The organism is Enterococcus sp. ZJ1622, assembly GCF_011038845.1.
GTDB lineage: Bacteria > Bacillota > Bacilli > Lactobacillales > Enterococcaceae > Enterococcus_B.
This window is the reverse complement of sequence record NZ_JAAKDW010000010.1, coordinates 57,672-113,402: the sequence shown is the minus strand read 5'-3', so window position 1 is coordinate 113,402 and position 55,731 is coordinate 57,672. Positions and strand designations below refer to the sequence as shown.

Annotated in this window: 68 protein-coding genes, 1 tRNA gene and 1 pseudogene (2 of these 70 running past the window's edge); 50 read left to right on the top strand and 20 right to left on the bottom strand. The window is 38.8% G+C overall.

The genetic code is table 11. The features are described from left to right. A protein-coding gene (gene lepA / locus G7Y42_RS10935) for a translation elongation factor 4 (protein WP_165006042.1) crosses the window boundary here: on the top strand, positions 1–1,637 show its 3' portion. The gene continues 199 nt to the left of window position 1, outside the view; the window shows 1,637 of its 1,836 coding nt (coding positions 200–1,836); its start codon lies beyond the left edge, outside the window; it ends in the stop codon at positions 1,635–1,637. Positions 1,638–1,729: 92 nt separating this feature from the next. Here the strand turns inward: lepA and G7Y42_RS10930 are convergent. Continuing rightward, positions 1,730–1,997 (bottom strand): annotated as a pseudogene (locus G7Y42_RS10930) (tyrosine-type recombinase/integrase); the annotation flags it as partial. Between the two features lie 104 nt (positions 1,998–2,101). Here G7Y42_RS10930 and G7Y42_RS10925 point away from each other — a divergent pair. The 10 genes from G7Y42_RS10925 (at position 2,102) to G7Y42_RS15015 (ending at position 13,047) form a co-directional block, all read left to right on the top strand. Further along, a complete protein-coding gene (locus G7Y42_RS10925; RefSeq protein WP_165006041.1) occupies positions 2,102–2,680 on the top strand; it encodes a TetR/AcrR family transcriptional regulator in 579 nt (192 codons plus the stop codon). Positions 2,681–2,896: 216 nt separating this feature from the next. Further along, positions 2,897–3,265 (top strand): nuclear transport factor 2 family protein, encoded by a 369-nt coding sequence (locus tag G7Y42_RS10920; protein ID WP_165006040.1) that lies wholly within the window; start codon positions 2,897–2,899, stop codon positions 3,263–3,265. Positions 3,266–3,276: 11 nt separating this feature from the next. Then, complete coding sequence (locus G7Y42_RS10915; RefSeq protein WP_165006039.1) at positions 3,277–4,740, top strand: MFS transporter; 1,464 nt, start codon at positions 3,277–3,279, stop codon at positions 4,738–4,740. Between the two features lie 33 nt (positions 4,741–4,773). Further along, a complete protein-coding gene (locus G7Y42_RS10910) occupies positions 4,774–5,379 on the top strand; it encodes an NAD(P)H-binding protein (protein ID WP_165006038.1) in 606 nt (201 codons plus the stop codon). Positions 5,380–5,405: 26 nt separating this feature from the next. Then, the gene (locus G7Y42_RS10905) at positions 5,406–6,260 is read left to right on the top strand and encodes an aldo/keto reductase (protein ID WP_165006037.1); all 855 of its coding nucleotides are present in this window, start codon (positions 5,406–5,408) and stop codon (positions 6,258–6,260) included. Positions 6,261–7,216: 956 nt separating this feature from the next. After that, positions 7,217–8,593 carry an FtsX-like permease family protein gene (locus G7Y42_RS10895; protein ID WP_165006035.1) on the top strand — a complete coding sequence of 459 codons (1,377 nt, stop codon included), beginning with the start codon at positions 7,217–7,219 and terminating at the stop codon, positions 8,591–8,593. 102 nt (positions 8,594–8,695) lie between these two features. Continuing rightward, positions 8,696–9,361: a hypothetical protein gene (locus G7Y42_RS10890; protein ID WP_165006034.1), complete on the top strand. Its 666-nt coding sequence runs from the start codon at positions 8,696–8,698 to the stop codon at positions 9,359–9,361. A 56-nt stretch (positions 9,362–9,417) separates the two neighbouring features. Next, complete coding sequence (locus G7Y42_RS10885; RefSeq protein WP_165006033.1) at positions 9,418–10,602, top strand: prolyl oligopeptidase family serine peptidase; 1,185 nt, start codon at positions 9,418–9,420, stop codon at positions 10,600–10,602. Between the two features lie 39 nt (positions 10,603–10,641). Further along, on the top strand, positions 10,642–11,349 hold the full coding sequence (locus tag G7Y42_RS10880) for an ABC transporter ATP-binding protein (protein WP_165006032.1): 708 nt from the start codon (positions 10,642–10,644) through the stop codon (positions 11,347–11,349). A gap of 81 nt (positions 11,350–11,430) precedes the next feature. Then, positions 11,431–13,047, top strand: coding sequence for an ABC transporter ATP-binding protein (locus tag G7Y42_RS15015; protein WP_241161950.1), 1,617 nt, complete (start codon positions 11,431–11,433; stop codon positions 13,045–13,047). Positions 13,048–13,322: 275 nt separating this feature from the next. Here G7Y42_RS15015 and G7Y42_RS10865 read toward each other — a convergent pair whose 3' ends face one another. Next, complete coding sequence (locus tag G7Y42_RS10865) at positions 13,323–14,114, bottom strand: TraX family protein (RefSeq protein ID WP_165006030.1); 792 nt, start codon at positions 14,112–14,114, stop codon at positions 13,323–13,325. A gap of 275 nt (positions 14,115–14,389) precedes the next feature. Further along, complete coding sequence (locus G7Y42_RS10860; protein WP_165006029.1) at positions 14,390–15,367, bottom strand: VOC family protein; 978 nt, start codon at positions 15,365–15,367, stop codon at positions 14,390–14,392. 31 nt (positions 15,368–15,398) lie between these two features. On the opposite strand from G7Y42_RS10860, the gene G7Y42_RS10855 reads away from it, so the two are divergent. Beyond that, on the top strand, positions 15,399–15,992 hold the full coding sequence (locus G7Y42_RS10855) for a phospholipase (RefSeq protein ID WP_165006028.1): 594 nt from the start codon (positions 15,399–15,401) through the stop codon (positions 15,990–15,992). A 166-nt stretch (positions 15,993–16,158) separates the two neighbouring features. Here the strand turns inward: G7Y42_RS10855 and G7Y42_RS10850 are convergent, their stop codons facing one another. Next, positions 16,159–16,638: a hypothetical protein gene (locus tag G7Y42_RS10850; RefSeq protein ID WP_165006027.1), complete on the bottom strand. Its 480-nt coding sequence runs from the start codon at positions 16,636–16,638 to the stop codon at positions 16,159–16,161. A 118-nt stretch (positions 16,639–16,756) separates the two neighbouring features. Then, positions 16,757–17,173, bottom strand: a complete 417-nt coding sequence (locus tag G7Y42_RS10845) for an Hsp20/alpha crystallin family protein (RefSeq protein WP_165006026.1) — start codon at positions 17,171–17,173, stop codon at positions 16,757–16,759. Between the two features lie 617 nt (positions 17,174–17,790). Here G7Y42_RS10845 and G7Y42_RS10840 point away from each other — a divergent pair. Both G7Y42_RS10840 and G7Y42_RS10835 read left to right on the top strand, forming a co-directional pair. After that, positions 17,791–18,612, top strand: coding sequence for a helix-turn-helix domain-containing protein (locus G7Y42_RS10840; RefSeq protein WP_165006025.1), 822 nt, complete (start codon positions 17,791–17,793; stop codon positions 18,610–18,612). Positions 18,613–18,708: 96 nt separating this feature from the next. Next, positions 18,709–20,643 (top strand): MucBP domain-containing protein, encoded by a 1,935-nt coding sequence (locus tag G7Y42_RS10835; RefSeq protein WP_165006024.1) that lies wholly within the window; start codon positions 18,709–18,711, stop codon positions 20,641–20,643. 105 nt (positions 20,644–20,748) lie between these two features. Here G7Y42_RS10835 and G7Y42_RS10830 read toward each other — a convergent pair whose 3' ends face one another. The 4 genes from G7Y42_RS10830 to G7Y42_RS10815 form a co-directional block, all read right to left on the bottom strand. Further along, positions 20,749–20,898, bottom strand: coding sequence for an LPXTG cell wall anchor domain-containing protein (locus G7Y42_RS10830; protein ID WP_165006023.1), 150 nt, complete (start codon positions 20,896–20,898; stop codon positions 20,749–20,751). A 384-nt stretch (positions 20,899–21,282) separates the two neighbouring features. Next, positions 21,283–21,498 carry a DUF378 domain-containing protein gene (locus G7Y42_RS10825; protein WP_165006022.1) on the bottom strand — a complete coding sequence of 72 codons (216 nt, stop codon included), beginning with the start codon at positions 21,496–21,498 and terminating at the stop codon, positions 21,283–21,285. Between the two features lie 218 nt (positions 21,499–21,716). Then, complete coding sequence (locus G7Y42_RS10820) at positions 21,717–22,238, bottom strand: hypothetical protein (protein ID WP_165006021.1); 522 nt, start codon at positions 22,236–22,238, stop codon at positions 21,717–21,719. Positions 22,239–23,063: 825 nt separating this feature from the next. Then, the gene (locus G7Y42_RS10815; RefSeq protein ID WP_165006020.1) at positions 23,064–23,912 is read right to left on the bottom strand and encodes a MurR/RpiR family transcriptional regulator; all 849 of its coding nucleotides are present in this window, start codon (positions 23,910–23,912) and stop codon (positions 23,064–23,066) included. A gap of 166 nt (positions 23,913–24,078) precedes the next feature. On the opposite strand from G7Y42_RS10815, the gene gnd reads away from it, so the two are divergent. The 7 genes from gnd to uxuA all read left to right on the top strand — a co-directional run bounded on the left by gnd (position 24,079) and on the right by uxuA (position 29,919). Then, positions 24,079–24,975, top strand: a complete 897-nt coding sequence (gene gnd / locus G7Y42_RS10810) for a phosphogluconate dehydrogenase (NAD(+)-dependent, decarboxylating) (protein ID WP_165006019.1) — start codon at positions 24,079–24,081, stop codon at positions 24,973–24,975. A 223-nt stretch (positions 24,976–25,198) separates the two neighbouring features. Further along, positions 25,199–26,035, top strand: a complete 837-nt coding sequence (locus G7Y42_RS10805; RefSeq protein ID WP_165006018.1) for a PTS sugar transporter subunit IIC — start codon at positions 25,199–25,201, stop codon at positions 26,033–26,035. Positions 26,036–26,052: 17 nt separating this feature from the next. Next, the gene (locus G7Y42_RS10800) at positions 26,053–26,910 is read left to right on the top strand and encodes a PTS system mannose/fructose/sorbose family transporter subunit IID (protein WP_165006017.1); all 858 of its coding nucleotides are present in this window, start codon (positions 26,053–26,055) and stop codon (positions 26,908–26,910) included. Positions 26,911–26,932: 22 nt separating this feature from the next. After that, a complete protein-coding gene (locus G7Y42_RS10795; RefSeq protein ID WP_165006016.1) occupies positions 26,933–27,439 on the top strand; it encodes a PTS sugar transporter subunit IIB in 507 nt (168 codons plus the stop codon). A gap of 54 nt (positions 27,440–27,493) precedes the next feature. Then, the gene (locus tag G7Y42_RS10790; RefSeq protein ID WP_165006015.1) at positions 27,494–28,366 is read left to right on the top strand and encodes a hypothetical protein; all 873 of its coding nucleotides are present in this window, start codon (positions 27,494–27,496) and stop codon (positions 28,364–28,366) included. Between the two features lie 16 nt (positions 28,367–28,382). Continuing rightward, positions 28,383–28,826 (top strand): PTS sugar transporter subunit IIA, encoded by a 444-nt coding sequence (locus G7Y42_RS10785; RefSeq protein ID WP_165006014.1) that lies wholly within the window; start codon positions 28,383–28,385, stop codon positions 28,824–28,826. Between the two features lie 16 nt (positions 28,827–28,842). Further along, complete coding sequence (gene uxuA / locus G7Y42_RS10780; RefSeq protein ID WP_165006013.1) at positions 28,843–29,919, top strand: mannonate dehydratase; 1,077 nt, start codon at positions 28,843–28,845, stop codon at positions 29,917–29,919. Positions 29,920–29,980: 61 nt separating this feature from the next. On the opposite strand, the gene G7Y42_RS10775 is transcribed toward uxuA, so the two are convergent. The 5 genes from G7Y42_RS10775 to G7Y42_RS10755 form a co-directional block, all read right to left on the bottom strand. Further along, positions 29,981–30,418 (bottom strand): PH domain-containing protein, encoded by a 438-nt coding sequence (locus G7Y42_RS10775; RefSeq protein ID WP_165006012.1) that lies wholly within the window; start codon positions 30,416–30,418, stop codon positions 29,981–29,983. 129 nt (positions 30,419–30,547) lie between these two features. Next, positions 30,548–31,294: an Ltp family lipoprotein gene (locus G7Y42_RS10770; protein ID WP_165006011.1), complete on the bottom strand. Its 747-nt coding sequence runs from the start codon at positions 31,292–31,294 to the stop codon at positions 30,548–30,550. 476 nt (positions 31,295–31,770) lie between these two features. Further along, entirely contained in the window at positions 31,771–31,920 is a 150-nt protein-coding gene (locus tag G7Y42_RS10765) for a hypothetical protein (RefSeq protein WP_165006010.1), read from the bottom strand. Between the two features lie 194 nt (positions 31,921–32,114). Further along, a complete protein-coding gene (locus G7Y42_RS10760; protein ID WP_165006009.1) occupies positions 32,115–32,543 on the bottom strand; it encodes an ImmA/IrrE family metallo-endopeptidase in 429 nt (142 codons plus the stop codon). A gap of 5 nt (positions 32,544–32,548) precedes the next feature. Then, positions 32,549–32,920, bottom strand: a complete 372-nt coding sequence (locus tag G7Y42_RS10755) for a helix-turn-helix transcriptional regulator (RefSeq protein ID WP_165006008.1) — start codon at positions 32,918–32,920, stop codon at positions 32,549–32,551. A 149-nt stretch (positions 32,921–33,069) separates the two neighbouring features. On the opposite strand from G7Y42_RS10755, the gene G7Y42_RS10750 reads away from it, so the two are divergent. The 25 genes from G7Y42_RS10750 to G7Y42_RS10635 all read left to right on the top strand — a co-directional run bounded on the left by G7Y42_RS10750 (position 33,070) and on the right by G7Y42_RS10635 (position 49,707). Further along, a complete protein-coding gene (locus G7Y42_RS10750; protein ID WP_165006007.1) occupies positions 33,070–33,231 on the top strand; it encodes a hypothetical protein in 162 nt (53 codons plus the stop codon). Positions 33,232–33,272: 41 nt separating this feature from the next. After that, complete coding sequence (locus G7Y42_RS10745) at positions 33,273–33,590, top strand: hypothetical protein (protein WP_165006006.1); 318 nt, start codon at positions 33,273–33,275, stop codon at positions 33,588–33,590. Positions 33,591–33,819: 229 nt separating this feature from the next. Beyond that, positions 33,820–35,076 (top strand): hypothetical protein, encoded by a 1,257-nt coding sequence (locus G7Y42_RS10740; protein ID WP_165006005.1) that lies wholly within the window; start codon positions 33,820–33,822, stop codon positions 35,074–35,076. A gap of 12 nt (positions 35,077–35,088) precedes the next feature. Beyond that, the gene (locus G7Y42_RS10735) at positions 35,089–36,504 is read left to right on the top strand and encodes a phage portal protein (RefSeq protein ID WP_165006004.1); all 1,416 of its coding nucleotides are present in this window, start codon (positions 35,089–35,091) and stop codon (positions 36,502–36,504) included. Between the two features lie 92 nt (positions 36,505–36,596). Continuing rightward, complete coding sequence (locus G7Y42_RS10730) at positions 36,597–37,154, top strand: scaffolding protein (protein ID WP_165006003.1); 558 nt, start codon at positions 36,597–36,599, stop codon at positions 37,152–37,154. A 15-nt stretch (positions 37,155–37,169) separates the two neighbouring features. Beyond that, positions 37,170–38,018, top strand: a complete 849-nt coding sequence (locus G7Y42_RS10725) for a capsid protein (RefSeq protein WP_165006002.1) — start codon at positions 37,170–37,172, stop codon at positions 38,016–38,018. Positions 38,019–38,131: 113 nt separating this feature from the next. Then, positions 38,132–38,299 (top strand): hypothetical protein, encoded by a 168-nt coding sequence (locus tag G7Y42_RS15010; protein ID WP_241161949.1) that lies wholly within the window; start codon positions 38,132–38,134, stop codon positions 38,297–38,299. Between the two features lie 25 nt (positions 38,300–38,324). Continuing rightward, complete coding sequence (locus G7Y42_RS10715; protein ID WP_165038190.1) at positions 38,325–38,858, top strand: hypothetical protein; 534 nt, start codon at positions 38,325–38,327, stop codon at positions 38,856–38,858. Then, entirely contained in the window at positions 38,858–39,193 is a 336-nt protein-coding gene (locus tag G7Y42_RS10710; RefSeq protein ID WP_165006000.1) for a head-tail adaptor protein, read from the top strand. Before G7Y42_RS10715 ends, G7Y42_RS10710 begins: the two co-directional genes overlap by 1 nt. Beyond that, positions 39,183–39,593 carry an HK97-gp10 family putative phage morphogenesis protein gene (locus tag G7Y42_RS10705; RefSeq protein ID WP_165005999.1) on the top strand — a complete coding sequence of 137 codons (411 nt, stop codon included), beginning with the start codon at positions 39,183–39,185 and terminating at the stop codon, positions 39,591–39,593. Before G7Y42_RS10710 ends, G7Y42_RS10705 begins: the two co-directional genes overlap by 11 nt. Continuing rightward, the gene (locus tag G7Y42_RS10700; protein WP_165005998.1) at positions 39,594–39,977 is read left to right on the top strand and encodes a hypothetical protein; all 384 of its coding nucleotides are present in this window, start codon (positions 39,594–39,596) and stop codon (positions 39,975–39,977) included. It begins immediately after the preceding gene. Then, a complete protein-coding gene (locus G7Y42_RS10695) occupies positions 39,964–40,566 on the top strand; it encodes a hypothetical protein (RefSeq protein WP_165005997.1) in 603 nt (200 codons plus the stop codon). Before G7Y42_RS10700 ends, G7Y42_RS10695 begins: the two co-directional genes overlap by 14 nt. A 23-nt stretch (positions 40,567–40,589) precedes the next feature. Then, positions 40,590–40,982: a hypothetical protein gene (locus G7Y42_RS10690; protein WP_165005996.1), complete on the top strand. Its 393-nt coding sequence runs from the start codon at positions 40,590–40,592 to the stop codon at positions 40,980–40,982. A 17-nt stretch (positions 40,983–40,999) separates the two neighbouring features. Then, on the top strand, positions 41,000–41,323 hold the full coding sequence (locus tag G7Y42_RS15005; RefSeq protein ID WP_241161948.1) for a peptide methionine sulfoxide reductase: 324 nt from the start codon (positions 41,000–41,002) through the stop codon (positions 41,321–41,323). Next, positions 41,302–43,269: a hypothetical protein gene (locus tag G7Y42_RS10680; RefSeq protein WP_165005995.1), complete on the top strand. Its 1,968-nt coding sequence runs from the start codon at positions 41,302–41,304 to the stop codon at positions 43,267–43,269. Before G7Y42_RS15005 ends, G7Y42_RS10680 begins: the two co-directional genes overlap by 22 nt. Positions 43,270–43,280: 11 nt before the next feature. After that, complete coding sequence (locus tag G7Y42_RS15000) at positions 43,281–43,514, top strand: phage tail family protein (RefSeq protein ID WP_241161947.1); 234 nt, start codon at positions 43,281–43,283, stop codon at positions 43,512–43,514. A 6-nt stretch (positions 43,515–43,520) separates the two neighbouring features. After that, complete coding sequence (locus G7Y42_RS10675; RefSeq protein ID WP_241161946.1) at positions 43,521–44,156, top strand: phage tail domain-containing protein; 636 nt, start codon at positions 43,521–43,523, stop codon at positions 44,154–44,156. Then, positions 44,156–45,241: a siphovirus ReqiPepy6 Gp37-like family protein gene (locus G7Y42_RS10670; protein ID WP_165005994.1), complete on the top strand. Its 1,086-nt coding sequence runs from the start codon at positions 44,156–44,158 to the stop codon at positions 45,239–45,241. The genes G7Y42_RS10675 and G7Y42_RS10670 overlap by 1 nt, the downstream gene beginning before the upstream one ends. Positions 45,242–45,245: 4 nt before the next feature. After that, a complete protein-coding gene (locus tag G7Y42_RS10665) occupies positions 45,246–46,256 on the top strand; it encodes a structural protein (protein WP_165005993.1) in 1,011 nt (336 codons plus the stop codon). A gap of 1 nt (position 46,257) precedes the next feature. Next, entirely contained in the window at positions 46,258–46,785 is a 528-nt protein-coding gene (locus tag G7Y42_RS10660; RefSeq protein WP_165005928.1) for a hypothetical protein, read from the top strand. A gap of 48 nt (positions 46,786–46,833) precedes the next feature. Further along, positions 46,834–47,040 carry a BhlA/UviB family holin-like peptide gene (locus tag G7Y42_RS10655; RefSeq protein ID WP_002342148.1) on the top strand — a complete coding sequence of 69 codons (207 nt, stop codon included), beginning with the start codon at positions 46,834–46,836 and terminating at the stop codon, positions 47,038–47,040. An 11-nt stretch (positions 47,041–47,051) separates the two neighbouring features. After that, positions 47,052–47,264, top strand: a complete 213-nt coding sequence (locus G7Y42_RS10650; protein WP_165005992.1) for a phage holin — start codon at positions 47,052–47,054, stop codon at positions 47,262–47,264. Further along, entirely contained in the window at positions 47,264–48,235 is a 972-nt protein-coding gene (locus tag G7Y42_RS10645; RefSeq protein ID WP_165005991.1) for an N-acetylmuramoyl-L-alanine amidase, read from the top strand. The genes G7Y42_RS10650 and G7Y42_RS10645 overlap by 1 nt, the downstream gene beginning before the upstream one ends. A 194-nt stretch (positions 48,236–48,429) precedes the next feature. Next, a complete protein-coding gene (locus tag G7Y42_RS10640) occupies positions 48,430–48,630 on the top strand; it encodes a cold-shock protein (protein ID WP_165005990.1) in 201 nt (66 codons plus the stop codon). Positions 48,631–49,119: 489 nt separating this feature from the next. Then, positions 49,120–49,707: a hypothetical protein gene (locus G7Y42_RS10635; protein ID WP_165005989.1), complete on the top strand. Its 588-nt coding sequence runs from the start codon at positions 49,120–49,122 to the stop codon at positions 49,705–49,707. Positions 49,708–50,128: 421 nt separating this feature from the next. Here G7Y42_RS10635 and G7Y42_RS10630 read toward each other — a convergent pair whose 3' ends face one another. The 4 genes from G7Y42_RS10630 to G7Y42_RS10615 all read right to left on the bottom strand — a co-directional run bounded on the left by G7Y42_RS10630 (position 50,129) and on the right by G7Y42_RS10615 (position 51,667). Further along, positions 50,129–50,515: a TIGR02328 family protein gene (locus G7Y42_RS10630; RefSeq protein WP_165005988.1), complete on the bottom strand. Its 387-nt coding sequence runs from the start codon at positions 50,513–50,515 to the stop codon at positions 50,129–50,131. A gap of 163 nt (positions 50,516–50,678) precedes the next feature. Beyond that, positions 50,679–50,918 (bottom strand): helix-turn-helix transcriptional regulator, encoded by a 240-nt coding sequence (locus tag G7Y42_RS10625; RefSeq protein ID WP_165005987.1) that lies wholly within the window; start codon positions 50,916–50,918, stop codon positions 50,679–50,681. A gap of 56 nt (positions 50,919–50,974) precedes the next feature. After that, the gene (locus G7Y42_RS10620) at positions 50,975–51,229 is read right to left on the bottom strand and encodes a hypothetical protein (protein WP_165005986.1); all 255 of its coding nucleotides are present in this window, start codon (positions 51,227–51,229) and stop codon (positions 50,975–50,977) included. Between the two features lie 132 nt (positions 51,230–51,361). Further along, positions 51,362–51,667: a hypothetical protein gene (locus G7Y42_RS10615; RefSeq protein ID WP_165005985.1), complete on the bottom strand. Its 306-nt coding sequence runs from the start codon at positions 51,665–51,667 to the stop codon at positions 51,362–51,364. Positions 51,668–51,866: 199 nt separating this feature from the next. Between G7Y42_RS10615 and G7Y42_RS10610 the strand changes: the two genes are divergently transcribed. Beyond that, positions 51,867–51,940: transfer RNA gene (locus G7Y42_RS10610), tRNA-Ile, on the top strand. Positions 51,941–51,993: 53 nt separating this feature from the next. Here G7Y42_RS10610 and G7Y42_RS10605 read toward each other — a convergent pair. Together G7Y42_RS10605 and G7Y42_RS10600 are read right to left on the bottom strand one after the other, a co-directional pair. Then, positions 51,994–52,491 carry an isochorismatase family cysteine hydrolase gene (locus G7Y42_RS10605; RefSeq protein WP_165005984.1) on the bottom strand — a complete coding sequence of 166 codons (498 nt, stop codon included), beginning with the start codon at positions 52,489–52,491 and terminating at the stop codon, positions 51,994–51,996. A 29-nt stretch (positions 52,492–52,520) separates the two neighbouring features. After that, positions 52,521–53,330, bottom strand: a complete 810-nt coding sequence (locus G7Y42_RS10600; protein ID WP_165005983.1) for a Cof-type HAD-IIB family hydrolase — start codon at positions 53,328–53,330, stop codon at positions 52,521–52,523. Positions 53,331–53,661: 331 nt separating this feature from the next. On the opposite strand from G7Y42_RS10600, the gene G7Y42_RS10595 reads away from it, so the two are divergent. The 3 genes in view from G7Y42_RS10595 to G7Y42_RS10585 are tightly spaced (at most 31 nt apart) and all read left to right on the top strand, a layout consistent with a single transcriptional unit that may run on beyond the window. Beyond that, entirely contained in the window at positions 53,662–54,519 is an 858-nt protein-coding gene (locus tag G7Y42_RS10595; RefSeq protein ID WP_165005982.1) for a glycosyltransferase family 8 protein, read from the top strand. Continuing rightward, positions 54,512–55,411, top strand: a complete 900-nt coding sequence (locus G7Y42_RS10590; RefSeq protein ID WP_165005981.1) for a glycosyltransferase family 8 protein — start codon at positions 54,512–54,514, stop codon at positions 55,409–55,411. Before G7Y42_RS10595 ends, G7Y42_RS10590 begins: the two co-directional genes overlap by 8 nt. Positions 55,412–55,442: 31 nt before the next feature. Next, on the top strand, positions 55,443–55,731 hold the 5' portion of the coding sequence (locus G7Y42_RS10585; RefSeq protein ID WP_165005980.1) for an iron-sulfur cluster biosynthesis family protein. Its footprint extends 62 nt past the window's final position; 289 of the gene's 351 nt are visible here — the first part of the coding sequence; its start codon is at positions 55,443–55,445; the stop codon falls past the right edge of the window.

The following is a 55,731-nucleotide window of genomic DNA, read 5'->3' as shown; positions in this document are numbered from 1 at the left end:
CAGTTGAATTGAACTATACAGCGAAAAACGGGGAAACATATATTTTCCATTTGATCGACACGCCTGGGCATGTCGACTTCACATATGAAGTCTCTCGAAGCTTAGCTGCTTGTGAAGGGGCAGTCTTAGTTGTCGATGCAGCACAAGGGATCGAAGCTCAAACATTAGCAAATGTCTATCTAGCTTTAGATAACGACTTGGAGATCCTTCCTGTGATCAATAAGATCGACCTACCAGCTGCAGATCCAGAACGTGTGCGACAAGAAATCGAAGACGTGATCGGTATCGATGCCAGTGAAGCCGTCTTAGCCAGCGCCAAAGCAGGGATCGGGATCGAAGAAATCCTAGAACAAATCGTCGAGTATGTTCCTGCACCAGCAGGCGACATCGAAGCACCATTAAAAGCATTGATCTTTGACTCTGTTTATGATTCTTACCGTGGAGTCGTATTAAATGTGCGTATCATGGACGGAATGGTCAAACCAGGAGATAAGATCAAGATGATGAGTAACGGCAAGACATTCGATGTTACCGAAGTAGGTGTTTTTTCACCAAAAGCCATCCAACGTGACGCTTTGATGGTCGGTGACGTGGGCTACATCACTGCCGCAATCAAAACAGTCAAGGACACACAAGTAGGGGATACGGTCACATTGGCGAACAATCCTGCTTCTGAAGCACTGGAAGGCTATCGCCAAATGAATCCGATGGTCTATTGCGGACTTTATCCGATCGATACTTCCCGCTACAATGATTTACGTGAAGCATTGGAAAAACTGCAGTTGAACGATGCTGCATTACAATTTGAACCGGAAACATCTCAAGCTTTAGGCTTCGGCTTCCGTTGCGGCTTCTTAGGATTACTGCATATGGATGTCGTTCAGGAACGCTTGGAGCGGGAATTCAATCTCGAATTGATCACGACAGCACCATCTGTTATCTATCATGTCAACAAAACAGATGGGACAACTGTGACAGTCGATAACCCAGCGGATTTTCCTGAACCAGTGACGATCCAAGACGTAGAAGAACCTTTCGTCAAAGCACAGATCATGGTACCAAATGATTTCGTCGGTGCCGTGATGGAACTTTCCCAGCGAAAACGCGGAGAATTCATCACGATGGATTATTTGGACGACTACCGTGTAAATGTCGTCTACAATATCCCGTTATCAGAAATCGTCTTTGACTTTTTCGATAAACTGAAATCAAGTACAAAAGGCTATGCCTCTTTGGATTATGAAATGTCTGGCTATCAAAAGAGCAAGCTCGTGAAAATGGATATCTTGTTAAATGGTGAAAAAGTCGATGCATTGAGCTTCATCGTCCATCGCGACTTTGCCTATGAACGAGGGAAAGCTATCGTAGAAAAACTGAAGAAACTTATTCCACGCCAACAATTCGAAGTGCCAATCCAAGCAGCAATCGGACAAAAAATCGTTGCTCGTTCCGACATCAAAGCATTGCGTAAAAACGTACTGGCCAAGTGTTACGGCGGAGACGTCTCTCGTAAACGCAAACTTCTTGAGAAACAAAAAGAAGGGAAGAAGCGCATGAAACAAATCGGCTCAGTCGAAGTGCCACAAGAAGCCTTCATGGCCGTTCTGAAAATGGACGAGGATGAACCGAAGAAGTAGTAAGTTTTTTTTTGAAAATTTCCCAAAAATAAACCATGTTTACATGGATTTGCCACCGGATTGCCACCGGTGGCTTTTTTTGGTGGAAAAATTTAAGAATTTTTTCTTAGATTTTCCATGATATCCACTGTTTCATTTCTCATTTTATTTGTAACATGAGAATAAGTATCCATTGTAATAGAGATTCTGATGTGACCTAATCGTTCGATTAGAGCTTTTGGTTTTTGGGGTTCCATATATCCATTCTTGTTCTTTTTTGATCATTTGTTTTTCTACAGTAATTGTCCCACTTAAAAGGTCTATATTGTCCCATGTTAAACCACAAGCTTCTCCTACACGCATACCCGTATAGAATCCAATTCAAAATAAACGGGTTAAATATCTCCTAACTATTCATATTTTAGAAAATAACTTATACTTAGATTAATAATTATTTGATCAAATCGAGTTAGGTGGTTTTTGAGATGAAATTAGCGGGCTATGAAGATTTAAGAGTTCAAAAAACGATCAAGGGAATTTATCAAGCTTTTGAAAGTTTAATCGTAGAAAAAGATTATCAGCATATTACCGTAACAGAATTGGCGCGGCGAGCAGAGATTAACAAAAAGACATTTTATCGTTATTACCCCACTTTAGATGATCTTTTAGCGGAATTACAAGCCCGCTACAGTGAGGATTATTTGAAGCTTATTGGAGATTTTGAGTACCCTCGTGACTTGGAAAAAAGTCTCCGAGCATTTTTTGAATACTCAGATAAGATGGGGCCGGCCTATGACAAGATTTCCACGAATCAGGTTTATTCAGGAATTCGTCAGCAAATGATTGATAAAGTCATGCTGAGTACCTGGCATAATTCCCCTGAGTTTAAGAAACTAACTGATTTTGAACGAGAGGTTCTCTTAAAGTATATTGAGAACACAGGAATGCAGATTTATCAACAATGGGTTGCGAATGACAAAACTGAACCCATTGAACATGTCATTGAAATGACTTGCAAGTTAGTTCGTAGTGGAACAGATGCGATATTATATGGTGATAAATAAAAGCACTCAGTTTCTAGTTCTTTTAAAACGATTTTCTTTCATGAAAGGGAGAAAATCGTTTTTTATAGTTATTCCATAATTTTTTGCCACTCATTCCTTAAAAAGGTGGAATAAGTCACGGAAGCAGATTTTCTGACCATTGTTTGCAAGTACTTCCTGTCTCATAATAGGAAATGTCAAAAGGAACTGACTTCCTTAATAGATGGAGGGAACAAAATGAATCAAGAAGAACAAGTGCTTCAAGTTGCTCGTAATCAAATAGAAGCAATCATTCAAAAAGATTTTTCCAAATTAAATGAATTGATTGCCTCAAAAGCAATCTTCACTCATATTACTGGTGAGGAGCAAACTCGAGATGAATGGTTAAACCAAATGAAACAAGGAAGAATGAATTATTTAGCTAACGAAGAAAAAAAAGTCACTGTACAATTGACCAGTTCCACAAAGGCCACAGTAACAATGGAAAATCTATTGAAAGCAAGAATTTATGGCTTTCAAAATACTTGGCCGCTACGTTCTGTTACACAATTGGAGAAAATCGCCGGGAACTGGCAAATTACAGCATCACAGTCAAAATTATTTTAGGAGTGGCAAGAGTGAGTAAAAGAAATTTAATTGTAGCAACTATCGCGTTGTTATTAGCAAACTTTATGGGAGGATTGGATGCGACCATCGTCAATACAGCCTTGCCAGAGATCGTTAGTGATTTACAAGGAATTCGTTACGTAGGCTGGATTAGCTCGCTTTTCTTATTAGGAACGGCTGTTAGTACTGTTCTTTGGGGGAGAATCGCCGATATTTTTGAGAACAAGCAGATTTTCCAAGTAGCAACCGTGATCTTTATTCTTAGTTCATTAGTGGGTGGGTTAGCTACGAATATGTTGACCTTGATTATCGCTAGAGGATTTATGGGAATCGGTGCTGGAGGGATGGTCTCAATTCCTTTTATCATCTATGCAAAATTATATCCAGATATGGCAGGGCGTGCTCGTGCATTGGCACGAGTTACAGCTGCATATACTTTATCTACTGTCATTGGTCCAATAATTGGAGGTTTTATTGTCGATTATTCTTCTTGGCACTGGGTATTTTTAATTAACTTACCAATCGGAATTTTAGCGGTAATCATGTTGCAGTTTTCCTATCATGAAGACAATCAGGAACAAGTAGCAGCAAAATTTGATTACTTAGGAGCGGGCATTCTTTCAATTGCTTTAATTTTTCTGCTTTTTGCAGGTGATGCATTAGCCGTTAGCCATCTCCGAGCTATTACTTTGCTGATTTTTGGCTTGGTTAGTTTAGGGGTTTTTGTTGTAGTCGAGAGTCGTATGGAAGATGCCTTAATTCCTATCAAGCTATTAAGTGATTGGAAGATTCAATCACAAAATGTCATCATGTTTTTGATGAACGGTTTCTTTATTGGCTATAGTATTTATTCGCCAATGTGGGCACAAGGAGTATTAGGAACCAATGCGACTAGAGCAGGAATGACTCAAATTGCGTCTTCCATTTTGTTACTACTTGGAACCAGGCTGACAGCTAATCTGATGCGAAATATTCCAGCCAAGAAAATCGTGATATTGGGACTGATCAGTGTGTTTTTATCTGCAGTTTCCCTAGTAATGGCCACACAAGATAGTCCTTATTGGTGGCTGATGATGAGTGGTGCCTTTGAAGGTTTTGGAGTAGGACTAGCTTTTACACCAATGCAAGTTTCGATTCAAGATGGTGTAAAAGCAGAATTAGTCAATGTTTCCACAACTTTTGGTTTGCTATCTCGTACACTAGGTCAGACCTTCATGGCGTCGATTTACGGAGGTGTATTGAGCTTACGTATTGCAAACTTAGTTGGACAAACAAATGGTCAAATTACTGTTTCTCAAATGAATCAACTAACCGATCATGAAACTGCCAGCCATTTACCACAAAACTTAATTCCAGAGATGCAAAGAATTTTATTTGAGAGTCTTCATAGTATCATGTTAATCGGTTTCTTTTTGATTGTTGCGGCAATCATTATCAATGTCATTCGTAAAGAACCATTGAAGCAGTTTCGTTAACAAAGTGTGACTTTAGACTTAGGAGGAAAAAGCATGAAGAATATTTTAATTATTGGGGCTACCGGCTCAATCGGACGTCAAGTGAGAGAAACGTTGTATCAAGAAACGGATTTTAAACTGACATTGTTTTCTCGACATATCCGAGAAAATAATATTGATCCACAACGAGAAGTAGTTGTGAAAGGCAATGCGTTGAACAAAGAGGACGTCTTCAATGTGGCAAAAGGGCAGGACGTTGTCTTTGTGGCTTTGAGTGGAGATATTGCAGGTTTTGGACGGACAATCGTTGCAGCACTAGAAGACTTGCAACCAAACGCACCAAAACTGATTTTCTTAACGACGATGGGAATCTATCAAGAGATTCCTAGTTGGTTAGGTGAATCACCTGATCCGTATCATAATCCTATCTTAAAAGGATTTCGACAAGCAGCCGATATCATTGAAGCTTCTACACTAAATTATACAATTATCAGACCAGGATGGTTTACAAATGGTCCTGTTAATTATGAATTGACTAAAAAAGATGAACCTTTCGGAGGACATGATGTTTCCCGTAAAAGCATTGCTGACTTAGTAAAACGGGCGAGTGAAGATACCAATTATCAGAACCATCAAAGTTTAGGAATCAATGAAAAATAAAAAATAACAAAACGGGAGAGATTATCATGACACAATCAAAATTAACTATGAATAACGGTTTAGAAATTCCTCAATTAGGTTTCGGTGTTTATATGATCAAAGGAGATGAAGCGACTAAAAAAGCCGTTTTGCAAGCTTTTCAAGCTGGCTATCGACATATCGACACCGCTCATGCTTACCAAAATGAACGAGGCGTTGGTCAAGCAGTAAAAGAAAGCGGACTAAATCGGGAGGATGTTTGGATTACTAGCAAACTATGGCCTAGCGAATATGGTGAAGGAATCACCAGTGAAGCGATTGATAAGATGCTAGTTCGTTTAGATACAGATTATATCGATTTATTATTACTTCATCAACAAATCGGCGATTATGTTGGTGCTTGGAAAGATATGGAAAAAGCAGTAGCAGATGGACGGGTCAAATCAATCGGTATTAGTAATTTTGACGGTGAGCGTTTAGACCATTTACTTGAAGTTGCTACAATCAAACCAGCAGTCATTCAAGTAGAATCACATCCTTACTATCCACAACATGAATTACGACAACAAATGGAAAATTATGGTACAAAAATTGAAGCTTGGTATCCCCTTGGACATGGAGATATGCAGTTATTAACTGAACCAATCTTTACGACTATTGGTCAAAAATATCATAAATCTGCTGTACAAGTTATCCTAAGATGGCATCTCCAAGTAGGAAACATTGTTTTACCTAAATCAGAAAATCCTGATCATATCCGCAGTAATTTCGATATTTTTGATTATGAATTGTCAAATGAAGAGATGGCAGAAATCGCGAAGTTGGATAAGAATGAACGTTATTTTACTATGAGTTTTGAGGATCAAGTAAAGAATTTTTCATCGTTTGCCCCAGCAGACTAATTGAAAACCAAAAAATTAGGAGTACTGGTTAATAGGGATTAGCTGGATGTTCTGGGACTATTGAAAAGAAATAAAAACGGGAGCTAAGGTTTGAGATTAAACAAAACTTTAGCTCCCATTTTTTTAGCCAAATCTTGTATTTGTCATTTAAAAAGAAAAAATACCATTTGAGAAAAGCGACTGAAATCGTCTCAAAAGCTATTTAAATATCAAAGGTAGTATTTAAAAAAATAATTATTAAAAACTCAAACATTGCTATATAAATAGTATTAGAAAAAAATATTTATTTATCGAGCTACTGATTTTCTTCTAAGAAGTAACCCAATGAAGTTCGAAATGAAGTTAAACAATAAAACTATCATTATTGTTCTTGGAACTATCCAAAAGTTTGAGTTGATCGCTACAAAACTAAGAATCGTTTCAATAATAATGACTTTGATTTTGTAAAATCTAAACAACTTAAATCCTGTATGATCTATTGGGTTATTAGCATGATCCACTGAAGGTAATACAAACTGTAAGATTGCAAGTATTATAATAAACATACCTAGAAAGCGGGGAGAATACATTTCTAACCAAGTTTGAAGTAACGAATAGATTACAATGGTTAAAATAGAAAATAAGAAGCAAGAAAGTTCTCCTTTTAAATGAAATCCTCCAATCATATTTCGTAATGGAATAAAAAAGATTAAGAAGCAAAATACTTCAAATAAGCTGTTGGTAATGATACCTATGAAAGTACATATGAATAAAAAAACAAGGTATTTAGAAATTTGACGCAATCCATAAATATAGATTTCTGCTTAGGATATTTTTATTGAAAAAGGGTATTTTTTGAATTTGATACTTAATATCAAGAGTATTAATTCTAATGATAAGACTAAGGTCTGATTGTTAGTGCAGTTTTCTTATGATACCTTAAAATTAGAAATACTAGATGAGGAGGCTGCAGGTAAATGTTTAAGTTAATTAAAAAGCAATTTTTACAGCACTGGAAGATTTGGCTATCAATATTACCTATTTTTATTGTTTCTGGATTAATATTTAGCACTGCCCTCGTGATATTAAATGGGTTAAATAGTGCTGATCTTAACAGTTCTGTTGATTATGGTGTTTTTATGCAGTTACCAATTGTTATAGGGATAGTAGTGTTGTTTTTATTGACTACCAATGCAATGAAACAGTGTATAGATTTTTTTGATGAAACAAATGACATATTGCTTCTTTTAGGGGCTTCTCCTGCTCAAATTAGTTTGGTAATGACTGGTCAAATGTTATTAATCGGTATTATTGGAGCGATTTTTGGAAGCTGTTTTTCCTTAAAAGCTTCACAGCTTTTTTTAACCACATTACCTTCGAGTTCTGCCAAAGAAACTCTTGTACATTTACCACTTCAATTCTCATGGAATGTTGTTTTTATAGTGATACTGATTCAAATAGCAATTATTCTATATACATGTATGCGCTATTGTCTTAAAAATTACAAGAAAAGAAAGGGAAGCCTTTCTTCTCATAGAGCATTTAACAAAACGAAGAGCAGTGGTAAATTTTTGGGAATAATTGCGCTATTCATAAGCGTAGGTGCGACATTTTATTTATATTTCAAAAATGTCTCTGATCCAACTTTAATAAAAGAATATACTCGAAGTATGAGTAACTCGATGAATTTATTGCTCCTTCTGTGGCTTTCTATACTTATTGCTATGAATTTTTTAATTCGTCCCATATTTCGAGGCATAGTGAATAGAATTGTTGGCCTCCCGACAATGAAAAATAATCCGATGGTTCGCACTGCATTTTACAATATGCAATTCAATATAGAAGAATTAATAAAATTAATTCGACCAGTCAGCATCATTACCTTACTAGTTGGGAATTTTATTGCTTTATTTCTCAACACTAAACTACTGATTGATGGTACAAATGATAGTTCTTATATTTCAGATTTAATCATCAACCTTATTTTTGTATTTGGGGCTCCAATACTCATTAGTTTGGCCAATGTAATTGTGTCAATTTGCCTTTTTAGAATAAAGACAAAAGTTGAATCTAAAAATTATTTTTATACTGGATGTACACCAAATTGGATTTTTAAAACGAGAATCATTGAAATCAGTACAGTTTCATTCATCTCAATAATAATTACCTTCATTGGAACAATATTGTTTGCGATTCCATTACTAAGAGTGACCTATCTGGGTGGAGGCAATATTTTTAAGGCGAATTGGTCGGTTAATATCCTATTATCGTTAGGCGCTTTTCTAATCTTCGGTTTATGTTTTATTTCAATTTATTGGTTTGAGCGCCATACGTTAAAAAAGTATGTCGAGTAGATTTATTAATATACCAAAAGAATCAGATTGTTTTAATTAAATCAATAATATAAGAGAGTGGTTAGTCTAGATTGAAGGAAGCAAGAAAGTAGGTGAATATCAATGATTTACAATAAAAAAAAATTTGCATCGACTATTCAATCTTGCTTACTTGATTATAAAAAAGTTTATAATCATAAGGTCCAAATCAATGATTACATTTACAGCTTTGAAAATTGGAAATTACCGCACTCTGGAAGCATTAGTGTACAACTGAATGATGCAAATAAAGAGCTAATTATAACAGAGTCCGAAAGAATTTATTTAAAAAAATCTAAGCTACTTTTCGATGTTCGCTTATATCCTAATAAACAGGTACTAAAAGTAATTCTTGATCCAGTGCACTTATTTCGAACGATGATTTCTATTTCTGGTAGTAATTATATAATTGAAGTAATGGAGTTGAATTCAGAAAAAGTAATGACTACAGTTCTAACCAGTCTTGATCATTTTCCTGTGTTTGAGTTACACACAGACCGTATTGTTTTTATAGGTCATACCGAAGACGGACGACCAAATAAAATTTTAGAAAAGAATTTCGAACAATTGAAAGAGAAAGTCTGCTATTGCGAAAGCAGGAGTACACATCAATTAAAACTAATTAAAACATCTTTATCAAATCGATCTTTGTTTAAAAATAACGTAGAATACTTACTTTTTTCATCTGAAGAAAAAATCCTATCCAAGTTATTTGGCCCAAAAAAAGCGAGCAAATTGCTCATGTTATAGGATTTACAAAGTATTCAACAGACTACATATTATTTATATGTAGGAAAGAGAAATCGGTGAATCACAAATTAATTCTCTATAATTGCAATGATAAAAAATATCAAATTATTCCTACAAAAAAAAATATAAGTGTTCTTACTGTTGAAGCGAATCATACCTATATTTTCCTTCGTTACTTTAATGAAAATAAATTGAATTCTGGAATAATATCCATTGAAAATTTAGTAAACACTAAGGTTGATTTTATCGATGATACTTTCAGCATTCCGTTACAAGGTGAAGTTCACCTTTGTCAAAATACTAATGATGAGAACTTGACATACCTATTTTGTGAAGACGATTGTGTATCTAATATGTTATATTCCTACAATCCTAACCTTTCCGAGAGATTAGTTTTGGTTAAAAGCAACCAAAATATACCCAATCTTAACGTAAAAAAGTTTCATAGCAAAATTTTCTATGTAAGATCTGTTGTTGATGGGATGAAAATACCGTTAACAATATATTGGAAGGGAGACTCGAAACAATTACCCAGAAAACAGCCTGGTATCATTTATGTCTACGGATCATATGGCTCGAGAGAACAAAAAGGAAATCTTGATCCCATGATGATAGCGATGATAGAAATTGGTTTTGTTTATTGCATTGCTCATGTTAGAGGGGGCGGATATTTAGGCGAGAAATGGCATCATATGGGGAGAACTTTGAATAAGTGGAACTCAATTTACGATTTTTTGGACTGTTCTCACTATTTAATTGACGAGGGAATAGTGGCTTCTGACAGATTGTCTTTAATTTCTTCTAGTGCTGGAGGAATAGTTGCTGGAGCTAGTCTGAATGAAGAACCGAATTTGTTTAAATCTATGTTACTAGCTTCGCCATTTGTTGATCCTTATAATACTATGCTATATAAACGTGATTATTTATCGCATATGGAAGTAGCAGAATGGGGAGATCCTTCTACTGATTTAAAAGTACGAAAATATATTCATTCGTATTCACCAATGCAAAATATGAAAAAAGCCAAAGGATCAAAGACAAATTTATTTGTGGTTTGCGGAGAAAATGATAAGCAAATTTCAAATGAAGATGTGAAAATTTGGCTACAAAAACTTCAAGCGTTAGGGGTCTCTTCACATTTAGAGATTAACCCAAAAGCTAGTCATGGGGGATTGCCTCAAGGAGACATTAAAGCTTTGACAAAAATTCTAGTTGAGTTTTTATATTCCGTTATCAGTTAGTAGGTTTAGTATTATTAAATTTTATGGAGGTTAATTTTGATGAGACAGATAGTTATTTCAATAACAGAATTAAAAAAAGAAATAGCGCTTGCTAAAGGAAATCTTTTACAAGTGCTTGCTGATATTTCTTTTGATGTAGAGCAACAAGAGTTTGTGTCAATTGTAGGACCTTCTGGTTCAGGGAAAACGACGTTGCTTTATTGTATTTCTAGCTTATTACCTCCTACAGATGGAGAGGTGTTAATCGATGGCAAATCACCTTATGGATGGAGTGCAGCGAAATTAGCAAAGTTTCGCCGCAAAAAAATTGGCTTTATTTTTCAAGATTTTCAACTGATTCCTTCATTGTCCGCTTATGATAATATGGTACTTCCAGGAACTTTAAATGGTCACAAAATAAAAAAGGAAAATGTTTATTCTCTGGCGGAACGATTGGAATTAAAAGCGGATTTACACCAGCCTATTGACGCTCTTTCAGGTGGTGAACAACAAAAGGTTGCAATTGGTCGCACAATATTAGCGGATCCAGATATATTATTTTTAGATGAGCCTACTAGTGCATTGGATACTCACTCACGTGTCCTTATTATGGAAGTATTGAAAGAATTAGTAAGCAAAGGGAAGACAATTGTTATGGTTACTCATGATTTGGAATTAGCCAGTCAATCTTCAAGAGCAATTGTTTTAAAGGATGGACACATTCATAGTAATATAAGTTCACCTACCTTGGAAACATTGGTGTTTTAAAAATTATTTCTCTGTTCGTTGTTTATGAATATTAATTATCACGTTCTATTCATAATAAAAAACATTGAAAAGAGGCACATGATGACTATCTTAAAATATGGTTCAAAATTACGTTTAGCAGTATTTCTGATCTCGACAAGTTTATCTAGTTTACAGTATATTTTCCAAGCGTTTATAATAGGAAATTTTATTACTGCAGCTACAAATGCAGACCTGAATTTTTTTGTGAAAAATGTTACTTTTGCTGTTGTTGGTATACCTCTATTTGGAATCGTTATGCTGATTAATGTAAGTGCTCGAACAAATTATATTAAGTCTGTCAATATAGAAATAAAAGAACGTGCAATTGAACATTTAATCCAAAAAGATATACATGAAATTGATGTTTCAAGTGATTTGTCGTTTATTATGAATGATCTGAAATTATTGGAAACAAATGGCTTAAATGCTGTGCTTTCAATTTTAACAAGTGCGATTACCTTTCTATTTGCTCTTTTTTCTTCACTGAAATACGATATTTGGACTACTGCTGCTTTCTTTTTAGGATCGCTTATTCCGCTGATTATTTCGAATGTGACCAAGAAACAGATCCGAGGAAAATCAGAAAAATGGTCGGAAAAAACCTCTAGATTTCTTTCACGGTTAAAAGACTTTTTAACAGCTACACGCACAATAAGAACTTATCAAGTAGAAAAAGAAATGGCAGCACGGGTGTCACATTATGCAAGGGAATCAGAAAATGCTCTTAAAGATATGAATCAGACAGTGGGGTATACAAACGTGGTCGTGACTGTGTTGGCTACACTATGTGCCTTAACACTTCCGTTTGGGATCGGTATATTACGAATTATAAACAGTAGTCTAACATTAGGTGCATTTATTTCTGTAGTACAATTGTCAAATTATTTGAATAAACCACTCTTATCAGTACTTGAGATGCGAAATCAATTACAAACTACGCGAGACATTCAAAAACGGGTTGATCGAGTTTTAAAAGACAGTAAAACAAATCGTTTATTAGAACGGAGTGATTCTAAAAGAGCATCAATATCTATATCTCCATTTTCTAAATTAGAACTACGCGATGTAACTATTCAATTAGGCAATAAAAGAGTGATTAGTCGGCTTAATCTAACCATTAACGCTGGAGAAAAAATGCTAATAATGGCACCTTCGGGATTTGGAAAGTCAACGCTTCTTGGTGTCTTACAAGGGAATGTTCCGATATTAGAAGGGGAATATTTGTATAATGGAATTTCAACTTCAAATTATGCTGTTTCTCAATTAAGTGAGCAATTCTCATTGATTTTGCAAACACCATTTGTGTTTAATGATACGGTTCGTTTTAATGTAACTCTTGATCGTTCATTTTCTGAAGAGAGCATTTTTACTGCACTTGATCATGCAGGGATGAAGCAATTGATCTCGGAAAAGGGATTAGACTACATAATAGCTGAAAATGGGCAGAATCTTTCAGGAGGAGAACTACAGCGTATAGAAATAGCAAGAGCTTTTTTGTACAATAGACCGATTATATTGGCGGATGAAGCAACTTCTTCTTTAGATAATATCACAGCAGCACATATTAGAAACACTTTTATCAATAGTCCTAATACGTTGATTGAGGTAGCTCATAAAGTCTCACAAGAAGAACAACTACTTTATGATAAAGTATTAAAACTGGAAGGAAATGAATGATTTAAAATAGTTGTTTTAAATAATAAAAAATATAAACGTTCTTAATGAATGGGATTTGGTGCCACTAATTGAATAAATATTACTGACCCCCAGTGTATAGGCAATTTAGTCTGTACACTATTTTTTTCGGAAAAATTTATAAACTTCGAAAAATGGACTCGTTCAGATTGTAGTAGTAGTGGAAAGAGGAAAGCGATACGTTGAAAAAAGAACAAAACCTCTCATGAAACATTTTACCAATGTACTTCATGAGAGATTTTTTGTGCTTTGTTAGCCTACTGTTTATATAAAAAGGCGGATAGCAAATATAATAGGGCAATATGTGCCGGATAAAAGATATAGAAGAAATATTTCATTCCTCTTCCTTTTTGGCCGTTATATAACAATATCGGGATGATTGAAAAGATCATTATCCACTGGGTCGTACCCAAGAAGAAATATATGCCGGCAACGATCGAGATGATAATACATTGAATGTTCCGGTGATTTCTTGCTAAATAAAGCAAAGGAATCAAAAGAACCATAAAATTATTTTCTGCCAAAAGCAGTGCAGGTAAAAATGACGTAATCAGCATAAAAATAATTCTATTTTGCCCGATTAATTGACTGGAAAACATCCACGGGATAATCAATGAGAACAAGATTGGCAAGAGAAACAGAAAGATACTTGTGACGATCTTTTTCCAACTTCCAGTATTTTTTCCATCAGTGAAAAGATCGAGGGCATACATCATGACCGTACCAATAAACAAATCTCTAAAAATATTATTCATCAATACCACTTCATCATAATGAACGATATTACCAAGAAAATAAGTGAAGAAAGCCATGAGAACCATTGAGAGATAAAGACGTAGCATATATTTCTTTTTGTCATGAGTATGTGAAAACCCCACAACGCTTATAAAAAAGAACAAAGTAGCAACTGGTCTTCCAAACCAATCTAGCCATCCGGGGGCTCCGAATAGATAAAACATTTGGTGAATGTGATCGATAAACATCAATATGATCCCTATGATTTTTAGGTCAAACGTAGACAATCCTTTTTTTAAACTATCAGTATTCAAATTTTCCCCTCCTAATTAAATGAACAAACGTATTTATAGTCATATTATTGGATTGAATAAGGAATCACAATCGAAAAAGCTAACACTTTTGTTATACGAAATGTTAGAAGATATCAGAGAATGCGGAGGGAAGATCAAAAATATAACTATAATTTAATTATGTAAACTTTGCGGATTATAAAAATTGCTATTCCAAAACATTATTTGTTTAACCACTTTGTTTTAATAGATTACATATAAAATGAAAAGCGCGAAATCTCGCGCTTTTTGATTTTTTATTTTGTATGCTGTTGACTAGCTAGGATCTGTTCGAATTCTTCTCGTTCACCCTCTAAAAAATGCGGCAAGTATAAAGGAATCTCGTCGAATGAATCCTCTTGATTAGCGTACGCTGAAGGATCTAATGTCCCTTCCTCCGTAGCAATCTCAAATAGCATTCGATTTGGTTCACGGAAGTATAAGGATTGGAAAAATTCACGGTTTTTGACACCAGAATTTGTAAAGTTCCGCTGATTCAACAATTCGTCTAGTTCATGAAGTCTTGCTTCATCTCTCACACCAAAAGCGACATGATGGACTCCGCCAATACCAAGTTCTGCAAGTGGGCTGTGTACATCATGAATCAAATGGACTTCTTGATAGAATTTAGTATCTTGGTTCTCTAAAACAGTCACTTGTTTTTTTGTATCGAAGAAGCTTGTTTCGTTTTTTCGTGTCCAACCTAATAATTCTGTCAATTCTTTTTCAGTTGCTGCGGGGTATTGGACCCGTAATTGGATGGCGTCGATTCCTAAAATTGCGTGTTCCGTTGGGATATCTGTGTGTTTGAATGGATAATAGTCACTAAAGCTTTCAGATTCTCGCAATGGTGTCAACGCCATTTGTGTGTCATCAGGCGCCTCAAAGCGTAGCATCGGACGACCATTAAAGGTTTCGATCCCATAATGGCAGACACCAGCTGATTCTAAACGTTCCTGCCAAAATCTTAGTGACGCTTCGGAAGGAACTTTCAATACAGTCCGTTCGATATTATTAGTACCGAATTTATGATCTTCACCTTCTCGTACTTCGAAAAAAGTCAGTTCGGTACCGATCCGTTGTTGGTCATCGGAAAAAAAGAGATGATACATGGTATGATCGTCTTGATTGATCGTTTTCATTAGTAATTTTAAGCCAAGTGTATTATGATAAAAATCGAACGTAGGTTGAATAAAACGATTTAAAATCGAGATATGATGGATACGTGCAGTCATATAAAAAATCCTTTCTTTATAGGAGGTCATTATGGAAAAATTTTTTCAACAAGGCCAAGAAGATCAATTAGTCGTGGCTTTTCATGGAACTGGTGGCAACGAATACCAATTGCTGTCAACGATCGCAGCGCTTTATCCAGATGCTAGTGTCCTTAGTTATTTAGGTACATATGGAAGCGGGGAAGAACGCCGTTTCTTTGCACCTTTAGTCGAAGGGAAGCTAGATCGTAACGACTTCGAGCGACGAGTAGCTGATTTTCTCGAAAATGAATGGAACGACATAGAGAAAAAAAGCAAGATCATTTTTATCGGTTATTCTAATGGTGCTAATTTCATCTTGGGATTACTAGAAAAAAGACCACAACTTGCTGATACGGTTATTTTACTTCATCCAAGTAATTTCGTCTATCAATTCGAAGCAACAGATGTCTCCGCTGATATCATTGTAACAAGCGGGGCTCAAGACAGGATAAGTTTGCCAGGTGAAGTGTTGGCATTATCACAACAATTAGAACAAGCCTTTCCCCATGTCCATTTTCTTTTATTGGATGGCGAGCATACCGTTAATCATGACGAGATCGATCGTCTGAAGCAGTATTTGAACAATCAACAATCGAAATCATGATCCTTAAGAAATGACTAAAAGGAAGAAATAGCGGTACATCAATCCAACCCCCAACAAGTTGGGCAGATAAAAAGAAGTTCACGAAAAACAGCGTCGTTTTTCGTGAACTTCTTTTTATGGATAGGATCGAAACAAATTGACTTACCTCACCGCTCTTTTTTAGATTTCAAAAAGGATTTCCATAAGCATCAGTGAGGGTGATCGTTCCTTCCGGAGAAACTCGATAGAAGCCTACTGAGCCTGAGCCGCCTTGATTTTTAATGGATTGGCTTGTAGCTGAAAACAGATAATCTGGTCCGACCATTTCGTAAAAACTGACCATGATATCCTCATTCTGCAACTCAGGAGTGTGATCGATCAAATACTGAAGCATCTGATCTTGCGTAGAGACGGAAGAAGTACCAGAGGATTCTGCTGGACTCGATGAGGGAATCGTCTCTGAGCTCATTTGGACTGGTTCAGTTGAAAGGGACGCTTGGACTTGTGTGCTTTGGGTACTTGATGATTGTTCTTCGTGAATAGTAGTGGTACTGGTCGTAATGTTAGTTGAGTGAGTGTCTGACGTTGTACTTTTTGGATCCGATTTTCCACAGGCAGTAAATAGAACCAATGAGCCGAATAAACTGATAAAAACGATTTTTTTCATTTCTCCACTCCTTATACTGTTATTTATTTATCATACACATTTAACCCGAAGCATGCAAAAATTATGATAAGACAGAAAAAACGACCCACCTCTCATTTAATGAGAGGCGGGTTTCTCACTAGTTTAATTCGATTTTCTTCGTTTCTTTTTTATGGTGTTCTGTCTTAGGCAATTCTAGCTTCAACACACCGTTTTTGAATGTGCCTGTTATCTTGTCCTCATCGACATCAGGCAGATAAAACGAACGCTTGTAAGAAACCATATTTCGTTCTTTGCGTACATAGCGTCCATCTTCTTTTTCTTCTTCTGTATGGGATTCGTGGTTCGCAGAAATCGTCAAAGTATTGTCTGAATATTCGACGGTCGTATCTTCTTTATCACAACCAGGCATATCAGCAGTTAACTTGTATCCTTCATCCTTCTCAACTAAATCTACCTTCGGATAATTGGAGACACCCAGAAAATCATTGAACGCCGGACTAAACACATCATTGAAATCAGGGAACATGTCACGAATACTTGGTACATTTGCCATCATACATCATCCTTTCAATAGAATTATTATTTGTTATCCCTAATTACGTAATAACGCTATTTTAGAAAAAATGCAAGTATAATGTTCATCTTGATCATGAAGCTATTTCTTATTCAAAAAAATAAGTATAAGTCCATATGATACTAAAGATAAAAGAAGTCCTGAGACGTAATAGAGAAAAAACAATGGATCAGAATCTACTTCGTCCCAAATTTTTCCTAAAAAATAGAGGAAAGGAAGCCAAGGGAGGAACAAAAGAGCATCTCTCCAGCACCACTTACATCCCTTTTTACAATAACAAAAAACGGCAAACATACAAACACAGGGGAACCAAAATATAGCTTTACTAACAGTTAACAAATGACCATCTCCTTATGTTTCTCCCCCACATAACAAGAATATTATTTGTCTGCTTCAAATACGAATAATTTGCAGTCTCAATTTTCGGTAATAATCTCTTGGATCAAATGATGCCGTTTTTTATTTAGAAAATTCTGCAAATGACTTATTGTACTATTTCTATTAAAATTTAAATAGTTAATGTTATGATAAATTAAACAATCATTAATTTTAAAGGAGAAAAATAGTGGGAGGCGATTGTTATATACGGAGATACGTTGAGAAAGATCCGCGTGTCCAAAGGGTTGAAACAAAAAGATGTTTGTAAAGAGACCATCACGATCAGTTATTACAGTCGGATCGAAAGAAATTTAAGTCAGCCTAGTATCGATATTTTTATCAAATTACTAGAAGCGCTGCATATCGGTTTTGATGAGTTTATGTTCATTCACCGAGGCTATAAAAAAGACTGGCGTGAACAAAAATGGAAGGAGTTGACTGATGCTTTTCATCATAAGGATTTAGTTATACTACAAGCGGCAAAAAGAGAATTGGATCAGCAAGAGACTTCTGCTGTCATCGTTTTTCTCAAACGAATGAACGATTTGTTTATCTCTCGGCTAAAAGGGAGCGAACAGTTTGAGAAACATGCAGGCAGACTGATCCAGCAATTGATGCAAGTCGAAGAATGGACGAATTTCGAAACCAATGTGTTTATCACCTTGATGGACCAGCTCTCATTGGAATCGATCACTATCATCGTTGATCAGATGCTGAAAACAAGAAAATTATATAACGTTTCTGAAGGATACAATTCTCTTTACAATAAAATACTTGTAAATGTCTTGTTCATTTGTATCCGATCGCATGATATAAAAAATGCGGAGAACTATTTGAATGAATTGTCTGAACTTTTAGAAATCAATGATATGTACACCAGAAATATTTGTTTATACTTTACTGGAATCATTGAATCGTTCAAAGGCTGCAAAACTGAGGGAGAAAGAAAAATAGAACGGGCAATCGATAATTTTGAAAGCTTGGGGATGTTTGCGATCGCGGGTAAGTACAAAGATTTTTATGAAGGTTACGTACAATAAAGCTAAAATGCCATACCCAAAACAATACATCGCTTCGTTCAAATCAGCATAATGAATATCCAGTTTAGTGAAAAAATACAATATAAAGGAGAATTTATGCGTACTATCTATCGATCCATTCGTTTCACTGTTCTTATAACTTCCGTACTGCTGCTCTCGACGATAACAGTGACAGCACAAGAACAGACAAATGAATGTAATGACCCTTCGATGTCCTTAAATGAAGGGGAGAATGAAAAGGGAACACAAGAAACAGCAATCACAGCAAAGACGATAGAAGAAAGCCAAGTAAGCGAAATAGCTGAATCCGAGAACAGCTATTTGACAAATGAACAACATACAGCTTCTTCTGAAGAGCTGTCAAGCTGGCTACCAGATCCTGTATTGCAGAAAGCTGTTGCTGCGTCTTTGAATACGGAGATCGCAGCATTGACGAAAGAAAAAATGAGTGATCTGACCACACTTTACATCTATGAGACTGAGGCAGATTTGACAGATCTTTCAGGCTTGGAATATGCAGTGAATCTGAGTTCCTTCTATATGAGGGGAACCAATCAAGTCACAGATTTTTCTGTTTTGGTAACGTTACCTAAACTGACATATGTGTATTTGATGGGAGCAAACGTAACGGATGAAAATCTGCCTTTATTCGGGACAAACATTACAAGACTGAATCTTTCATCCGCCAATGTGACAGATAAAGTTTATGACAAAATCGTACACTTACAGCAGTTAGAATCATTGTCCTTTGAATCGAATTTCAATATCACAACCATCAGTCCACTAGCTGTCTTGCCTAAGCTAGAAGAATTAAGGATACAATTTTGCGGGGTCACAGATTTTACAGTTATTGATCATTTTCCGGCATTGAGAAATTTAGCAGCTTTTGGCCAGAACACAGGAAGGAATGATCCACCGACAACGCTTCATGAGTCCAAATTGAATTATGATGCAGAGCAACAGACGATCTATTTACCGTTTTCTATCATGCCGAACCGATTAGTGAATTTTGATGGCTATATGCCGCCTTTTACTACTTCAAACAGTCCAAGCCAAACTTATTTGGACATCAACGGTACACAGATAACAGGTGATCGATTAATGATAACAGAACAAGGAATAACAGTTTCAGGGATCACACCAGAAAATTTCGAAGCGATTCAGACGATCGAGTATAACGCAAGGCTGAATAATCCTATGGAAAGCTACAATAAACCAGCGGGCTATTCCTTTTATGCAATTTCTAGTGGAACGTATTTACATCAATTCCAAATTGCTCATCTGCAAAAAGCAGGAGAGGTAACAGTGGAATATCTCGATCAAGAAGGACAAGAACTAAGACCACCAAAAATTATCGAGGGCAATATCGGGGAAAGCTATGATGCAACTACTGAGGACTATAAACTGACGATTGACGGATATACATTAGATGAAACTCAGTTACCGAAAAATGCAATCGGTCTCTTGGATGAAACACCACAAACCGTTAGTTATGTCTATACGAAAGAAACAGAAAAGACAGTAGCAGAAGCCAAAGTAATCGTACAGTACCAAGATGAACAAAATCGGAAACTAGCAGATGATGTAGTACTCGTGGGGCGAGTAGGGGATGAATATCGAACAGAAGAACGAAAAATCGATGGCTATGTACTGAAAGAAATAAAAGGTAAAACTGTGGGGGATTTTACCGAACAAAAACAAGTAATCATCTATATCTATGTATCGAAAAAAACAGATAACGGGGAGAAGAAAGAAGGAACTAGCCAAAACGCGGATAAGGAGACAAACAAGGACGACGGGGGTAGCGTTCAAGACAAAATAAATAACAACATCGAAGAAAAAAAGACAGAATGGAGAAATGTAAAAAACAGGACTCGCAACGGTCAAGATACTAAGCCAGTACAGGAGAAAAGACAGGAACAGTTACCTGAAACAAGTGAGAACAAAAGGACATCCCAATTACTCTCGCTTGTAGGCATATTAGCCATATTGGGACTGATATTCACGAGAAACAAGCAAAAACAGAAATAATCTATTTACTTACAGAAGAAAAAAGAGCACATGACCCAGTCTCACTACTATACGTGGACAGCAATCATGTGTTCTTTTTCTGTGTGTAGATTCAAGGAGCTCAAGCTACTTTTTCTTTTTGGACAAATAGATACTAATTGATACGATCATGATTGAAATACCCAAGATGACCAGAATAGTCCAAATATTTGTATAGGTATTCACCAGAATATCTGTTTTGCCGTTTGATTCTCCAATAATCTGCTTTGAAGACATCACGTTTTCTCCTATCGAATTTTCAATTGGTATGAACTAAAGTTTGAGCTCTTCAAATGATGATGGAAGAGAAGAGTTTATTGCCATGACAATAGTGTATAGCTTGGAAGCATTCAAATCAACATAGCTCTAAAACCTCGCAGAAAAAATTTTCCAGCAAAATTTCGTAATCACGCTATTCGTTCATAGCAAAACTTCAAATTTGAATGTCCAAGTTGTTCTTTTAAAATAAGTATACCATAGGGACGTAGTGATAGAGGGATTTTTTTTGATAAATTACAAAGTAGGTAGAGAGTCGTTGGAACACTGTTTATTCGAAAAAGAGGAGCTGCAACAAGACTTTTGTCACAGCTCCTCTAAAGAAAAACTAATAATTATAGCTTTCTAATATTTATCTTCTACTCGACGTGTAATAAGCGGAAAGAATTTTAAGCAATAAATAGCACATAGTCCAACGATGACGTAAATGACTTTCGCAAAGATTGTAGTTGGTCCGCCAGCAATCGTTGCTACAAGATCAAACTCGAACAATCCTACCAATAACCAATTCAGTCCTCCTACAATAAGTAGAGTTAACGCAATAGCATCTAAAGTTTTCATGAGAATTCTCCTTTCTAATATTATAAAATAATTATATATCAAAAAGAAAAACTACGCATATATAACGCTCATGATTTTTTCTAATATAGAAAAACGAAAGAATCATGGAATGAATATAGTTGACAGTGTAGGTAAGAGAAAGGCGATTTTACAATTCAAATAAATGTAACACATGAATCATTGGTTCGCTTTTTTTCTATTCCTAAGCTGATTTTAGCTTAATCTCCATTCAATACTTGTTGTAAGGCGCGTTCGATGATCTCTTCGTGTTCCGGATGTTCGGTTTCAAGACGTGTTGCTTCAGCGGTCGCTGCGCTATTAGGCGACTGAACAGATTGTTTCACGTTAGGGTCTTCGATTGTAGAGATATAGTAAGCCTGATTTTGCCATGCAGCCTTGATGGATTGATAATAAGATGCCTCTAATTGAGAGGTATCAGCGGTACTTTCCGCAGGTGCAGACGATTCGGATGACGAGCTAGGTGCCTCTACCGTCGTTTGTGGCGTAGTTTGGGTAGCTTCTTGTGTACTTTGGACCGCAGATTCAGTGAAAGACGTACTTGTCTCGTTAGACATTGGGGTCGACGTACTAGATGCTGTTTCAGATACAGTAGTCGATGATGATTCCGCTGTGGATGTTTCAGTAGTAGAACGGCTTGCGGCAGTCTGCTTAGAAGGAGAGCCGCAGGCGGAAAACAATAAAATGACACTTAAAAGACTTGCAAAAAGAATTTTTTTCATTTCAAGACCTCCTTGATTCGTTTTCATTATCATACGATATAATGATCAATAACACAAAAAGAATAGGCTTATCGATTATTTTATAAGACAGGCAAGAATAAAATGATGTCCAAAACAGCATATGTCTAGACCAATGTTTCAAAATATAATAAAATAAAAGCAACAAAAAAAGTTTAAGATACTCCCCAAACGAATTCCCCCAAAATTCGCAGTATCTTAAACTTTTTTTTTATTACACTAAAATAATAGCAATTATGAAATAAAATTACAAAGAAAAACTAGAAAAAAGTAGGGAGTAGACGATAAGTAAAGAAATTTTTTACTTTTTTGTAAAAATTGAGTGTTTTAGATAAAAAATAAGAAAAAAAGCGAAGAAGAAAAATGGTAATTTGAACATGTCATCGTATCCATCCGCTATTCTAGCTTGACTTATCCCATCCTTAGTAGTTCAGAACATGCACAATCTCATTTGAGGATACGATGACGATTTTTTTTAGCACTCCACGTTCTAGATGGAAGTAAGTAGACTTCATGAAATTTGAAAGCACCTTTTTTTATTTTCTCTCTTTGGCATTCAAAAATAGAAAAACAGAAAAAAATCTTTTTGTTTTTTGATCTATAATAAATTTGTCATCGTATCAGTAATTAAAATTATTTTGCTGACACAACCTTCTCCAAAAGTACGTCCGGCGATACGATGACATTTCCATAGCCAAGTCAGGATAACCGACTGACCATTGTCTGGAAAGGGCACCAAAAAAGACCTGTTCCTAAAAATAGGAAAGGTCTTTTTTGGTATGTTTTTATGCATCGACTACTGGATGATTATTCTTTGATTTCTGCTATCGTTTTTCGAACTTTTGAGATCGAACGACGTGATTCCTTCTCATTGTAAAACATCAAAATGACATAGAGTGAATCTAGGATGCTTAACTGAGAAATACGTGAAGCCAGGGCTTCTGAACGGAATTCTGTTTCTTCTGAGATAGACAAAAAAACGATATCGCCAAGCTTGGCAAGCGGAGAACTGGATTGGCTAGTGATCACTATGATTGTAGCGCCAACTTTTTTGATTGTTTCAGCGATATGGATCGTTTCTTTCGATCTTCCTGTGTGAGAAATCAAAATAGCACAGTCTTTCTTAGTCAGTAAAGCAGCTTCCATCAGTTGGATATGATAATCCGAGCTGTGGAAAACAGCGATAGGAGAGCGGAGAAATTTATGGTACGCATCAGTAGCGACGATTTCGGAACCTCCTACACCAAAAAAATAAAGCCGTTCGGAGTGATTGATCACGGAAGCAGCTTTTTTCAAATCATCTTGCTGCAGTAGTTTTTTCGTATCGTGGAGCGTTGAGATATTTGATTCGAACACTTTTTGAGCCATGATCAACTCGGTATCGTTTTTTTCGACATTCTCATGGATGGCAATCGCAGAAAAGTCGTTTTCTTGGATAAGCATCGCCATTTTGAAATCTTTGAATCCGTTATAACCTAATTTTTTCGTGAATTGAAAAAAAGTCGAATCGGCTATTCCTAACTCTTTTGACAGATTACTGATAGGGCTGTGGCTGACTTTGCCAGGATTTTCCAGAATATAATCGGCGATCGTTTGCTCTTTTGGGCTAAGATCGTCATACATTGTTTTGATTTTTAATCGAATAGAGACAGTCATGCAAAGACCTCCTTTACTTCTTGAGTCTACTATTTTTTTTACTTCCAATAAAGTCCAAGATACATTGGAATGAGAAAAAATACAAATAAAAAATATTTTTGTTAAATCTATTTACAAAAAAATATTTTTTTGTATAATGAGGGTATAAAGAAATGGAGGCGCTATCATGGAGGTTGGAATCATTGGTCTTGGGAAAATGGGAATGAATCTGGCATTGAATTTGAAGGAACACCATTATCAGGTAAAAGGGATGGATGTCAATCCTTCAGTGGTCGATCAGGCCGTTTCAAATGGAATCTCTTCGTTCCATAAGCTGCCTGACTTGATCGATTCTTTTGAGGGGACAAGAATCATCTGGTTGATGCTACCAGCTGGAGAAATCACAGAAATGATGCTGGGGGAATTACGACCGTTATTAGAAGCAGGAGATATCGTGATAGAAGGGGGGAATTCGCATTACAAAGATTCGATCCGCCGTGCTGCAGTTTTTCAAGAAAATGAAATCGGTTACTTGGATTGTGGGACGTCTGGCGGGATATCCGGGGCGCGTAGTCAAGCTTGTCTGATGATAGGAGGAAAACAAGAGATTTTCGAATCGGTTGAACAGTTGTTCAAAGATACTTCTGCTGAGAATGGGTATCTTTATGCAGGAGCTTCTGGAAGCGGGCACTATTTGAAAATGGTCCATAACGGGATCGAATATGGGATGATGCAAGCAATCGGAGAAGGTTTCCAATTGATCCAGGAAAGTGATTATTCATTCGATCTGGAAAAAGTAGCCCGTGTGTGGAACAACGGGTCTGTTATTCGGAGCTGGCTGATGGAGATCATGGAAGAACAATTCAAACAGCAGCCGAATCTTGAAGAATACAAAGGGGTCGCTGCTTCTTCCGGAGAAGCGCAGTGGACTGTCGAAACAGCATTGGAACAAGGAACAGCAGTGCCTGTCATTGCTTTGAGTTTGTTCATGAGGAATTTATCTCAAGAAGAGGACAGTTTTTCATTAAAAGTAGTCTCAGCACTTCGAAATGGCTTTGGGGGACATGAGATAGTCAAAAAATAAGGAAGTGGAAAATGAAAAAGGGTATACCCACTTCTAACGGCTGTAGTAAAGATCCTCGAAACGTGTTGTATAAGCGTTTATTGTGTATTGAAAAGTTACTGGTTCAGCAGATTGAGTTTATTTATAAAAAAGTCCGCTTGATTTGATCAAGGTGACTAAGCACTTATTATTAGCTTCGATCGATGGATCAGAGATGTAGAAGAAAGGTTAAGAGGGAGGACTTATGGAAACATTAAGTGTCGTACAAAGTTTACTGATTGCTTTATGGGTAGCTGCAATCATGTCTCGCTGGCTTGGAGGCGGGGCAACGCTGACCCTGCGTTTTTCACCTTTGATGACTGGTTTGGTGGTAGGACTGGTCATGGGAAATGTCTCGCAGGCGATGATCGTGACAGCGGCCTTGCAGATGATTTATATGGGGGTCTTTTCTCCCGGTGGTTCGATGCCGGCAGAGCCTTCCATTGCCGCAGCTATTGCTGTACCAGTCGCACTGATGGGAGATTTAAATCCAGAAGCAGCGATCGCAGTAGCTGTACCAGTAGGATTATTAGGCAGTTATTTATATCAGTTCCGCTTTTTCATCAATACGTTTTTAGGGAAATACACGGACAAAGCGGTAGAGGATCTGGATTCGAAAGGGATTTCCCGGTCGATCATCCTTTATCCGACGATCGCTTCGTTCATTTTATTCGTTCCGTTAGTATTCGTAGCCTTATATCTAGGCGCACCTTTGATCGCAGATGTCATCACGGCACTTGAAGGCACGGTGGTCATCCACATTTTAGAAGTAGTAGGAGGGGGACTTGCGGCAATCGGGATTGCAACAACGGTGTATGTCATCGGGCGAAAAGATTACATGGTTTTCTTCTTCCTTGCGTACTTTATGAGTGTGGTATTCAAATCGTTGGAAATCACGATGGTTACGTATGCTGTTTTCGGTGTCATCTTTGCACTGATCTTTGTTCAGTCCCAAAAAGGAAAACAGGTGCAGACGGCAAGCGTGAATTCGGCTGGCAATGCTTCGATGGAAGATGATGACGATTATGATGATGGCTTTTAATTTTAGGAGGGGAAGAAATGACTGAAGCAGTAAAGAACAGCGATCGATCACCCGAAGAGATCACAAAAAAAGATGTCACGAAGGCGTACTTGAGATGGCATTTTGCCAACGAGATCCCGCATTCATTCGAACGATATCTGGCACCATCGCTCTTGTATGCCATGATGCCTATTTTGAAAAAGCTATACAAAGAAGAGGACGAACTGAAAGCAGCTTACAAACGGCAGCTGCTATTCTTCAATACACAATTAAGCTGGGGCGGTGGCGTGATCACCGGGTTGATGTCATCGATGGAACAGCAACGTGCAGAAGAAGAATATGAGAAAAAAGAAATCTTGATGCAAGATGATCTGATGTACAACACAAAAGCTGGGCTGATGGGCGCTTTAGCCGGGATCGGTGATGCGATTGACTCAGGGACTGTCCAATATATTTTCATTGCTATCGCAGTTCCATGGGCACAACAAGGAAGCGCGCTTGGTGCGATTTTTCCATTCATCTGCTTTGCGCTTTACCAAGCAGTACTAGGTGTGTTTTTTGCTCGTCAGGCATTTACGATGGGAAGAAATGCGACTGGACTGATGCAAAGTACAGGTGTACAGTCGGCGATTGAAACGTTATCTGTACTCGGGCTTTTCATGATGGGGGTCTTGGCAGGAAATTATGTGAAGGTAGAATCCACGTTGAAATTCGCGATCTCAGGTAGAGAATTTGTGATCCAGGAAATCTTGGACCAGATCGTTCCGGGGCTCTTGCCTCTTGCAGTTGTCATGGGTGTTTACTGGTTCTATACGAAAAAGGGTCTGAAGGTGACCCAAGCATTGCTGTGGTTGACAGGTATTTTGATCGTATTAGCCGGAATCGGTATTTTATAAAAAAGAAAAGGATGTGTGAGTGATGGGTGTAGTAAATCTAGCGCGAGTGGATGAGCGATTGATCCACGGACAAGTCATGGTTACTTTATCACAAAAAAATGGAGTGAATTCGATTTTTGTCGTAGACGAGGTGGTAGCGAAGGATAAATTCATGCGGGATCTTTATAAAAACGCGGGAAGTCGTACCGGACAGAAAACGATTGTCATTACGCCAGACAAAGCAAAATTCTATTGGGATGAATATCAGTTTAAAGACTATAACTGTATCTTGATTGCAAAAACAGTATCAGTGATCTACGAACTGGTAAAACACGGGATTCCCATGAAAGAACTGAATATCGGAGGGATCGCTCAAAAAGACCCTGAAAAAGATATCCTAGTAACGAAATCTGTTTATTTAAATCAAACAGATGCAGAAAAGTTAAAGGAACTCAACGAATCCTATGGCGTTGAAAACATTTATTTCCAAGCAACGCCTTCTGCACCGAAAACAAGCTTAAAAGAGGTATTGGGCCGTTTCGGCTTGTAAGATCACACGGAAATAATAATCTTAGAACCAATGGAGATGAAAGGAAGATTCCACATGCAGAAAGATGAAAAATTTCAAGACTGGTTATTCCGCTATAGTTTTGTCTATCGGACCAGAAGAACGAAGAAAAATAAACAGCGATTTCTTTCTGCTTTGTTCACGGACCTTTATGCCATACGCGAGGATGTGAATGTTGTCGCTTATAACTATGCGAATTACCATTCAAGAAATGTCTACGTGGGGGACATTGAGAATGCAGATAAAATCATCTGTACTTATTACGACACTCCTCTGAAGCATATAGGGAAGTATCGATTTTTCGATCGAAAAGGACAGCGGAACCAGACACTTTTTTCACTTATACTCGGAATCGTTCTTTTGATCTCAGCAGGTATCATTGGGACGGTCATTTATATGAGGAGCAGTCGATCGGATATGGCATTCTTTTCTACGCAAACGATCCTTTTTGCCTGTTTGTTCGGCATTTACTTCTACTTTTTTGGGAAAACAGCTCGAGGATTATCCAATAAGCAGACCGCAGTAAGAAACACGTCTTCCATTTTGACGATGTTGAAAATGATCGATCGTCTTGAAGATCCTTCCATTGCTTATGCCTTTATTGATGAAGGCTGTTATGGCGATGAAGGGCTGCAAGTGATCAGAGACTCGGCCAAAAAGACTTGCCAGTTCTTTTTTCTAGATTCAGTAGGAGCGAATGCCCCGCTTCGATATGAAGGCAATTATTTTTCAGAGAAAGAAGATCAAACAGCAAACAATAAGAAAGGTCTGCCAGTCAATCGGATCAATTATATCTATAGCGCAAGGGTCGATGAACAGACGCACGCATATTATCTGTCAAAGAAAGACTTGAAACGAAAATCGATGGATCTTGGTCATATGGAAGAGATACTCGAACTATTCAGTTGACGGAAAGGAGAAACAAATGATAGGAATCGTTATTGCCACACATGGCGAATTGAGTACAGGCTTAAAAGATGCAGCAGAAGTGATTCTCGGAACAGCAAGCCAGATCGAAACCATCCAGTTGAAACAAGGAGAGGATGTCCAGAAACTGGGAGAGAAACTCAAAGAAAAGATACAACAGACAGCTCAAGGTGAAGGTGTGATCGTATTTGCTGACATGCTTAGTGCTAGCCCCTACAATCAGTCGCTTTTAGCTTCAAATGAATTGAGTGAAGAACTCGAAGAAGCTATTTATGTGATCAGTGGCGTCAATCTGCCGATGCTGATAGAAGCGATCAATCACCAGCTGCTGCATTCGCCGATCGAAGAAGCAGTTCAGCAGATTTCAGCCCAAGGGACAGCGAGTGTCAGTGTCTGGCAGAATCAGGCTGAAGAGGAAGAGGAGCTTGAAGAAGAATTTTAAGAAAGAGGCGGAGAAAATGAAATGGGGTTTTAGATGGTATGGTGAAAAAGGTGACTCGATCCCGCTAGAAAATATCCGGCAGATCCCAGGCATCAATGGGATCATCGGGACATTGCTGACAAAGATGCCAGGAGATGTGTGGGAAATCGCAGAAATACAAGAACTGAAAGAGTCGATCGAGCAGCAGGGATTAGAACTTCTAGGGATAGAAAGTGTTGCGATACATGACGCGATCAAAGCAGGAACAAAGGACAGAGATTTCTATATCGATCACTATATCCAAACGATCAAGAATCTGTCGAGATGCGGCGTTCATCTGATCTGCTATAGTTTCAAACCGATATTCGGCTGGGCGAAGACTGATCTTTTTTATCAGAATCAAGATGGCAGCTTCTCGCTGATGTACGATCAGCAAGTAGTAGAGAAAATGGCACCTGGTGAGATGTACCAATTGATCCATAGTCAGTCAAAAGGGTTCAAACTACCAGGGTGGGAAGAAGAACGACTAAAAAAATTCAATTCGCTGATCGAGCTGTACGATGGGGTCACAGAAGAGAAGTTATTCGAAAATCTGACTTATTTTCTAAGAAAAATCATTCCTGTCTGTGAAGAAATGGACGTGAAAATGGCTATCCATCCAGATGATCCACCATGGGAGATCTTTGGGTTGCCCCGCATCACGAAAAATTTGACGGATCTAAAAAGAATCCTGACTGCTGTTGATTCTCCATACAACGGTCTGACTTTCTGTACAGGTTCACTAGGAGCAGATCCGAAAAACGATTTGGTTGAAATGATCCGAGAGGTGGGGGACAGAATCAATTTTGTCCATTTCAGGAATGTCCTTTTCCTAGGCGATCGAAAGTTCAAAGAAACCGCTCATTTATCATCGGAAGGCTCCCTAGATATGTATGCCATCATGAAGGCGCTAGTAGAATCCGGGTTTGATGGACCGATCCGGCCAGATCATGGTCGTACGATTTGGGGAGAAGTGGCGATGCCAGGTTATGGACTATATGACAGAGCATTGGGGATTGCTTATCTCCAGGGACTTTATGAGGCGGTTAAAGTACAAAACCAAAACAGAGCATAGTGATAGATAAAAAAATTGCGAGACAGTGTCGATCAACTGTTTCGCAAATTTTTTGTGTTCTTTAATGGTTGATTCTTTCTCTATTCGTCATACTGACGTTTCCTAGATAGCGGTATAAAGGAAGAATGTCTGTTTTTTTCGGAAATTCGAATTTATGCGTCAGATGGCTTTCGTTATTCGAACGTTGGAATACATTAGTCAGATAAGTGATTGTAATTTCACTGTCGTCTAATCCCGTGCCGGCCGTCTCCATTTCCACTTCTACGATCGAATCGAGATGGATGGAACGAAAAGCAGTTTTTTTGCCTGTTGCGCCTTGTTTGTCTACAAAAATGATCCGATGGTTCGTGAAGATCAGGGCATCTCTGATTAATTGATACCCCATAGTGATCTCTTCGTTGTCAAATAAATAACCGCCATATTCCTGTGTCAATTCTTGGGGCGTTTTTTCTGAATAATTCCCTAAAGCGCCTTGAACGATGTTTCCGAATAATGCCATTTTTTTACCCTCCATTTAAAAGTCATTTTATTTGTCTACACTGCATCGATTGCTGGATAAGAAGATAGAAAAATAGAAGATAGCCGATTCTTATAGATAACCGGCTTCTTCGTTTTTCATAGTAAGAAATTACTCATTCAGATGCTGAACTGCATAATCAGCTTCTTCAGGTGTGAATTGTTCACCAGCTGCTGAAGTCAGTTGATCCCTGATCGCATCAGGTGACATCGACATTTGTTCTTGATAACTCTTTGCTTTAGCCAAAGCATTCTTATTATAATCAGCTTTTAGATTGTCGATTGCGTATTGTGCTTCTTCCGCAGTAAAACGTTCACCTGCTTCTGAAGTCAGCTGATCGAAAATTCCTTGTTTAGACATGTTCATCGTATCAGAGTAGCTTTCTGCTTTAGCCAAAGCGTTCGCGTTCCAATCAGTAGACAGATTGTCAATCGCATATTGAGCAGCTTCGGGAGCAAAACTTTCTCCATATTCTGAAGTCAATTGATCGTATACGCCTTGTTTGGACATATGCATCGTTTTAGCATAAGATTTTCCTTTGTTCAAAGCTGATTTATATTCAGTTGGAACCTTCTCGACTGTTTCTACAGTCGTGGAAACAGTTGTTTCGGATTTGACTGTTTCAGAAACTGAACTAACTGAACTTTCAGGAACTGTGCTTGCAGTGCTTGTATCAGTATTTTTGACTTTAGCTGTTTCATTTTCTTTGTCTTTTGACGCGGCGCCTTTTTCCTCGCCATTCAAAGACCCGCCGATTGCGATGACCACAATCACTAGTACCCAAAACCAAACTTTTTTATAGAAAGGTTTCTTTACTTTATAATACTTTCCATCTTCCCCTAACACTTTTTTACCCATTTTTGCCTCCAAAATAAAATAAATTTGCTCCCACTTGATGGCAGGTAGGAGTAGTCGCCAAAATGTTCGAGAGAAGCGATGGATAAGATGTTTATTTTCTATCTTTTGAAAAGTTATATAAATAGGAGCTGGGTGTTCAAGTATGTATCAAAAAAATAAATGATTCTTCAGTCTATGTGTTGTTCTTCACTTTTTCAGATATAGATCAATTCTGATATAGATGCGCTTTCAGAAATTTATTATAACACTTATATATAGGAGCTAACAATTGTTTTTTTTGCTTTTTTATGTGGATAAAAGATATTTTTTAGTTGATAAATTGTTATTTTTGGTTAACAGAGGCAGATTTCCAAAGCATTCTAGATAAAATGGCGGGAAAAAGAGGGGCAGAAGACACAAAAAACACCTACTGTTTCGTCCAGCAGGTGCTTTCAAAGAGTATCAGAACTGCAATCGTTCATGTGAGAGTTTCACTCCTATGCGGATTTTTTCAATTCTTGAACTGCTTGTTCGATCGTTACGCCTGTCGCTACACGATTAGAATCTTTTTTGTCAAAAACGATAAATAGATTCAGATCTGTATTCAAGGTTACACGATACTGTAATTCTTTGTTATAGAATGTCATAGTCATTCTCCTTTCTTTGTTTCATAACGAAAGGCAACGAGATGTTGATAACGAAATTCCAAATACTAGTATACCACAAAGCTCAACATATCTCTAATTAAGAATTGTTTAAGCAAAGGAACAAAGAATGATAGGGATAAAACAAAGTGAGATAGTATAACGATTATTGTCTGACAAATAACAGATAAAGCGACTTAAATCAGAAATCGATACGAAGAATCTGGAAGTCCATAAAGATTTCTCAATTCATCTACTTTTCTAGGATAGGTCTGATAGTCTTCTTTATATAAAGAGACGATCAGGTTTGTTGCAAAGCAGTTTGCTTCACTTTCAGATTTGCTTCGTGATTTTTGATTCGACACATAGTAGCTTGACATCCCTTGATGGAAAAGGGCATGTCCAAGCTCATGCGCGCATACATAAAAACGTTCCTCACTGAATTTCAGCGCTTCATTGAGAAAAATGATCGGCCGACCTAAGACCTCTTGAAACTGCCCCTTTGGATTTTCTAAAAAAGGGACATACATGATTTCAATACCTAATTTTTCGCAGATAGCAAAAGGGTTAGCGGTTTCAAATCTGCGCCTGATAGTTGCGACTAATTCGATCGTATCCATTTCCATAATTATCACATCTCTTTGTCTTTATCCTGCTTGCGTATCTTCCAGAAGATACCGGTCAAGACGTCCTTTACTCGTTGTTTTTCTTCTTCAGTCAGATTCTCACCATTGAATGCCATATTGACATTGGAATCCAATAGCTTGTCCAATTCAACTAAATCATCTTTATCGGCCCAATCAGGTGTTTGGTTCGCACCTAGCAGATAATCAGTCGTTACATCAAATAGTTCAGCCAGACGTTGAAGAATAGCGAAGTCCGGTTCTCTTTTCCCGCTCTCATACGCGGTATAAGCAGGTCGGGTAATACCTAGGTGAGTAGCAACCTCTTGTTGTGTTAATTTTTTTTTCAGCCGTAGTTCCTTAATTCTTTGAGGAAACATCTCGACACCTACTTTCCATTAATATTGTAACACAGTGTTACTTAACAAAAAACTAAAATGAATGTATCTAATCGTTACTTTTCGTTTGACAAGTAACTAATCGTTACATATAATCGATATGTAACGTTACGACACATAAAGGGGTGTTTATGACTACAATGACAAAAGAAGAAAAAATAGCCTTTCTTTTAAGTATCATGCCTCGATTCAATGATTTGATTCTACGAGCAACTGAAAATCAGCTTGATCTTTTGATGGAAGAAGCAAAATGGAAAATGGATACTCACTTTATAAATACTCCATTTAGCTGAATTCACACGAGAAATAAAAACAAGAAAATAGAGGTGGAAGAATGGGAAAATCGATAAATGCGGAAAACGAAGCACTGATGCAACAAATCATGAAATTGACTTATGACGAGAAGTGGGAAGAAGATGAGAAAGTCGTTACCGAAGTCACCCGTTTGGGAAAAAAATTATGGGCACAGACGAAAGACAACAGACGAAGCGCTAAAATCATTGGTGTATATTGGAAAGAAAAAATCATCGCAAAGGGAACTTCTAAAGAAATTGCAGGAGTTGTCGACTATACACCTGGTACTGTGAATACTTTCGCAAGAACAAAGCGTAATGACCCAAAAGGACGGCAGTACCGTTATTTGGAATTATGAGAGACTCTATCTTTTTTTCGAATAAAGGGAAATAAATGGGAGATAAAGGAGAAGGCCCCCATGCAATAATGATATTGTCGAAAAATAAAGAGCAGCACACACGAATCAATGATGATCGAACTGGTGCCGAGCTCATTGTTTTTCAATTTATCTAAATGAGGTGATGAGACGATAAAGAAAGAAAATCTAGTTAAAAAGAAAAAATACTTTTTCAAAGCAGTGATCGTTCATGAATGAAGAACAGAAAAAATTGCTCATGCGAATCGAAGGTACGCCCATCGAATTTGCCCGATCAACTGGATTTGCCGATTTGGAGAAAATACACAATGAATGGTTAAGAGCCTTTTTATTCGATACAGAAGACTTGACTCTGCTAGCACATCGAGGATCTTACAAAACAACGACACTCGCAGTAGCGATTGCTTTGCTCCTTGTTCTTCTCCCGAATAAAATGATCCTTTTCTTAAGGAAAACCGATAAGGATGTGACAGAGATCATCCTTCAAGTAGCAAGGATCCTACAAAGCCCGACTTTTCGAGAGATTGTCGAAAAGCTGTACGGTATCCAGCTGGTCATCCGGAAAGGGACCTCGACAGAAATCGATACGAATTTGAAAACAGCCATCAAAGGAACTTCTCAACTCGTCGGTATGGGCATCGGCGCATCATTAACTGGGAAACATGCAGATATTATCATCACTGATGATATCGTCAATATCAAAGATCGGATCAGTCGGGCAGAACGTGAACGAACGAAGCTACAGTATCAGGAATTACAAAATGTCAAGAACCGTGGCGGACGCTTCATCAATACTGGCACGCCTTGGCACAAGGAAGACGCGATCAGCATGATGCCGAATATCCAGCGATTCGATTGCTATCAGACTGGATTGATCGATATGAAACAGCGACAGCAACTACAGCAGGTGATGTCTCCTTCCTTATTTGCTGCAAACTATGAATTGAAACATATCGCAGACGAAGAATCCTTATTTTCCAGTCCAGAATACACGGACGAACGTTCCTTGATCTATCACGGATTTGCCCATATAGATGCTTCGTATGGCGGTGAAGACAGCACAGCATTCACTATTTTTAAAGAACAAAAAGATGGCTGTATCATCGGTTATGGAAAAAAATGGAAAAAACATGTGGATGATTGTCTCAGTGAAATCATCGCCACACAAGCCCATTATCGAGCGGGGACGATCTACGTGGAAACGAATGGCGACAAGGGTTACTTGGCGAAACAGTTACGTCAGAAAGGGCAGCTGGTCAGCGAATATCATGAATCAATGAATAAATTCCTCAAAATCTCTACTTATTTGAGAAAACATTGGAACCAGATAAAGTGGCTGGAAGAGACCGACCCCGAATATCTTTCGGAAATACTGGACTATACAGAAAATGCCGAACATGATGATTGCGCGGACAGCGCAGCAAGCTTGATCCAGAAGTTAAAAAATACAACCAAGTGGTTATACTAAGGAGGTGAGATCATGAATGCCTTATTGAGCGATGATCCAGTAATGATCGCTAGCGGATTGAAACAGGCGATTCAAGCGGACAGCCATTCTTCGAAAAAAAGAGAAGCCAGAGAAGGTGTCCGCTATTACGAACATGAGAATGATATTCTGAATAATCGGATCTTTTATATCGATGATGAAGGTAACTTCAAAGAAGACAGGTTTGCTTCGAATATCCGTATCCCTCATGGCTTTTTTCCTGAAATCGTGGATCAGAAGACGCAGTATCTTCTGGCTAATCCAGTGGAATACGATACAACTGATGAAACACTGAAAAAATACCTGAGAGAATATTACGATCCTGACTTTCAACTCATACTCCAAGAACTGATCGAAGGTGCGAGTCAAAAAGGATCCGAATATGTTTTTGCACGGACGAATGCGCAAGACCGTATCTGTTTCCAAATCGCCGATAGCCTTTGTGTGTTCGGGATCTATGATGAGGAAAATCAATTACAGCGTATTTGCCGCTATTATGATACAGAAGTCGAAAGAGAAGGGAAACGTGAAATCCTGCATCATGCTGAAATCTGGACAGATCAGGTCGTTTATTTTTTTGAGGCAGAAAACACGAAAAGTTTCAAATTGGAGCCGTCAGAGCTTAATCCAAGGCCACATGTTCTGGCAGTAGATACTCAAACAGGAACTCTGCTGCAACGAAGTTATGGTCAGATTCCTTTCTACCGTTTGTCGAATAACAAAAAAGAAACCACTGATTTGAAGCCAATCAAAGCGCTGATTGATGATTATGACTTGATGAATTGTTTCTTGTCCAATAATTTGCAGGACTTTGCGGAAGCAATCTATGTCGTATCTGGTTTCCAGGGAGATGATTTATCTAAACTACGTCAGAATGTGAAAGCTAAGAAAGTCGTGGGTACTGGATCTGATGGCGGACTGGATATCAAAACAGTCACGATCCCTACAGAAGGTCGGAAGACGAAAATGGACATCGACAAAGAAAACATCTACAAATTCGGGATGGCGTTCGATTCGACTCAAGTCGGCGATGGCAATATCACAAATATCGTTATCAAAGCGCGCTACACACTGCTGAATATGAAAGCAAACAAAACAGAAGCACGACTACATGCCATGCTTGAATGGATGAACAAGCTCGTTATTGAGGACATCAATCGCCGATTCAATAAATCCTATGATCCGAAAGAGGTTTCTTTCACTTTCACACGTGAAGTCATGGTCAACGAGAATGATCTGGTTGCAAACGAAAAGACCGAGGCAGAAACGAAGCAGATCATCATTAATTCAATCATGCAGATTGCCCCTCGTTTAGATGATGCGACCGTCCTCAAATTGATCTGTGAACAGTTTGATTTGGATTGGGAAGAAATGCAGGTATCTTTACAAGGCTCTTCTGATTCACTGTGAATAACGTGTCTTGGACAGGACGATAAACTGTCTGGCATATCAAAAAAACTCTAAGCGGAAGCGACCGCTATACAAATGCTATGGAGGCAAACATGGAATGGATTCGCAAGATTTTGATCAAACATACCGATGAAGATGGAATGATCGACCTAGAACAGGCAAATAAAGAGATTGACAAACAATTTCCTGTAAATGCTGTTCCTAAAGATCAGTACAACCATATAGCGAAACAATTGACGGAAACAACCGAAGCTTTCGAATCGGTAAAGAACCAGATGACTGAACATCCGGATGTTCAAAAAGAATTGACAGCTCTTCAGGAAAAATATGCTCGTTCCATTGAAGAAAACAAAGAAATGAGAATCAGCTTGCAGACAACACAGGCACTTCGAGCAAGAAACGTGAAAGACCTTGATTACGTACTTTTTAAATTAGGAAAATTAGAATTGGGCGAAGACGGACAAGTCAAAGAACTTGAAGAAAAAATCAACGAGCTGCAGGCATCTTTACCTGAACATTTTTCGACAGAAGAACATCACAACGAAAAAACAACTCAAACGGGGTACCAGATCATGGATAATAAGCTGCCAACTGGTACAGCGTCGGCAGCGTATGATCCATTTGCTGAGATCTTGGCCAAATATAATTAACTGGAGGAAAAATCAATGACCACAAAAATCTATTCAAAACAATTCAAAGAATTACTACCTGTCTTGTTTAAAGCAAAATCTTATTTTCTGAATTCTTTCGGAGGGACGTTAGAAGTCCTTGATGGTGTATCAAACAGTGCGAAAGCATTCACAGTGAAAGTTTCCGATATGGATGTTGTCGTAAATGATTATGACAAGACCAAATCGCTCACTGGAGGGCGCTTGGGCGAAATGAATGAAATTATCGCTCAAGACATCGATGTGGATTATGAAGCGGCTAAAGCGATCAATGAAGGGGCTGATATCGGTAATCTAAATGATGGTCTAGAACAGACAGTCGCTGAAAGACAGGAAAAACAAGGTGCATCGATCATTCGTCTGATTGACGCAGCGTTGGGAGCAAAACTATCAGAAAATGCGGGGAAAGTACTCGAACTTGTTGCCATAGATGAGACAAGTGTGATCAAAATGTTCAATGATGCTTCGGCAGCTTTTGCAAATAATGAAGTAGATCCTGATGTTGCAAAACGTGCGTATGTCACACCCGATATTTATAATTTTCTCATTGACAACAATTTGGCGAAGACCGATAAAAATGCGCAAGTAAATATCAGTGACAATACTCTTTATAAATTCAAAGGGTTTTTCTTGATTGAGACGCCGACCGCACGTTTCGTTGAAGATGAAGTCGCTTATTTTTCTGCCGATGGAATCGGAAAACCGTTTACCGGTTTCAATGAATATCGCGTGCTGACTGAAGTGCCTGAATTCTTTGGTGTGGCGATGCAATCCTTAGTAAAATACGGTTCATACATCCCAGAGACGAATAAAAAGGCGATCGTCAAAGCAATAAAAAAAGTCTAGCGCCTACAGCAGAAGGCATTATTGCCAGTCAAAAAACATGGACCGCTAAAGTAGGCGATACTAAAAACTTTACCATTTCGACTATCCCGGTTGATGCAGTAAATGCTGAAACAGTGATCGGAAATACTGTGGGGACATCTAGCGACGAGACGATCGCTTCTATTTCAAAAGAAGGCGAATCTTTTACTGGAACGATCCATGCTCCTGGGACTGCTGTATTTACTTTTGTATCAGGAACATTCCGTACGGAGATAACAGTGACCGGCCAAGACATCCGCTAGTTTGGATAATGAAAGGAGCGAAACGATGATTATCCCATTAGAAGAAGCGCAAAAGATCGATCCTGCTATAGAGCAGAGAGAATTAGACGCCTATGAACAAATGATTCGTCAGTTAAGCAACAATCCGTTCCAGAATATCTACATCCGTTACAAACACCTCACATTTTCTGATAAATCGATTCTTTTGGTCAGCGCACCAGAAGGCCTTCGTGCAGGAGATACGATCCAGATCAGCGGCTCAAGACAAAATGACGGTCTGACCACAATCCTGTCAATCAAGGACAAAACGATCGAAACAACTGTTAAAGAACCATTTTTTGATGGTTCTTTTTTTGATGCATTCTTGACGAAAATCGAGTATCCGCCAGATATCCGTTACGGAGTGGAAGAACTGATCAAATACAACCAACAGATGCGTACGAAAATAGGGATCAAATCAGAATCGATTGCACGCATGACGATTACTTATGATGATCGGAGCACAGCAGAGACAGTGGATGGCTTCCCTATTGCAAAGTTCAACTTTCTTAACAAATATAAAAAAATGAGGTGGGGCTGATGTATAGAACGCAACGATTTCGTATCCAACAACTATCAGAGCAAATCCCAGATCATATAGGCGGGCTGAGCGATAGCTGGGAGGAATATGCGGTGATTGACGGTTACCTGGATTTTTTGTCAGGAGATGACGGTCAACTCATGCAAAATGCCTTTGTCGAAGAGTCGACCCATATCGTAGTGACTACTGAATACACAGCTGGTATCACAAATGCGATGAAGCTTATAGACGAAGAGAATCGATGGTACGAGATCACACTAGCAGATGATCCACTTAACTTGCATCATCATAATGAACTGTATCTGAAGTTTAGCGGGGATCGTTATGAAAAGTGATTTTCAGTTTATCAGCAGAAAAGAAACAGTGACTGATCTGATTGCTTCTGCTACCGCCTCGGCTGCAACAGAAGCGTTGGAAGTAGTCAAGGATGCGGCGAAAAAGAATCTGGGAAGCGAGCATCGAGCCATAGGTAATCACCTTGTTTCTGATGTCCGGTTAACGGATGCAATGGTTGTTGGAAAACTGGGGTCCCAAGATCAAGAAGCGCCACTCGTCGAATTCGGAACAGGTGAACCTATCAGCAAAAATGCGCATAAAACCAAGAGTGACTCAGAAGAAGCAACAAACGTAACAGAAGCCTCCCCTTTTTTGAGGCCTGCTTTCCGCCAAAACAAGCAAGTGATCCAACAATTGCTGGATGAGGAATACAACACGAAGTTTAATGGAGGAGGATAAATGGAAGGATTATTGATCGAGCTGACACAGATCCTGCAAGGGATAGATACAGAAATCTTCTTCGAGATGAATAAACGAAAGAATATCATCTATCCTTACGGCACATTCAATCTCGATTCTGAACCGATCAGACGCAACCAGGATGGCTTTTATCTCGATATCGATCTGTTTGATCGGGATGATTCATTTTTGAATCTACTGAATTTAGAAGAGAAACTAAAGACAGCACTTGATTATCAACGGATTTTAACGCCTGCTTTGAATCTTTCGTTCCGCTTTGAAGGATCAGCAAAAGTGCCAACAGGTGACGAACAATTGAAAAGAAGGAACGTCCGCTTTTATATAGCGGTCGATTGGAGGTTAATAAACTATGGGATTGATTAAAACAGGTTACACAGAAAAAACTGCAGAGAATTTCATTATTGATTCAGCGACAGTGTTCACTGATTTCAGATATGACACAGAAACCAAAGAATTTACAGGAACACCGATGGGCGCCACTAGCGGCGGTGTAGAATTCAATTCGGAGCTTTCTTATCGAAAAGTAGAAGTAGATGGCACTTACGTCATGGATGTTGTCGGCTTGAATGTATTAGAGTCTGCAACTGCCTCGATCAAGGCGAACCTGATTGAACTGACCGCAGAAAATTTGCGGCGCTCGATCAATGGCACTCTTGCCTCGACTACTGAAGAAGAGGCGCCGGAAGGATATATGATCATCAAACCAAAGCGTTATTTGAGTGAAGGAGATTATATTTCTTCTTTGGCGATCGCCGGTATCCATAATGGAACGAAGCAGCCGGTCATCGTTGTCATCGACCAAGGTTTGGTCAAAAGCGGACTGGCTTTGAAAACAGAGGATAACAAAGAAGCAGTGATCGAACAGGAAATCACTGCGAATGCAACCTATGAACAATTAGCCAAAGACGAGTTTCCGTGGCGTATCTATTATCCAAGTACAACAACAGCATAAAAAGCAAATGGAGGAGAATGATCATGAGAATGGAAATGCGAGAATTAAAAGGTGAGGATCTGTTTTCTTTATTATCGATTATCGGAAAACTGGATGTCAAAGATGAATTCGTGAAAATATTTGAAAAAAACCCGACAGCTTCTGCTCAAACAGACGATCCGAAACTGAACAAACAAGTTGAAAAAGAGGCGCAGAAACGTGGCATGGAAATGGCAGCCTCTATGCTCCAAAAAACATTGCTGAATCTAAAGAACGTGAAATCTGATATCAATGAACTATTAGCAGAGTTGACCAAGACAGGGGTCTCGGACATTTCAGCTTTGGGATTGAAAGAATATACGACATTGATCATTCAATTTTTCAAGAAACCGGAGCTTTCCGATTTTTTCTCATCTATCGCTTCCTTATTGAACTGACAGACGGCGAACTTCGGGTGAAGGATCTACTGTTCAAAAGATATGGTGATCCTCTCCTGCTTTTGCGGACATACTCGCTAAGGGATACAGCAGATTTTATCCTATGGCTGTTTGAAGAACAGCAGGAAGAAGCGTTGAGAGAACAATGGCTGCACACACAAATGACACAATCGTTCAATGAATTCAAGAAGCAGCAAGGCGTCAGAAAAGGAAGGAATCAGCAAACGAAAACAATCAGCAAAGAAGAGCAGGAAAAAGCATTAGCCTTTGCTTACCAGTTCATCAAACCGAATGACCTTCCAGAAAGCGAGGTGAGAGGATGGGAGACGTATTCACACTGATCGGCACGATAAATCTGGATATCAAGCAAGTCACAAGTGACCTGGATGCAACAGAAAAAAAGGGGAACACCGTAGCAGACAAGTTGGAAGGTTTTTTCACGAAAGCATCAGAGAAAATCTCTGCTGTTTTTACACCTGAAAAAATGATCGATTTTGGGAAAATGACCGTACAGGCTGCTTCCAGCGCGCAGGAATTAAGCTCGCAATTCGGTCAAGTATTCGGAGAGCTTGAACCGATCGCACAAAAAACCGTCGAAAAAATGGGAAGCAAGATGAACATCTTGCCTGAACGCATCAAACCCACTTTTTCAAGCATGACTTCGTTGTTCAAAGGATTGGGCATGGATACCGAAACAGCGATGAAGAAGTCTGAACAAGCTTCAATGCTAGCTGCAGATGCCTCAGCTTTTTACGGGACAAGTCTCGAGGATGCGTCAGGTTCGATGACTTCTTTTTTAAATGGCAATTATGAAGCAGGCGAATCGATTGGCTTATTAGCCGATGATACGCAGATGGCCCAATTTGCCATCCAAGAAGGGATCGTCGGTTCAACTGAGGAATGGGGAAAGTTGGATGAAGCGACCAAACAAGCGACACGGCTTGATTATGCAAAAAATTTATTGGAACAATCCGGCGTTATCGGACAGGCAAGTAATGAAGCAGGGAATTATCAGAATGTCACGGAGAATCTGAAACAAAGCTGGCAAGATTTCTTGGCGAAAATCGGCACACCGATACTAGAAGCGTTAACGCCTATTATTGAAAATATCACAAAAGGTCTGGAAGATGCAGGCAGAGCTGTCCAGCAGCTTCCTGGATTTTTCAGCTCCTTCATCAATGATTTGACCCAATTGCAAGGAGCAGCACCCTATATTACTTTGGTGGCTGGCGCTATTGGCGTCCTTGCACTTGCGTTGAACGCCGGTGCGATCGCTCAAGGTATATATGCCGCGGCAACAAGTATCGCTACTGCTGCAACTACTGCATTTTCTGCGATCATGGCTGTCCTGACCTCGCCTATCACCTTAGTTATTGCGGCGATCACTGCCTTGATAGCCATAGGAATCTATCTTTATCAGAACTGGTCTTCCATCGGTCCTGCTCTAGCAAATATTTGGCAAGGTATCAAAAATACTGCTTTGGCGGTATGGGACGCAATCAAGTCAACGATCAGTACGATCGTTCAAGCGGTAGTCAGCGCAGTTGTTTCCTTCTTTACTGGGTTATGGAACAATATCACGAATATTTTCAACGGTGTTCGAAATGTGGCTTCTACGGTCTGGAATGCCATCAAGAGTGTGGTTTCATCTGTAGTCAGTGGGATCGTTTCAACGGCAGTGAATCTGTTTAACGGACTGCGGAATACGGTCTCCAATATTTGGAATGGGATCAGTTCAGCGATCAGTACAGTAGTAAATGCCGTGAAAAATACGATATCGAATGTGTGGAGTAGTTTGTCCAATACAGTGTCGGGTATTTTTAATGGAGTGAAAAGTGCTGTTGAAGGGCCGATGAACGCAGTAAAAGATTTCATAAAAGGAGTAATAGACACGATAAAAGGATTATTTAATTTTAATTTGAAATTTCCTGAAATCAAATTACCACAATTTCGAATCAAGAATGGCTCGATAAATCCTTTAGACTGGATCAAAAATGGACCTCCAACGCTAGAATTTTTTGCAAAAGGTGGGATTTTGACACAACCGACTTTTTTTGGTATGAACGGGCCTAACCCCATGATTGGTGGCGAAGCCGGCGCTGAAGCAGTCGCTCCGATCGATACACTGATGGGCTATGTGGAGACTGCGGTGCGTGGCGTGATCGGCGAACAAAAAGAAGGGGATATCAACGTCACGAACTACATTACGAGTCCAGAACCGTTGACCCCGCGCGAGATCGCAAGAGAAATGAAATGGAAGCTGCAAGATCTTGCAGCGTTGAAATGAGGGTGAGTTGAATGTATGAGATCGTTTATAAAAATTCGGATGGCGAACAGCTGATCTTCGGGATTCGTCCACCTTTCACTGTCTCGAACAAAACAGGATTCGGCGCTGTCGAGAATGCCATCACAACGGAAGAACAGTATGGTCTCGATGGTGCTATTCTTGTTTCAGAGCGTTTAGACAAGCGTGATCTGACGATAAAAGGTACGGTGATCGGTACCAGTCCGGAAGATTTATCCCAATTGTAGCACGAAATGATTCGCTGTTTGAATCCAAAAATAGCAGGCACTTTGATCTATCGAGCGTACGAAAAAGAATATCAGATCGATGTTCTGATCGTCAAAGCGCCAGAAATGGACGAAGCAACCAAAAACACGACAACGGCTTACGCGTGTACCTTCCTTGCACTCGATCCATACTGGCGCGACATGAGTATCTACAATACGTTGATCCCATTAGCGGTGGCTACTAAGAAACACATGTGGCCACTAGAGATCACTAGCGATTATGAATTTGCCACGCTGAATTCTGGGGAAATCGTCCCAGTTTCAAACGACGGAGATGTGGCGGTCGGCGGGACCTTCTACTTCACGTTAGGTGCAGAGGCAACAGACCCGGAAGTCTACAACGTGATCACTCAGGAATTTTTCCGATTCAAAGGCGCATATCCGGCAGGGACGCGCTTCAAGATAGTGACTACGCGCGGACTGAAGGAAGCGGTAATGACGGATCCGAACGGGATAGAAACGAATGCGATGCCATTGCGTGATCCTGATTCGACCTTTCTCCAGCTGGCAAAAGGCGACAATTATTTCCAAGTCAAAGCGACTTCTGGCATCGGGAATGTGATCGTTCAGCTTGATTTCCAGCCGCTTGTCGGAGGTGTGTGATGGAATTAGAGATTTTTACCCAAGACAGTCAAGATCAATGGCATTTCGAATCAGAGAAAGTCTTTGATGGCTTCAAAAGCCTGACTATCAATTTGAATTATTACACCTATTCTGACTTCGAACTGTTTGTCGGATTGAAGAACGAGCATATTCGCATGTTTGTCCCAGATACGGTGATCTATATGGAAGGACTTTACTTCTATGTCGACAACGCTGCGGTAGACGATCAGTCGACGATGCAGCTGAAAGTTTCGGGTAAATCCTTGTTAGGAAAAGCAAACGACAGGATCGTCCAACGGCTCTACAACAAAACTGCACGACCAGAACAAATCGTCTGGGATCACCTGAATGCAGAAGTCGTCAACCCGAGTGACACGAAACGCCGTATCCAATACTTGAAGCTGGATGCGGCGCCCAATTTGGGCAATAGTTCTATCCAATACCAAAACAGCTACGGCAACGTGGCAGAAGAAATCGAAACGCTTTGCACCTCTTATGATTTTGGCATCCGAGAAACAGCCGAGCGACTGGGAAAGCCCACAAATAAACTGTCTATCTATAGAGGCAAAGATGTTTCTGAGGTCGTAGAGTTTTCAGACGTATACGAGAATCTAACCAAAGCGGGGTATCAAAACAACAATTTTGACGAATCAACAACCGCACTTGTTTATGGCGAAGGGGAAGGATCTACAAGAAAAAGTGTAGTTGTAAACGGCGAAAAGATTGGACTAGAGCGCAAAGAGCTGTACGTCGATGCTCGAGATCTGCAGCAAAACAGCAATGACACCAATTTGACCGATGCACAATACCTCGCGGCTCTTTCTAATAGAGGGTCAAGCAAGCTGGCTGAACGAAGACGGATCCTGACCTTGACAGGTGAAGTACCTATCCATTCGAAACTGTTCGAGCTGGGCAAAGATTATGACCTTGGAGATACCGTTAGTGTGAAATCTGATCTGTATAATCTGAAAAAGAAATCTACGATCACGACGATCAAAAAAACATATGACAGCAAAGGGCTGTTCATCGAACCGGTCTTCGGCAAAGAAACCCCGACCGTTTTCGATATTCTAGGAAGGAGTTGAGTAAATGGAATGGAGTTTTCCATGGCTATCGATTGATGGCGATCGTGCTTATGACGATAGCGATTTTTCGCAGTTTTTTGCGAATTTGTTTACGACTGGCGTCTCATTGACGACCGCAGATGCGTTGAAGGTAACGGAGAATGCGACAGGCGGTATGCGGATCACTGTCGGAGCAGGTGCCGCAAATTTGCAGGGGCGTAGTTATTTCAACAGTATCAGCTTAGCGATGAATGTGTCCATCGCCAGTTCGACCCAGGACCGCACCGATAGCGTCGTCGTTCGGATGGACAAAGGAACGCGAGAGATCCAGTTGGTCGTCAAAACAGGAAATACCAGCGTCCAGCGAACAAGCGATGTGTATGAACTACAGCTCGCAACGATCCGTGTTCCACGCAATGCTTCCTCGATTACTGCTGATTTAATCACGGATAAGCGTGCGGATGAAAAAGTTTGTGGTTATTCTAGCCCATTTCAAAAAGTATCTGTATCAGGACTAGAAGAACAGTACAAAGCCTTGTTAGATAATATCATTGATAAAATGAATCAGTACACGGCAGACGAGAAAGTGAAATTTGAAGCGGATATGAAGGCAATCATAGCTAAGGGGCAGGAATATATCAACCAAGCGCAAGCCGACTGGCAAGCTTTTCTTGAAACAATCCAGGAATCAATGGAAGGAGACGTAGCACTCAATCTTCAAAATCAAATCATGAACTTGACGGCAGATCAGTTAGTTTTTTCTAAGAATGATCTGCCTTTTGCGTATCCAGAAATCGAAGTATTGGCCCTGACAAATGGGTTTGGTATCACTGCATTGGGGGAAGAAAATTGGCTAGGGGATGTGCCAGAAACGATCCCAACGAAAATTGGTTACCCCACTAAAAATGGGGTGACAGTCAAAGTCCCCAATAACTGGAAAATGTCCACGCCGAAAATCACGGAGATCAGCGAGAATGTTTTTCTGTTGAACGAAGGAAACAAGAGCTTACAAATCACATTAAAGGAGACAAGATAACATGAAAACAAATTTTGAACGTGGTCAACTGAATGCGCAAGATGATCTGAACGAGAATTTTAAGGAGATAGAAGCTGCTCTAGCTGATGACACTTTTGGTATTTCACTTTCTGGAGGAGGATTAGATAAAGAAGCTATTATGGACGGACTCACTCTTCGGTGGGGGGATATTTTCTCCGTTGATAATGAACGTTCAAGAATGAATGAGTTATTTGTAATTTCAGAAGACAAAAAAACATTGACGATATTAAGCGATTGCCTTTTGCGATTTGATGGTCGATTTAGATGTCAAACAACAAATGGGTCTTTCTATGCATATCTAGGCATGCGAGTAAATGGCGGCGGTGACGTCAGAGTTGCTGGAATTGCAGGCAATATAAACTGGCGTAACGATATCAGTTGGCATGAAATTCGTGAATTTAAGGCCAATGATAAAGTCACTCTTGTTTTAGGTACAAATTATAAGGTCACAGCTGGGGATGCTTGGGGTGTTGATTTTGTTCACATTTCCGAAGTGCTAAAAGCTTAAGCATATTCAACAGTGTACTCTTATAAATACAAGAAAAGTTGGTGAATCATGGAAAAATTACTAGGTTCGTTACTCTCAAACCCCGAACAGATCAGCTTTGCTGTTTTGTTTGTGGGTTTGTTTATTTGGGTGATGCAGCAGAACAACGCACGAGAAAAAAGATATCAAGGGACGATCGACAAATTGACGGATGCTCTAGGTGATGTGGAAGATATCAAAAGCACCGTGGAGAAGATCCACGAAAAATTACAGTAGGAGGAAGATAAATGAAACTGAATAATTCAACGTACGACATCATCAAATGGGTGGTGTCGATTGTTTTGCCTGCACTTGCTGTGTTAGTGGGCGGCCTGGGCAAAGTATACGGATATGAGCATACCGATATAGCTGTCACAACGATCACGGCTGTGACGACATTCTTAGGGACTATCTTACAAGTGTCAAATAAAAACTATAAGAAAAATGGAGGAAACAACTAATGGTCAATACTATCGAAAAATCAGTGTGTCGAGGTGTAGCAGGAAGACGTGTGGGAGCTGTAAAAGGTGTGGTCATCCATAATACTTGGTCGAATGCCACAGCGATGCAGGAAATGAATCGGTTGGCAAGTATGACACCTACTCAGCTAGAAGCCGGTTTTGCTCATTATTATTGTGATGAAAGTACGATCATCCGCACAGAAGATACTTACAATCGGGCGTGGCATGTCGCGAATGCAGATGGCAACAACAGCTATCTAGGTTATGAAGTACGTGGGAATCGCGAAACACCGAAAGCCGCGTTCTTGCAAGCTGAGCAAAACGCATGCTGGCAAGCAGCAACGGATTTGAAATTTTATGGTTTGCCAGTCAATCGTGACACAGTGAAATGCCATCATCAATTCTCAGCGACTGAATGTCCTAAGCGTTCACTGATAGAACATTGTGGCTATGATTCTACTTTAGTAGTGCCCGCAGCGATTACCGCACAAATGCAAGACTACTTTATCTCACAAATCAAAAAGTATTATGATAATCCTAATCTGAAACCAGATGGATCTGGAGACAAAACACACGATGATTACGTGACTGAAAGTCCCATCCAATCAGCAAATGGTCAACAGGCGAAGCTTGAGCTGATGAAAGAAGTGAATTACGGCGTGTTATCAGTCAATGGTTGGCAGGGACCGGGTACACATAAATATGCAGCAGTTTTTCTCATGGACAAGCAAACGGACAGAGAGCTGACACGCAAACTCATCGCTAATACAGTGAGAGAAGATGTCAATCAGCACTTAGGCGTTGCGGCTGGTTCAACATATGGAGTAGTCGCAGATTTTGATATGAAGCCCTTAGCAGGAAAAAATGTGTACATCAAATTCCGACGTACAAATGACCCAGTAGGCAATACAACAGGAGGAGCAGTAGATTTCGATTGGAAGAACTTGGCTTTGACGATCCCGCAACGCTAAAAAAGAGCTGTTTCCAGTTAATTGAACAATTTACATCATTATCCTTGCGTTTTGTTCGAAGCCGTGGTATATTAAATGAGTAATCTATTTTGAAACGTAATTCGAGCTATATATTTATATAAAACTCCTTTTGCCTATCAAACATTTATTGCAACGAAAAAACGTACTTTGATACGTATCAGGAGGAAATATACATGAATAACGGTACAGTAAAATGGTTTAATGCAGACAAAGGTTTTGGCTTTATCACTGGTGAAGACGGAAATGACGTATTTGCACATTTCTCAGCTATCCAAGGTGAAGGTTTCAAATCTTTAGACGAAGGTCAAGCAGTAACTTATGATGTTGAAGAAGGCCAACGTGGACCTCAAGCAACTAACATTGTTAAAGCTTAATTAGATTGATACTATAACCCGTTTCTTCTTCGGAAGAGACGGGTTTTTTGTATGTTTTTTTGCATGAGGCGTGAAAAACGCATGATCGATTCTTTGCTAGACTAACTGAAAAATAGCAGTGGATCTTAATGGGTATCTGTCATTTTTTGTCAAGGCCAAATAAGATGGAATTGTCAGTTGTATATTGATGGAACGTCTCATATTGTTTATAAAAAAACAAAATAACATTAAGATTCATAACGAAAAATAAAAATGGAAACTGTGTACATCGTATGTTTTTCCTCAAAATAATAACATTTTTAAAGAGTTTTTTTAATGTCTTAAAACAAGGGATACTCATTTCATTTGTTTTAAAATAACTATGTTATATATTATAAAAAGTATAAGTATTCTTAATTTTATTTAAATATTCTTCAGAAATTCTTAAGTATCTTCTTGGAATAATAAAACCAAATGTTATTATTTTAGTCTGTTTTTAGGGGGGATACTATGATGAAAAAAATACTATTATTATCAACATTGACATTAGCTTTAGCAGGTTGTGCATCAACAACGGCGGAAACAAAGGAATCTTCTAAGGAGACTGAAGATACCACAGAAGAGGTAAAAACAGAAAAAATCACAGAAGCTGAGGTAGATGAAGCACGCGAACGTTGGGCAGATGCAATCATCGAGATAGGTACCGCGAGCGAAGAAAAACTTGAAAAAGCCACAGAAAAAGCAGAAGAAGTGGTGGATACATTATATGCATTTGATGAAGGCACTGTTTTGTTCAAACCGACGAAAGCCGCTGAATTGCCATTCCGTGCGACAAAAGAAGAAGCATTATCTTATTTTGTTGGGGGTGAGGTAAGTGAAGATACTGGATTCGCATTGCAGCCTTGGACCGAGATCCGCTTCGATAATCATGATACGGTCATCGACAATGATTCAGCACTTGCTTCCGGGGAATATTACTTCACATCTGGACAAACAGGAGAAGAAACACGTGTAGAATATACCTTTGGATTTATTCGGGGAGAAGATGGCGAGCTTAAAATCAATCTCCATCATTCCAGCGTACCTTACGGAGGCTGATCGTTAAGGGACAAAGCAGAAAAGAGGTTGTGACAGAAGTGGGCAGCTTCAAGAAATAAGAAGGAATTCATGAAAATTGCTTCTCAAATTTTTGTGGAATTTCGGCTTATTTTCGAAGAAGTTACTTCTGGAACACCGTTTATCGAGAGGTTGTGAAAAAGCTGTCCTGCATCAAGTAATAAGAACAGACAAACAAAAATAGCTCTTCATATTTTTCGTTTGGTTGAGCTTATTACCGCAGATGCAAGCTTTTTGAACACCGTTTAGTGGAGAGGTTGTGACAACTGCGTTCTGCTTTAAGGAATAAGGACGCTGAACAGAAAATAGCTCTTCATATTTTCTTGTTCAGTGAACTTATTGCCGATAGGCTATCTCTTGAACACCATTTATTCGGAAAAAATGAGCTGTGACAAGATTTTTGTCATAGCTCATTTTGATCGTTTTCTAGTAAATAGATTCCTTTTTGTTCTAAGTTTGCTATGCATTCTGCAAGATATACTTCATCGTGTTCCGGATAGATCGGTGAAGTGAGAGTCACAGCTGCTAGTGTCTCATAAGGATCAGAAGTCTTTCCTCGATAGAGCGGATCTTTCCATTCTGGTGCAGGAAAATAACCACGTCGAGTCATTTCTCTCATCACCAGTTCATGATACTGAAACAATTTATAAGGAGAATGACAAAAGACATAATCGACTGTCGCATGTTTCTTTCCCCAACCATTTCCTCTCAATGCACAGCATTCTCTGTGCTGTCCAAGCAGTTGCTGTCTGGGCAACTGCGTAATCAATTCTTGATGCCATAAGCGCATGAAATCATCCCCGTTTTCTCCTGATAGGTTTATTATACTGAAGAGGACTAGCCTTAAGAAACGAAAAAGCCTTACATGGTAAAAAGTGCTGGGAATCCGCTTTGACCTTGAAACGGATAGGAATAAAATACGATTGGAATCTAGTTCCAATCGCATAAACCAATCAAGTGTTTGGCGCTTCTGTTCGGCCGATAAGATAATCGACAGATACTTGGTAGAAGTCGGAGATATAAATCAGCTCGATCACGCTAGGTACCTGTTCGCCTTTTTCATAACTGCGATATTTAGCTAAAGGAATCCCTAAAGAAGCGGAAACAGTTTGTTGAGATAAGGAATGCTTCTCTCTCAAAAAGTTGAGACGACAGCGTAACGTATCTAGTAAAATGGCTTCTTCAACACTCATTCAATCACCTTTCTCCTATACTAGGGTTTATAGTAGTGAGGCACTTAATTAAAAAATCAATGTTTTTTATTTAAGCGCACTAAATAATAGATCACGAGCAATACAGATAAGATCAAGCCGATCAGATCACGAATAAACACGTAGTCTGGTTCAAAAAATTTATAATCAAATACTTCTACTACGAAGTAAAGAACAGGAATGGTCAGAAAAGCTAACATCATTCGTTCCTTGTTCCATTTCATAAGATAGCAAATAATTGAAACAAGAATAATTGCAGGTACCCAAAAAATAATCTGAAACAACGTAATCATAGTTTAACTCCCCATCTATTCATATAATAAAAGATAGCATTTTCTGACAAACAGAACAAATAAAAAGGTAGGGAAGAAGATAAAAAAAGAACCACCAGCAAACAGCTAGTAGTTCTGCAGTAAAGAGATACTTTAGCGAGAAAAAACTAAAGGATTGATATCTAGGTAATTCAGTACATATAAGAACAAAACGATTCCGTTGATCAGGAAAGACAAGAGGATGATCCCGTAACGTATGGAAACGTTTTTGACAAATACTTGTGTTTGTACTCGTGCATATCTTTTTCCTTTATAACTGAATACCATGAAAAGCAGTAGGATCGTCACGAAAGCTTGGAAAATCAATCCAAGCAAAAAAACACCTGAGCTTTGATGATCCAGTTGGAAAAAATAAGCTCCAGCAGCAATCAAATCAAGAATAATCGCAATAAACGGCAAAAAATACCACTCCTTTTCTTAAGGTTTCTTACAGGATACCATTATTTCCCAATTAAGTAACTATTTTTGGAAGTATACGTAATGAAATAATAACAAAACAAACTTTTCGTTTTTTGTATCCGCTATCTTGTGGATGTGGCTCAATCGTGCTATATTTTAATAGTAGCAGGAAAAATGGAACAACGAATCTAGTAAAAAAGTACCTTTAGCTCAGTTGGTTAGAGCAGACGGCTCATAACCGTCCGGTCGTAGGTTCGAGTCCTACAAGGTACATCGAATAGAATAATGGAGAAAAAAGGGCTGCGGCATTTCTGTCGCAGTCCTTTTTATGATTCAGTGATCGCTACATTGAAGTCTTTCAGTAATTCCAGTGCGATGTCTTCATGTTCTCTGCTAGAAACTAGATCAGGATTTACAAAAAAATCTGCTTCTGGAAAGGCACTCTGCAAGCCAATCAAATTAGACAGCACACATAGATTCGTTTCGATTCCTGCAAGCTCGATTTCTTTTTGTTCTTCTTTGCTTTCAAAGAAACCTTGTTTGATCTCTACTAACGTTTCCGGCGGGATCGTAAAATAGTACTTTTTGATCACGCGTTCGTTCTCACGAGGAGAGAGGGCAGAGATCAGTTGAAGATCTTCGCGTTCCTCTTCTTTATCTTTGCATTCGATAGGAATGTCACGAGTAAAGAGAACATATTCGTTTTTTTCTCGAGCTTCCTCTAGTCGACGAGCGATCCGTTCAGACAACTGGTCAGAATGCGGGATAAAAAACTCACTTTCAGGATCAAGTATATGATTTTGCATATCGATGACAACTAACATGATGCTACCTCCTTAGCTACCTTTCTTTTTCAATAAAAATTTTTCAGTACATACGCTACGCCAGCTTCTTCATTGGTTTTAGTCACTTGGTTCGCAATCATCTTCACACTATGCTGCGCATTGCCCATCGCAATACTCAAACCACTGTAATTCAGCATCGCAATATCGTTTTCCTGGTCACCGAACGCCATGATCTCACTTGAATGTATCCCTAGATAATCAGCCAAGAAAATCAAAGAATGAGCTTTGGTGATTCCAGTAGGGGTGATTTCCAGGAAATGTGGATCAGAAAACACCGAACTGATTCCATCTGCTTCCAGATCACTTTGGAGCTTCAGTAGTTTTTGTTCATCTTTATCCGTCAAAGCTAGCTTCAAATAGCTTAACGAAGGATCGTCCAGCATACGGAGGATTTGATCGAATGAATGATTCTGCAAATTGAAGTGTTCGTAATACGGATCGTCTTTCACAAGATTCGATTCGTCGAAGGTCAGCTGATCATCCTGAGTTTCTCTGCTGGCGATAATAGAGATTTTGGCTTCTTGGGCATAGAAGAAGGCTTTTTTGAGTGTATCGGTGTCGATTTTTGACCTGCGTAAAACGGTATCGATCTTTCCGGAATCCACTTCTGCCACAAAAGAACCGTTAGAAGAAATCAGATACCCGCTAATCCCTAATTCTGAAAAGATATCCTTCGCGGAGATGCTGTTTCTGCCTGTTGCGACGGTCACGATACCACCATTGGAATGGAACTTACGAAGTGCTTCGATATTTTCTTCTGGGATCTTACCACTTGAATCAAGCAACGTGCCATCTAAGTCGATTGCTGCTAATTTCATTGTTTTTCCTTCTTTCTTTGCTTATCTGTATTCCTGTTACTTTAAGATTAAATGAGAAATTAAAAAAATGAAACTATAATGCTTTGTTACCATGAATTTTTTCAAAAAAGATTCTTTCCGGAATTAAAGGTATATATAGTAGTCTTTTGGTCAAGACCTTTGAATAAAAAGCCGAAAAAGTGTGTTAGATAGCGTTTACCAATACAAAATTTAATAAAAAAATTGCAAAATATTCAATGAAAGCAAAGCATATATTTTGCTTTAAAGCGAAATGAGGAATATTCTAGATGTAGAACAGGTTAGAAAAAGATTAGAAAAAGGAGTGATTTTAATGGAGAACAGATACGGTGTAGTTCCTGTTGTGACTGCTTCTGATGAAAATTATGCTCCTTATCTGAGTGTAATGATTGCGACTGCATTAGAAAATTGCAATAAAACAAGACATATTTACTTTTACGTGATTGACGATGGACTTTCAGAGTACAGCAAAAAAGGATTAGAGGAAACGGTAAATAAATATTCGAACCATGCAAGTATCCAATTCCTGACTGTAGAAACAGATGTATATGAAGATTTCTTAGTCAGTGACCATATTACGACTACCGCATACTTAAGAATTTCTTTACCAAGTTTACTAGCTAAACACCATTATAAAAAAGTCCTTTACTTAGACTCAGACGTGCTGGTGTTAGATGACATCGTGAAGCTCTATGATGAACCTTTAAATGGGAAAACCATCGGAGCGATCATCGATCCTGGCCAAGTGAAAGCTTTGGAAAGATTAGGCGTAGATTCCAAAGATTATTATTTCAACTCAGGTGTAATGGTGATCGATATCAATCAATGGAATGAGAAAAAGATTACAGAACAGACGATCGATTACTTGAGCGAAAATGGCGATCGGATCATCTACCATGATCAAGACGCATTGAACGCAATATTATATGAAGATTGGGAGCAGCTGCACCCAAAATGGAATATGCAGACCTCTTTGATCTTTGATCGTCATCCAGCACCAAATGATACGTATAAACGTCTTTATAAAGAAGGAAACGAAAAACCTTCGATCGTTCATTTCACTGGACATGACAAACCTTGGAATACGTTGAAAGATCATCCGTATACCAATCTTTATTTAAAAAAATTAGCACACAGTACACTAACGAAAGTAGGCGAGATAAATGAGTAATCAAGAAATCGCAGTAGTAGCAAGCTGCAATACCAAATTTGTCCCACATTTAGCTGCATTGTTTGTCTCGGTATTAGACAATTGTAATCCATCTAAATTCGTTCGGTTTTACGTCATTGACGACGAAATCGATTTTGAAAGCAAACAGCTTTTACGCTTTTCAGTCAAAAATGCACGTATGAACACAGAAGTTGAATTTTTGAAAATCAATAAAAAGTTCTTCTCCAACGTAGTGATCAGCGACCGCATCCCGGAAACAGCTTATTATCGGATCGCGATTCCTGAATTGTTCAGAGGAACGGATGTCGAACGTATCTTATACATGGATTGCGATATGATCGCACTTCAGGATATCTCAAAATTATGGCGCATCGATTTTGGTGACTCGATCGTTGCAGCAGTAGAAGACGCAGGATTCCATCAACGTCTGGAAAAAATGAATATCCCGGCAAAATCAATGAAGTATTTCAACTCAGGATTGATGCTGATCAATGTGAAAAAATGGTTAGATGAGAATATCACGAAAAAAGTGCTTGATTTCATCGAACATAACCCGGAAAAATTACGTTTCCACGATCAAGACGCGTTAAATGCGATCTTACATGATCGTTGGTTGCCGCTTCATCCGCGTTGGAATGCACAAGGCTATATCATGGCAAAAGCGAAAAAACATCCGACAGCAGCTGGAGAACGAGAATATGAAGAAACACGTCAGCATCCCTATATCATCCATTTCTCTGGTCATGTGAAACCTTGGAGCAAAGACTTTAAAGGGTCTTCTAAAAAGTACTACGATAAATATGCAGGAATGACAGCTTTCCGTTGTGTGGCGAAATTCCCTAAATATCCACAGTACGCAAAAGCACAAAAAAATACGGAATTTATACGATAAAAACAAAATCGATTGGACAGGAGGAATGAAAATGGAGATCACGATGTCTAAGAAAGCAGTAGAAACGTTAATCGACAAAGTAGGGAAGAATACGAAAATCGCATTAGCGCTGATCAATGATTCTGATCCCTCTTTAAGGGACAAAGGCGCCTGTGCAAAAGGGAGTTTCTTCCAGATCATCCCTTTTGTAACGGATTTTGGCGATTATGTCACAAAAATCAATCATCCATTTTTGGAGATCTATACATCAAAATTGGAACAAAGCTATTTAGGTAGACATTTAAATATGGATTTCAACAAACAACTTGAAAGTTTCTTTT

Excerpts from the sequence above, each read along its gene's own strand:
- G7Y42_RS10925 (WP_165006041.1), top strand. The coding sequence starts at position 2,102 with ATGAAATTAGCGGGCTATGAAGATTTAAGAGTTCAAAAAACGATCAAG.
- G7Y42_RS10920 (WP_165006040.1), top strand. The coding sequence starts at position 2,897 with ATGAATCAAGAAGAACAAGTGCTTCAAGTTGCTCGTAATCAAATAGAA.
- G7Y42_RS10910 (WP_165006038.1), top strand. The coding sequence starts at position 4,774 with ATGAAGAATATTTTAATTATTGGGGCTACCGGCTCAATCGGACGTCAA.
- G7Y42_RS10905 (WP_165006037.1), top strand. The coding sequence starts at position 5,406 with ATGACACAATCAAAATTAACTATGAATAACGGTTTAGAAATTCCTCAA.
- G7Y42_RS10895 (WP_165006035.1), top strand. The coding sequence starts at position 7,217 with ATGTTTAAGTTAATTAAAAAGCAATTTTTACAGCACTGGAAGATTTGG.
- G7Y42_RS10890 (WP_165006034.1), top strand. The coding sequence starts at position 8,696 with ATGATTTACAATAAAAAAAAATTTGCATCGACTATTCAATCTTGCTTA.
- G7Y42_RS10880 (WP_165006032.1), top strand. The coding sequence starts at position 10,642 with ATGAGACAGATAGTTATTTCAATAACAGAATTAAAAAAAGAAATAGCG.
- G7Y42_RS15015 (WP_241161950.1), top strand. The coding sequence starts at position 11,431 with ATGACTATCTTAAAATATGGTTCAAAATTACGTTTAGCAGTATTTCTG.
- G7Y42_RS10860 (WP_165006029.1), bottom strand. The coding sequence starts at position 15,367 with ATGACTGCACGTATCCATCATATCTCGATTTTAAATCGTTTTATTCAA.
- G7Y42_RS10855 (WP_165006028.1), top strand. The coding sequence starts at position 15,399 with ATGGAAAAATTTTTTCAACAAGGCCAAGAAGATCAATTAGTCGTGGCT.
- G7Y42_RS10850 (WP_165006027.1), bottom strand. The coding sequence starts at position 16,638 with ATGAAAAAAATCGTTTTTATCAGTTTATTCGGCTCATTGGTTCTATTT.
- G7Y42_RS10845 (WP_165006026.1), bottom strand. The coding sequence starts at position 17,173 with ATGGCAAATGTACCAAGTATTCGTGACATGTTCCCTGATTTCAATGAT.
- G7Y42_RS10835 (WP_165006024.1), top strand. The coding sequence starts at position 18,709 with ATGCGTACTATCTATCGATCCATTCGTTTCACTGTTCTTATAACTTCC.
- G7Y42_RS10830 (WP_165006023.1), bottom strand. The coding sequence starts at position 20,898 with ATGTCTTCAAAGCAGATTATTGGAGAATCAAACGGCAAAACAGATATT.
- G7Y42_RS10825 (WP_165006022.1), bottom strand. The coding sequence starts at position 21,498 with ATGAAAACTTTAGATGCTATTGCGTTAACTCTACTTATTGTAGGAGGA.
- G7Y42_RS10820 (WP_165006021.1), bottom strand. The coding sequence starts at position 22,238 with ATGAAAAAAATTCTTTTTGCAAGTCTTTTAAGTGTCATTTTATTGTTT.
- G7Y42_RS10815 (WP_165006020.1), bottom strand. The coding sequence starts at position 23,912 with ATGACTGTCTCTATTCGATTAAAAATCAAAACAATGTATGACGATCTT.
- gnd (WP_165006019.1), top strand. The coding sequence starts at position 24,079 with ATGGAGGTTGGAATCATTGGTCTTGGGAAAATGGGAATGAATCTGGCA.
- G7Y42_RS10805 (WP_165006018.1), top strand. The coding sequence starts at position 25,199 with ATGGAAACATTAAGTGTCGTACAAAGTTTACTGATTGCTTTATGGGTA.
- G7Y42_RS10800 (WP_165006017.1), top strand. The coding sequence starts at position 26,053 with ATGACTGAAGCAGTAAAGAACAGCGATCGATCACCCGAAGAGATCACA.
- G7Y42_RS10795 (WP_165006016.1), top strand. The coding sequence starts at position 26,933 with ATGGGTGTAGTAAATCTAGCGCGAGTGGATGAGCGATTGATCCACGGA.
- G7Y42_RS10790 (WP_165006015.1), top strand. The coding sequence starts at position 27,494 with ATGCAGAAAGATGAAAAATTTCAAGACTGGTTATTCCGCTATAGTTTT.
- G7Y42_RS10785 (WP_165006014.1), top strand. The coding sequence starts at position 28,383 with ATGATAGGAATCGTTATTGCCACACATGGCGAATTGAGTACAGGCTTA.
- uxuA (WP_165006013.1), top strand. The coding sequence starts at position 28,843 with ATGAAATGGGGTTTTAGATGGTATGGTGAAAAAGGTGACTCGATCCCG.
- G7Y42_RS10775 (WP_165006012.1), bottom strand. The coding sequence starts at position 30,418 with ATGGCATTATTCGGAAACATCGTTCAAGGCGCTTTAGGGAATTATTCA.
- G7Y42_RS10770 (WP_165006011.1), bottom strand. The coding sequence starts at position 31,294 with ATGGGTAAAAAAGTGTTAGGGGAAGATGGAAAGTATTATAAAGTAAAG.
- G7Y42_RS10765 (WP_165006010.1), bottom strand. The coding sequence starts at position 31,920 with ATGACATTCTATAACAAAGAATTACAGTATCGTGTAACCTTGAATACA.
- G7Y42_RS10760 (WP_165006009.1), bottom strand. The coding sequence starts at position 32,543 with ATGGAAATGGATACGATCGAATTAGTCGCAACTATCAGGCGCAGATTT.
- G7Y42_RS10755 (WP_165006008.1), bottom strand. The coding sequence starts at position 32,920 with ATGTTTCCTCAAAGAATTAAGGAACTACGGCTGAAAAAAAAATTAACA.
- G7Y42_RS10750 (WP_165006007.1), top strand. The coding sequence starts at position 33,070 with ATGACTACAATGACAAAAGAAGAAAAAATAGCCTTTCTTTTAAGTATC.
- G7Y42_RS10745 (WP_165006006.1), top strand. The coding sequence starts at position 33,273 with ATGGGAAAATCGATAAATGCGGAAAACGAAGCACTGATGCAACAAATC.
- G7Y42_RS10740 (WP_165006005.1), top strand. The coding sequence starts at position 33,820 with ATGAATGAAGAACAGAAAAAATTGCTCATGCGAATCGAAGGTACGCCC.
- G7Y42_RS10735 (WP_165006004.1), top strand. The coding sequence starts at position 35,089 with ATGAATGCCTTATTGAGCGATGATCCAGTAATGATCGCTAGCGGATTG.
- G7Y42_RS10730 (WP_165006003.1), top strand. The coding sequence starts at position 36,597 with ATGGAATGGATTCGCAAGATTTTGATCAAACATACCGATGAAGATGGA.
- G7Y42_RS10725 (WP_165006002.1), top strand. The coding sequence starts at position 37,170 with ATGACCACAAAAATCTATTCAAAACAATTCAAAGAATTACTACCTGTC.
- G7Y42_RS10715 (WP_165038190.1), top strand. The coding sequence starts at position 38,325 with ATGATTATCCCATTAGAAGAAGCGCAAAAGATCGATCCTGCTATAGAG.
- G7Y42_RS10710 (WP_165006000.1), top strand. The coding sequence starts at position 38,858 with ATGTATAGAACGCAACGATTTCGTATCCAACAACTATCAGAGCAAATC.
- G7Y42_RS10705 (WP_165005999.1), top strand. The coding sequence starts at position 39,183 with ATGAAAAGTGATTTTCAGTTTATCAGCAGAAAAGAAACAGTGACTGAT.
- G7Y42_RS10700 (WP_165005998.1), top strand. The coding sequence starts at position 39,594 with ATGGAAGGATTATTGATCGAGCTGACACAGATCCTGCAAGGGATAGAT.
- G7Y42_RS10695 (WP_165005997.1), top strand. The coding sequence starts at position 39,964 with ATGGGATTGATTAAAACAGGTTACACAGAAAAAACTGCAGAGAATTTC.
- G7Y42_RS10690 (WP_165005996.1), top strand. The coding sequence starts at position 40,590 with ATGAGAATGGAAATGCGAGAATTAAAAGGTGAGGATCTGTTTTCTTTA.
- G7Y42_RS10680 (WP_165005995.1), top strand. The coding sequence starts at position 41,302 with ATGGGAGACGTATTCACACTGATCGGCACGATAAATCTGGATATCAAG.
- G7Y42_RS15000 (WP_241161947.1), top strand. The coding sequence starts at position 43,281 with ATGTATGAGATCGTTTATAAAAATTCGGATGGCGAACAGCTGATCTTC.
- G7Y42_RS10675 (WP_241161946.1), top strand. The coding sequence starts at position 43,521 with ATGATTCGCTGTTTGAATCCAAAAATAGCAGGCACTTTGATCTATCGA.
- G7Y42_RS10670 (WP_165005994.1), top strand. The coding sequence starts at position 44,156 with ATGGAATTAGAGATTTTTACCCAAGACAGTCAAGATCAATGGCATTTC.
- G7Y42_RS10665 (WP_165005993.1), top strand. The coding sequence starts at position 45,246 with ATGGAATGGAGTTTTCCATGGCTATCGATTGATGGCGATCGTGCTTAT.
- G7Y42_RS10660 (WP_165005928.1), top strand. The coding sequence starts at position 46,258 with ATGAAAACAAATTTTGAACGTGGTCAACTGAATGCGCAAGATGATCTG.
- G7Y42_RS10655 (WP_002342148.1), top strand. The coding sequence starts at position 46,834 with ATGGAAAAATTACTAGGTTCGTTACTCTCAAACCCCGAACAGATCAGC.
- G7Y42_RS10650 (WP_165005992.1), top strand. The coding sequence starts at position 47,052 with ATGAAACTGAATAATTCAACGTACGACATCATCAAATGGGTGGTGTCG.
- G7Y42_RS10645 (WP_165005991.1), top strand. The coding sequence starts at position 47,264 with ATGGTCAATACTATCGAAAAATCAGTGTGTCGAGGTGTAGCAGGAAGA.
- G7Y42_RS10640 (WP_165005990.1), top strand. The coding sequence starts at position 48,430 with ATGAATAACGGTACAGTAAAATGGTTTAATGCAGACAAAGGTTTTGGC.
- G7Y42_RS10635 (WP_165005989.1), top strand. The coding sequence starts at position 49,120 with ATGATGAAAAAAATACTATTATTATCAACATTGACATTAGCTTTAGCA.
- G7Y42_RS10630 (WP_165005988.1), bottom strand. The coding sequence starts at position 50,515 with ATGCGCTTATGGCATCAAGAATTGATTACGCAGTTGCCCAGACAGCAA.
- G7Y42_RS10625 (WP_165005987.1), bottom strand. The coding sequence starts at position 50,918 with ATGAGTGTTGAAGAAGCCATTTTACTAGATACGTTACGCTGTCGTCTC.
- G7Y42_RS10620 (WP_165005986.1), bottom strand. The coding sequence starts at position 51,229 with ATGATTACGTTGTTTCAGATTATTTTTTGGGTACCTGCAATTATTCTT.
- G7Y42_RS10605 (WP_165005984.1), bottom strand. The coding sequence starts at position 52,491 with ATGTTAGTTGTCATCGATATGCAAAATCATATACTTGATCCTGAAAGT.
- G7Y42_RS10600 (WP_165005983.1), bottom strand. The coding sequence starts at position 53,330 with ATGAAATTAGCAGCAATCGACTTAGATGGCACGTTGCTTGATTCAAGT.
- G7Y42_RS10595 (WP_165005982.1), top strand. The coding sequence starts at position 53,662 with ATGGAGAACAGATACGGTGTAGTTCCTGTTGTGACTGCTTCTGATGAA.
- G7Y42_RS10590 (WP_165005981.1), top strand. The coding sequence starts at position 54,512 with ATGAGTAATCAAGAAATCGCAGTAGTAGCAAGCTGCAATACCAAATTT.